The sequence below is a fragment of the Pseudidiomarina insulisalsae genome, assembly GCF_003987065.1.
Classification (GTDB): domain Bacteria; phylum Pseudomonadota; class Gammaproteobacteria; order Enterobacterales; family Alteromonadaceae; genus Pseudidiomarina; species Pseudidiomarina insulisalsae.
Map to the genome: position 1 here is coordinate 57,672 of NZ_PIPY01000011.1, position 55,407 is coordinate 113,078.

The 55,407-nt window shown below is 52.1% G+C and carries 59 protein-coding genes, 8 tRNA genes and 1 other annotated feature (2 of these 68 running past the window's edge); of the genes, 36 read left to right on the forward strand and 31 right to left on the reverse strand.

The genetic code is table 11. The annotated features are described in order from the left end of the window. From CWI71_RS10510 to CWI71_RS10520, 3 genes are all read left to right on the forward strand, one after another. On the forward strand, window positions 1-1,271 hold the 3' portion of the coding sequence (locus CWI71_RS10510) for an electron transfer flavoprotein-ubiquinone oxidoreductase (protein ID WP_126755230.1). Its footprint begins 373 nt before the window's first position; 1,271 of the gene's 1,644 nt are visible here — the last part of the coding sequence; the start codon falls outside the window, past its left edge; the stop codon is at window positions 1,269-1,271. 119 nt (window positions 1,272-1,390) lie between these two features. After that, complete coding sequence (locus CWI71_RS10515; protein ID WP_126755231.1) at window positions 1,391-1,801, forward strand: H-NS family histone-like protein; 411 nt, start codon at window positions 1,391-1,393, stop codon at window positions 1,799-1,801. A gap of 20 nt (window positions 1,802-1,821) precedes the next feature. Beyond that, a complete protein-coding gene (locus tag CWI71_RS10520; RefSeq protein ID WP_126755232.1) occupies window positions 1,822-2,196 on the forward strand; it encodes a SpoIIAA family protein in 375 nt (124 codons plus the stop codon). Between the two features lie 46 nt (window positions 2,197-2,242). Here the strand turns inward: CWI71_RS10520 and CWI71_RS10525 are convergent, their stop codons facing one another. The 3 genes from CWI71_RS10525 to CWI71_RS10535 form a co-directional block, all read right to left on the reverse strand. Further along, a complete protein-coding gene (locus CWI71_RS10525) occupies window positions 2,243-2,875 on the reverse strand; it encodes a DUF5666 domain-containing protein (protein ID WP_126755233.1) in 633 nt (210 codons plus the stop codon). Window positions 2,876-2,965: 90 nt separating this feature from the next. Continuing rightward, on the reverse strand, window positions 2,966-3,598 hold the full coding sequence (locus CWI71_RS10530; RefSeq protein ID WP_126755234.1) for a hypothetical protein: 633 nt from the start codon (window positions 3,596-3,598) through the stop codon (window positions 2,966-2,968). A gap of 174 nt (window positions 3,599-3,772) precedes the next feature. Continuing rightward, entirely contained in the window at window positions 3,773-4,420 is a 648-nt protein-coding gene (locus CWI71_RS10535; protein ID WP_126755235.1) for a hypothetical protein, read from the reverse strand. A gap of 261 nt (window positions 4,421-4,681) precedes the next feature. Between CWI71_RS10535 and tsaA the strand changes: the two genes are divergently transcribed. Both tsaA and CWI71_RS10545 read left to right on the forward strand, forming a co-directional pair. Then, the gene (tsaA, locus tag CWI71_RS10540) at window positions 4,682-5,389 is read left to right on the forward strand and encodes a tRNA (N6-threonylcarbamoyladenosine(37)-N6)-methyltransferase TrmO (protein ID WP_126755236.1); all 708 of its coding nucleotides are present in this window, start codon (window positions 4,682-4,684) and stop codon (window positions 5,387-5,389) included. A gap of 62 nt (window positions 5,390-5,451) precedes the next feature. After that, entirely contained in the window at window positions 5,452-7,173 is a 1,722-nt protein-coding gene (locus CWI71_RS10545; RefSeq protein WP_126755237.1) for a proline--tRNA ligase, read from the forward strand. Window positions 7,174-7,208: 35 nt separating this feature from the next. Here CWI71_RS10545 and gpt read toward each other — a convergent pair whose 3' ends face one another. Beyond that, on the reverse strand, window positions 7,209-7,697 hold the full coding sequence (gene gpt, locus CWI71_RS10550) for a xanthine phosphoribosyltransferase (protein ID WP_126755238.1): 489 nt from the start codon (window positions 7,695-7,697) through the stop codon (window positions 7,209-7,211). Between the two features lie 6 nt (window positions 7,698-7,703). Next, entirely contained in the window at window positions 7,704-9,098 is a 1,395-nt protein-coding gene (locus tag CWI71_RS10555) for an NCS2 family permease (protein WP_126755239.1), read from the reverse strand. Window positions 9,099-9,170: 72 nt separating this feature from the next. On the opposite strand from CWI71_RS10555, the gene CWI71_RS10560 reads away from it, so the two are divergent. After that, the gene (locus tag CWI71_RS10560; RefSeq protein ID WP_126755240.1) at window positions 9,171-9,491 is read left to right on the forward strand and encodes a 2Fe-2S iron-sulfur cluster-binding protein; all 321 of its coding nucleotides are present in this window, start codon (window positions 9,171-9,173) and stop codon (window positions 9,489-9,491) included. Here CWI71_RS10560 and CWI71_RS10565 read toward each other — a convergent pair. Genes CWI71_RS10565 through CWI71_RS10595 form a run of 7 tightly spaced genes read right to left on the reverse strand, consistent with a single transcriptional unit; the run spans window position 9,488 to window position 14,552 of the window. Next, window positions 9,488-10,627 (reverse strand): ATP-NAD kinase family protein, encoded by a 1,140-nt coding sequence (locus CWI71_RS10565; RefSeq protein ID WP_126755241.1) that lies wholly within the window; start codon window positions 10,625-10,627, stop codon window positions 9,488-9,490. The two genes, CWI71_RS10560 and CWI71_RS10565, sit on opposite strands and share 4 nt — an antisense overlap. Then, window positions 10,624-11,178 carry an elongation factor P hydroxylase gene (locus CWI71_RS10570; protein ID WP_126755242.1) on the reverse strand — a complete coding sequence of 185 codons (555 nt, stop codon included), beginning with the start codon at window positions 11,176-11,178 and terminating at the stop codon, window positions 10,624-10,626. Before CWI71_RS10570 ends, CWI71_RS10565 begins: the two co-directional genes overlap by 4 nt. 17 nt (window positions 11,179-11,195) lie before the next feature. After that, window positions 11,196-12,269: a chorismate synthase gene (gene aroC, locus CWI71_RS10575; RefSeq protein ID WP_126755243.1), complete on the reverse strand. Its 1,074-nt coding sequence runs from the start codon at window positions 12,267-12,269 to the stop codon at window positions 11,196-11,198. Window positions 12,270-12,277: 8 nt separating this feature from the next. Then, window positions 12,278-13,195, reverse strand: a complete 918-nt coding sequence (prmB, locus tag CWI71_RS10580; protein WP_126755244.1) for a 50S ribosomal protein L3 N(5)-glutamine methyltransferase — start codon at window positions 13,193-13,195, stop codon at window positions 12,278-12,280. A 38-nt stretch (window positions 13,196-13,233) separates the two neighbouring features. Beyond that, window positions 13,234-13,743 carry a phosphohistidine phosphatase SixA gene (gene sixA / locus CWI71_RS10585; RefSeq protein ID WP_126755245.1) on the reverse strand — a complete coding sequence of 170 codons (510 nt, stop codon included), beginning with the start codon at window positions 13,741-13,743 and terminating at the stop codon, window positions 13,234-13,236. Beyond that, a complete protein-coding gene (locus CWI71_RS10590) occupies window positions 13,743-14,114 on the reverse strand; it encodes an RnfH family protein (protein WP_126755246.1) in 372 nt (123 codons plus the stop codon). The genes sixA and CWI71_RS10590 overlap by 1 nt, the downstream gene beginning before the upstream one ends. Beyond that, entirely contained in the window at window positions 14,115-14,552 is a 438-nt protein-coding gene (locus tag CWI71_RS10595; RefSeq protein ID WP_126755247.1) for a type II toxin-antitoxin system RatA family toxin, read from the reverse strand. It abuts the gene before it with no gap. Window positions 14,553-14,676: 124 nt separating this feature from the next. Here CWI71_RS10595 and smpB point away from each other — a divergent pair, with 124 nt between their 5' ends. From smpB to trpA, 7 genes are all read left to right on the forward strand, one after another. Continuing rightward, the gene (smpB, locus tag CWI71_RS10600) at window positions 14,677-15,156 is read left to right on the forward strand and encodes an SsrA-binding protein SmpB (protein WP_126755248.1); all 480 of its coding nucleotides are present in this window, start codon (window positions 14,677-14,679) and stop codon (window positions 15,154-15,156) included. A gap of 113 nt (window positions 15,157-15,269) precedes the next feature. Next, window positions 15,270-15,367 (forward strand) — a sequence feature (Trp leader region). 40 nt (window positions 15,368-15,407) lie between these two features. Then, complete coding sequence (locus CWI71_RS10605; RefSeq protein WP_241967715.1) at window positions 15,408-17,012, forward strand: anthranilate synthase component 1; 1,605 nt, start codon at window positions 15,408-15,410, stop codon at window positions 17,010-17,012. Further along, a complete protein-coding gene (locus CWI71_RS10610) occupies window positions 17,012-17,623 on the forward strand; it encodes an aminodeoxychorismate/anthranilate synthase component II (RefSeq protein ID WP_198678775.1) in 612 nt (203 codons plus the stop codon). The genes CWI71_RS10605 and CWI71_RS10610 overlap by 1 nt, the downstream gene beginning before the upstream one ends. Then, window positions 17,623-18,630, forward strand: coding sequence for an anthranilate phosphoribosyltransferase (gene trpD / locus CWI71_RS10615; protein WP_126755250.1), 1,008 nt, complete (start codon window positions 17,623-17,625; stop codon window positions 18,628-18,630). Before CWI71_RS10610 ends, trpD begins: the two co-directional genes overlap by 1 nt. After that, window positions 18,620-20,011: a bifunctional indole-3-glycerol-phosphate synthase TrpC/phosphoribosylanthranilate isomerase TrpF gene (gene trpCF / locus CWI71_RS10620; protein ID WP_126755251.1), complete on the forward strand. Its 1,392-nt coding sequence runs from the start codon at window positions 18,620-18,622 to the stop codon at window positions 20,009-20,011. Before trpD ends, trpCF begins: the two co-directional genes overlap by 11 nt. After that, window positions 20,001-21,212 carry a tryptophan synthase subunit beta gene (gene trpB / locus CWI71_RS10625; RefSeq protein WP_126755252.1) on the forward strand — a complete coding sequence of 404 codons (1,212 nt, stop codon included), beginning with the start codon at window positions 20,001-20,003 and terminating at the stop codon, window positions 21,210-21,212. Before trpCF ends, trpB begins: the two co-directional genes overlap by 11 nt. Beyond that, entirely contained in the window at window positions 21,212-22,048 is an 837-nt protein-coding gene (gene trpA, locus CWI71_RS10630) for a tryptophan synthase subunit alpha (protein ID WP_126755253.1), read from the forward strand. Before trpB ends, trpA begins: the two co-directional genes overlap by 1 nt. Here trpA and CWI71_RS10635 read toward each other — a convergent pair. Further along, window positions 21,975-22,901, reverse strand: coding sequence for a TIGR01777 family oxidoreductase (locus CWI71_RS10635; RefSeq protein WP_126755254.1), 927 nt, complete (start codon window positions 22,899-22,901; stop codon window positions 21,975-21,977). The two genes, trpA and CWI71_RS10635, sit on opposite strands and share 74 nt — an antisense overlap. A gap of 132 nt (window positions 22,902-23,033) precedes the next feature. Between CWI71_RS10635 and CWI71_RS10640 the strand changes: the two genes are divergently transcribed. Beyond that, window positions 23,034-23,588, forward strand: a complete 555-nt coding sequence (locus CWI71_RS10640; RefSeq protein WP_126755255.1) for an inner membrane-spanning protein YciB — start codon at window positions 23,034-23,036, stop codon at window positions 23,586-23,588. After that, on the forward strand, window positions 23,569-24,471 hold the full coding sequence (locus CWI71_RS10645) for an alpha/beta hydrolase family protein (protein WP_126755256.1): 903 nt from the start codon (window positions 23,569-23,571) through the stop codon (window positions 24,469-24,471). Before CWI71_RS10640 ends, CWI71_RS10645 begins: the two co-directional genes overlap by 20 nt. Here CWI71_RS10645 and CWI71_RS10650 read toward each other — a convergent pair. Further along, complete coding sequence (locus tag CWI71_RS10650; RefSeq protein WP_126755257.1) at window positions 24,452-26,965, reverse strand: ABC transporter permease; 2,514 nt, start codon at window positions 26,963-26,965, stop codon at window positions 24,452-24,454. The genes CWI71_RS10645 and CWI71_RS10650 overlap by 20 nt on opposite strands. Further along, entirely contained in the window at window positions 26,955-27,635 is a 681-nt protein-coding gene (locus tag CWI71_RS10655) for an ABC transporter ATP-binding protein (RefSeq protein ID WP_126755258.1), read from the reverse strand. The genes CWI71_RS10650 and CWI71_RS10655 overlap by 11 nt, the downstream gene beginning before the upstream one ends. Window positions 27,636-27,637: 2 nt before the next feature. Here CWI71_RS10655 and CWI71_RS10660 point away from each other — a divergent pair, with 2 nt between their 5' ends. Next, complete coding sequence (locus tag CWI71_RS10660; RefSeq protein WP_126755259.1) at window positions 27,638-28,258, forward strand: arylesterase; 621 nt, start codon at window positions 27,638-27,640, stop codon at window positions 28,256-28,258. 136 nt (window positions 28,259-28,394) lie between these two features. Here CWI71_RS10660 and CWI71_RS10665 read toward each other — a convergent pair. The 5 genes from CWI71_RS10665 to gltX all read right to left on the reverse strand — a co-directional run bounded on the left by CWI71_RS10665 (window position 28,395) and on the right by gltX (window position 30,385). Beyond that, a tRNA-Glu gene (locus CWI71_RS10665) sits at window positions 28,395-28,470 on the reverse strand. 28 nt (window positions 28,471-28,498) lie between these two features. Further along, a tRNA-Glu gene (locus CWI71_RS10670) sits at window positions 28,499-28,574 on the reverse strand. A gap of 30 nt (window positions 28,575-28,604) precedes the next feature. After that, window positions 28,605-28,680: transfer RNA gene (locus tag CWI71_RS10675), tRNA-Glu, on the reverse strand. Between the two features lie 28 nt (window positions 28,681-28,708). Continuing rightward, window positions 28,709-28,784, reverse strand: a tRNA-Ala gene (locus CWI71_RS10680). A 191-nt stretch (window positions 28,785-28,975) separates the two neighbouring features. Beyond that, window positions 28,976-30,385, reverse strand: a complete 1,410-nt coding sequence (gene gltX, locus CWI71_RS10685; RefSeq protein WP_126755260.1) for a glutamate--tRNA ligase — start codon at window positions 30,383-30,385, stop codon at window positions 28,976-28,978. Window positions 30,386-30,611: 226 nt separating this feature from the next. Here gltX and CWI71_RS10690 point away from each other — a divergent pair. Both CWI71_RS10690 and CWI71_RS10695 read left to right on the forward strand, forming a co-directional pair. Continuing rightward, window positions 30,612-30,687, forward strand: a tRNA-Val gene (locus CWI71_RS10690). A 30-nt stretch (window positions 30,688-30,717) separates the two neighbouring features. Continuing rightward, a tRNA-Val gene (locus CWI71_RS10695) sits at window positions 30,718-30,793 on the forward strand. A gap of 104 nt (window positions 30,794-30,897) precedes the next feature. On the opposite strand, the gene CWI71_RS10700 is transcribed toward CWI71_RS10695, so the two are convergent. From CWI71_RS10700 to CWI71_RS10710, 3 genes are read right to left on the reverse strand one after another with little or no spacing between them, the layout of a single operon-like run. Further along, on the reverse strand, window positions 30,898-31,374 hold the full coding sequence (locus CWI71_RS10700; RefSeq protein ID WP_126755261.1) for a DUF2919 family protein: 477 nt from the start codon (window positions 31,372-31,374) through the stop codon (window positions 30,898-30,900). Between the two features lie 2 nt (window positions 31,375-31,376). Beyond that, window positions 31,377-33,401, reverse strand: coding sequence for an excinuclease ABC subunit UvrB (gene uvrB, locus CWI71_RS10705; RefSeq protein ID WP_126755262.1), 2,025 nt, complete (start codon window positions 33,399-33,401; stop codon window positions 31,377-31,379). Then, on the reverse strand, window positions 33,401-34,759 hold the full coding sequence (locus tag CWI71_RS10710) for an MATE family efflux transporter (protein ID WP_126755263.1): 1,359 nt from the start codon (window positions 34,757-34,759) through the stop codon (window positions 33,401-33,403). The genes uvrB and CWI71_RS10710 overlap by 1 nt, the downstream gene beginning before the upstream one ends. Before the next feature lie 236 nt (window positions 34,760-34,995). On the opposite strand from CWI71_RS10710, the gene CWI71_RS10715 reads away from it, so the two are divergent. From CWI71_RS10715 to CWI71_RS10725, 3 genes are all read left to right on the forward strand, one after another. Then, the gene (locus tag CWI71_RS10715) at window positions 34,996-36,180 is read left to right on the forward strand and encodes a pyridoxal phosphate-dependent aminotransferase (protein WP_126755264.1); all 1,185 of its coding nucleotides are present in this window, start codon (window positions 34,996-34,998) and stop codon (window positions 36,178-36,180) included. 516 nt (window positions 36,181-36,696) lie between these two features. Beyond that, a tRNA-Asn gene (locus CWI71_RS10720) sits at window positions 36,697-36,773 on the forward strand. A gap of 30 nt (window positions 36,774-36,803) precedes the next feature. Beyond that, window positions 36,804-36,880: transfer RNA gene (locus tag CWI71_RS10725), tRNA-Asn, on the forward strand. Between the two features lie 16 nt (window positions 36,881-36,896). On the opposite strand, the gene CWI71_RS10730 is transcribed toward CWI71_RS10725, so the two are convergent. Both CWI71_RS10730 and CWI71_RS10735 read right to left on the reverse strand, forming a co-directional pair. Then, entirely contained in the window at window positions 36,897-37,964 is a 1,068-nt protein-coding gene (locus CWI71_RS10730; RefSeq protein ID WP_126755265.1) for a glycosyltransferase family protein, read from the reverse strand. A gap of 26 nt (window positions 37,965-37,990) precedes the next feature. Continuing rightward, window positions 37,991-38,515 carry a phosphatase PAP2 family protein gene (locus tag CWI71_RS10735; RefSeq protein ID WP_157981093.1) on the reverse strand — a complete coding sequence of 175 codons (525 nt, stop codon included), beginning with the start codon at window positions 38,513-38,515 and terminating at the stop codon, window positions 37,991-37,993. A gap of 199 nt (window positions 38,516-38,714) precedes the next feature. Between CWI71_RS10735 and rsxA the strand changes: the two genes are divergently transcribed. The 13 genes from rsxA (at window position 38,715) to CWI71_RS12120 (ending at window position 48,170) form a co-directional block, all read left to right on the forward strand. Further along, window positions 38,715-39,299, forward strand: coding sequence for an electron transport complex subunit RsxA (gene rsxA, locus CWI71_RS10740; protein WP_126755267.1), 585 nt, complete (start codon window positions 38,715-38,717; stop codon window positions 39,297-39,299). Next, a complete protein-coding gene (gene rsxB, locus CWI71_RS10745) occupies window positions 39,296-39,859 on the forward strand; it encodes an electron transport complex subunit RsxB (RefSeq protein WP_126755268.1) in 564 nt (187 codons plus the stop codon). Before rsxA ends, rsxB begins: the two co-directional genes overlap by 4 nt. Next, window positions 39,859-41,442 carry an electron transport complex subunit RsxC gene (gene rsxC, locus CWI71_RS10750; RefSeq protein WP_126755269.1) on the forward strand — a complete coding sequence of 528 codons (1,584 nt, stop codon included), beginning with the start codon at window positions 39,859-39,861 and terminating at the stop codon, window positions 41,440-41,442. The genes rsxB and rsxC overlap by 1 nt, the downstream gene beginning before the upstream one ends. 6 nt (window positions 41,443-41,448) lie before the next feature. Next, the gene (gene rsxD / locus CWI71_RS10755) at window positions 41,449-42,507 is read left to right on the forward strand and encodes an electron transport complex subunit RsxD (protein WP_126755270.1); all 1,059 of its coding nucleotides are present in this window, start codon (window positions 41,449-41,451) and stop codon (window positions 42,505-42,507) included. Next, complete coding sequence (rsxG, locus tag CWI71_RS10760) at window positions 42,504-43,136, forward strand: electron transport complex subunit RsxG (RefSeq protein WP_126755271.1); 633 nt, start codon at window positions 42,504-42,506, stop codon at window positions 43,134-43,136. The genes rsxD and rsxG overlap by 4 nt, the downstream gene beginning before the upstream one ends. After that, window positions 43,136-43,822 carry an electron transport complex subunit E gene (locus CWI71_RS10765; RefSeq protein WP_420849308.1) on the forward strand — a complete coding sequence of 229 codons (687 nt, stop codon included), beginning with the start codon at window positions 43,136-43,138 and terminating at the stop codon, window positions 43,820-43,822. Before rsxG ends, CWI71_RS10765 begins: the two co-directional genes overlap by 1 nt. 27 nt (window positions 43,823-43,849) lie before the next feature. Next, on the forward strand, window positions 43,850-44,488 hold the full coding sequence (gene nth, locus CWI71_RS10770) for an endonuclease III (RefSeq protein ID WP_126755272.1): 639 nt from the start codon (window positions 43,850-43,852) through the stop codon (window positions 44,486-44,488). Window positions 44,489-44,512: 24 nt separating this feature from the next. Beyond that, window positions 44,513-44,911 (forward strand): lactoylglutathione lyase, encoded by a 399-nt coding sequence (gene gloA, locus CWI71_RS10775; RefSeq protein ID WP_126755273.1) that lies wholly within the window; start codon window positions 44,513-44,515, stop codon window positions 44,909-44,911. Between the two features lie 20 nt (window positions 44,912-44,931). Next, window positions 44,932-45,558, forward strand: coding sequence for a ribonuclease T (gene rnt / locus CWI71_RS10780; protein WP_420849309.1), 627 nt, complete (start codon window positions 44,932-44,934; stop codon window positions 45,556-45,558). Window positions 45,559-45,572: 14 nt separating this feature from the next. Further along, entirely contained in the window at window positions 45,573-46,271 is a 699-nt protein-coding gene (locus tag CWI71_RS10785; RefSeq protein ID WP_241967717.1) for a DUF5020 family protein, read from the forward strand. Window positions 46,272-46,300: 29 nt separating this feature from the next. Beyond that, window positions 46,301-46,927, forward strand: coding sequence for a DUF2238 domain-containing protein (locus CWI71_RS10790; protein WP_198678776.1), 627 nt, complete (start codon window positions 46,301-46,303; stop codon window positions 46,925-46,927). Window positions 46,928-46,947: 20 nt separating this feature from the next. Next, complete coding sequence (locus tag CWI71_RS10795; protein ID WP_126755275.1) at window positions 46,948-47,274, forward strand: DUF1330 domain-containing protein; 327 nt, start codon at window positions 46,948-46,950, stop codon at window positions 47,272-47,274. Window positions 47,275-47,714: 440 nt separating this feature from the next. Then, window positions 47,715-48,170, forward strand: coding sequence for a zeta toxin family protein (locus tag CWI71_RS12120; RefSeq protein ID WP_275069880.1), 456 nt, complete (start codon window positions 47,715-47,717; stop codon window positions 48,168-48,170). A gap of 570 nt (window positions 48,171-48,740) precedes the next feature. Here the strand turns inward: CWI71_RS12120 and CWI71_RS10805 are convergent. From CWI71_RS10805 to CWI71_RS10815, 3 genes are all read right to left on the reverse strand, one after another. Further along, on the reverse strand, window positions 48,741-49,709 hold the full coding sequence (locus tag CWI71_RS10805) for an Acg family FMN-binding oxidoreductase (protein ID WP_126755276.1): 969 nt from the start codon (window positions 49,707-49,709) through the stop codon (window positions 48,741-48,743). 71 nt (window positions 49,710-49,780) lie between these two features. Then, the gene (locus CWI71_RS10810) at window positions 49,781-51,070 is read right to left on the reverse strand and encodes a serine hydrolase domain-containing protein (protein ID WP_126755277.1); all 1,290 of its coding nucleotides are present in this window, start codon (window positions 51,068-51,070) and stop codon (window positions 49,781-49,783) included. Window positions 51,071-51,194: 124 nt separating this feature from the next. Next, window positions 51,195-52,451: a DEAD/DEAH box helicase gene (locus tag CWI71_RS10815; RefSeq protein ID WP_126755278.1), complete on the reverse strand. Its 1,257-nt coding sequence runs from the start codon at window positions 52,449-52,451 to the stop codon at window positions 51,195-51,197. 291 nt (window positions 52,452-52,742) lie between these two features. Between CWI71_RS10815 and CWI71_RS10820 the strand changes: the two genes are divergently transcribed. Continuing rightward, window positions 52,743-53,135 carry a hypothetical protein gene (locus CWI71_RS10820; protein ID WP_126755279.1) on the forward strand — a complete coding sequence of 131 codons (393 nt, stop codon included), beginning with the start codon at window positions 52,743-52,745 and terminating at the stop codon, window positions 53,133-53,135. Window positions 53,136-53,167: 32 nt separating this feature from the next. On the opposite strand, the gene CWI71_RS10825 is transcribed toward CWI71_RS10820, so the two are convergent. After that, window positions 53,168-54,076, reverse strand: coding sequence for a LysR family transcriptional regulator (locus CWI71_RS10825; protein WP_126755280.1), 909 nt, complete (start codon window positions 54,074-54,076; stop codon window positions 53,168-53,170). A 106-nt stretch (window positions 54,077-54,182) separates the two neighbouring features. On the opposite strand from CWI71_RS10825, the gene CWI71_RS10830 reads away from it, so the two are divergent. Then, a complete protein-coding gene (locus tag CWI71_RS10830; RefSeq protein ID WP_126755281.1) occupies window positions 54,183-54,377 on the forward strand; it encodes a hypothetical protein in 195 nt (64 codons plus the stop codon). A gap of 41 nt (window positions 54,378-54,418) precedes the next feature. On the opposite strand, the gene CWI71_RS10835 is transcribed toward CWI71_RS10830, so the two are convergent. Then, window positions 54,419-55,234, reverse strand: coding sequence for a hypothetical protein (locus CWI71_RS10835; RefSeq protein ID WP_126755282.1), 816 nt, complete (start codon window positions 55,232-55,234; stop codon window positions 54,419-54,421). An 80-nt stretch (window positions 55,235-55,314) separates the two neighbouring features. Further along, window positions 55,315-55,407 carry the end of a Shedu immune nuclease family protein gene (locus tag CWI71_RS10840; RefSeq protein ID WP_126755283.1) on the reverse strand. It continues 1,065 nt past the right edge of the window, so 93 of the gene's 1,158 nt are visible here — the last part of the coding sequence; its start codon lies beyond the right edge, outside the window; it ends in the stop codon at window positions 55,315-55,317.

The following is a 55,407-nucleotide window of genomic DNA, read 5'->3' on the forward strand; positions in this document are numbered from 1 at the left end:
CTGAACAGGCAGAAGCGCTGGGCGTTGAGATTTTCCCGGGTTTCCCTGCTGCCGATGTCATCATTGAAGACGGCCGGGTTGCCGGCGTTATTACCGGCGATATGGGTGTCAGTGCTGACGGTGAAAAGAAAGACAGCTTCGAACCGGGCATGGAATTACGCGCCACCTACACGGTTTTCGCCGAGGGCTCCCGTGGTCATTTAGGCAAGCGTCTGCAAGCTGAATTTGACCTCGCTGAATCGAGCTCACCGCAGCATTATGCGATTGGTTTTAAAGAGATCTGGGACGTCCCCGCCGAGCAACATCAACCAGGATTGGTCGTTCACAGCACTGGTTGGCCATTAAATGACAACGCTACCGGTGGCGGTTATCTGTACCATGCTGAAGACGGTCAGGTCTATTTGGGCTTAATTGTCGATCTGAACTATGCCAACCCCTACCTGAATCCATTTCAGGAATTCCAGCGCTTTAAAACGCATCCGGAGATTGCCAAAGTACTGGAAAACGGCAAACGTATTACCTATGGTGCCCGCGCAATTACCAAAGGTGGCTTTTACTCGCTGCCGAAAATGACCATGCCCGGCGGTATTCTGGTTGGCTGTAACGCCGGTACGCTGAATTTTGCCAAGATTAAGGGTAATCACGCGGCAATGAAGTCGGGAATGCTGGCCGCTGAAACAATATTTGAAGCGCTGAATACCGAGCAGCCGGCTGCTGAACTTAGCGATTTTTCTGAGAAGTTCAAAGCTTCCTGGCTCTACGACGAGCTTTATCGTTCACGCAACTTTGGACCCGTGATTCACAAATTCGGTACCTGGGTGGGCGGCGCCTATAACACCATCGACCAGAATTGGTTCGGCGGTAAACTGCCGTTTACCTTTAAGGATGAAACTGCCGATTACGCCTGCACTGGCAAGGCCGTTCACTATGAGCCCATTGATTATCCGAAGCCTGATAATAAATTAACGTTTGATCGTCTGTCTTCAGTGTATATCTCCAATACCAACCATGAAGAAGATCAGCCGTGTCACCTGAAGCTGAAAGATCCTGAAATTCCGCTAACCGTCAACATGCCTGAATATGCCGAGCCAGCGCAACGTTACTGCCCTGCCGGGGTTTATGAAGTGGTTGAGGAAGATGGTGAAGCAGTATTTAAAATTAACGCGCAAAACTGTATTCATTGTAAAACCTGCGATATTAAAGATCCGAGCCAGAATATTACCTGGGTAACTCCAGAAGGTGCTGGTGGTCCGAATTATCCAAATATGTAAAGTCGTTTTAATTCACTAAGAATTAAATGTAAGATAAAGCCGACGACAAAATAAGATTGTCGTCGGCTTTTATTTTTTATTTAATGCAATTCCGACCATAACCTTGGAAAAATACGACGATGAGTGAATTTATAGATATCCTGACGCACGGACGACGTCTTAAAGCTGCGGTAAAGGAATTATCTGTCCAAGAATTAGAAGAAGTGCAAGAAAAACTGGCGAAAGTCATTGCCGATCGCCGCGAAGAAGAAGCAGAGCTGAAAAAGCTTGAGGCTGAGAAGCAGCGTAAAATTGACGAGTTAAAAAAAGCCATGGCGGAAGCCGGTATTGATGCTTCTGAACTCCTTGAAGGCGAAGCAAAGCCTGCGGCGAAGACAAAGCGTAAGCGTGCTCCTAAACCGCCGAAATATGCTATTGTAGATGCCAACGGTGAACGTATTACCTGGACCGGTCAAGGCCGCATGCCCAATGCATTAAAAAATGCATTAAATAAAGGTGATAGCCTTGAGACTTATTTAATTAATAAATAAAAACAGGGAACGAAAACGGTATGCTGAATATTAACTTGCTGGATACAGATGCGATTGCCATCCTGGAGCCAAAGGGGCAACTATCGGAGGCGGACTTCAAGTTTGCGTCTGATGTCATTGATCCCTACGTCGAAAAATCAGGCGGCTTAAAGGGTATTATTATTCGCAGCAAAAAGTTTCCGGGCTGGGACTCGTTTTCTGCCTTATCCGAGCAGGTTAATTTTGTGAAAGATCATCATAAAAAAATTTCGCATATCGCTGTCGTTACCGATTCTTCGCTGGCAAATCTGGCAGAAAATGTCGGCGGAGGCCTGATTGACGCAAAAATCAAAACCTTCGCTTACGACGAGCTGGAACAGGCTAAATCCTGGATTCTTTCAGAGCACGGCGAATAAAAAAGGCGCTCTGAAGCGCCTTTTTTTATCCCCGTTTCAGCGAGTGTTACCGGGCCGAGTAAAGGCTACTGACATACTCGGCTTCGAGTACCCGCCCTTCAAGTAAACTGCGATCCATCTGGCCGCTAACGCTGACAATATCGTTTACCTTGATTTGCTGATAGCCTTCGTTATCCAGAGGATCGTAAGACATAGCATCCGTTTTGACAGTCAGTAAGCGAGCGGCGCTATTGATGGTAAATTCGTTCGCAGCGGGATTCACCGACGTAACTGTGCCGTGCACGGTTACTTCTGATATCTCCACAGGTAACGAAAACGTAAATTTTGGCGTATCCTGGTCAACGACACTGCTATAAAAGGTAGTGCCTATATTCTGCACATAGACACTCCGGGCATCTATGCTGGTACTTTCATAAAAATCATCATCAATAAGACCGGTTACAGTTACTTTATCATCAGGCACCAGCTGATATTCCGTCGCATCACGGTCATGCTCGTCCATAGTAACCGTAATTGTGCCATCTCCATAGTCCATGACAAAGCTGTTCGCTGAAACCGAAGCGATGGTACCACTAATCTGGATCCATGTATTATCGGCTTTCTGGTACGGGCTCTGACTCCATGCTGCAACAGAAAATAAAATAGCGGAAACGACTACAACCAATTTGCTGACATACATAGCGTTCTCCTTTTACAGGAAATGATTGAATAAAAAGGCGCTAGATAGCGCCTTTTTACTCTGTCTTTACCACCTGTTCGTCACCTGTTGTTACGAGGGGTCGTACAAAGTAGTGACATAGTCCGCTTCAAATACCTGACCTTCAAAAAGATCATTATCGATCTGACCGGTCACGCTAACCATGTCATTCACACTGATTTGCTGGTATCCCTCGTCATCCAGGGGATCATAGGGCATTTCATCCGTCTCAACAGTTATCAGCCGGGTACCGGTATTGATGGTGAACTCGTCGGCTAAAGGATCTACCGCTGATACGGTGCCACGCACCGTCGTCTCGGAAACGACAACCGGCACTGTGAATGTGAAGATACGATCTTCTTCATCAATTGCACTTGCGTAGAAATAGGTACCGATGCTTTCAACATAGACGCTACTAGCATCAATGGTCGTCGTTTCAAAGAAGTCATCGTCAATGAGACCTGAAACCGTAACTTTATCATCTGGAAGTAGCTTGTAGGCGTCCGCATCACGATCACCATCAGTCATTTCGACGCTAACGGTACCGCTACCATAATCCAGAATAAAACTGTCTGGCGAAACAGACTCTACGGTGCCGCTGATCTGTATCCAGGTATCATCCGGCTGTTGATAGGGGTTTTGGCTCCATACTGGAGCAATAAGAAAAACACTGGAAATTACTGCAACCACTTTACTGGTATACATAGTCTCCTCCGTTTGTTTTAGCTAGCTGACAGTAGGCTGACTAGCCCTTTAAAGATAGAAAGCGCATCAGTGACTGTCAAATAAGGGGAAGACTCAGGTAAATTGGTGGGCAAAGCAAAAATGAACTGCAACAGGCCATCGTCGCCTGTTGCAGTTTCTTGCTTCATTCAGATATTAATTCTTAATTTTAATCGTAATTTCGCCAATACCGGCATCCACATTGATTCGGGCATCGCCATTACCTGAGGCGCGACCTGAGGCACTGATAAAGTTGCGCTCATTGCTACTGGAGTCGCCACCTGAAATCGTTGCTTCACCAATTCCGACGTCCGTTTTAACGTCATCAATAGCACCGAAGACTTCAAGATCGACTTCACCCACGCCTAAATCGATACTCATATCAGTGGCATCAACTTCACCGGAAATTTCACCTACCCCCAGATCTACGTCAATCTCGGCAAGTTTTGGTGTACGTACCACCCAATTTAATTCAACGTCATCCTGCTCAGGTACATACAGACGTAACCGGTCACCGTCTTGTTCGGCAACCAATTCAACCGCATCGACATAACCATCGTTAAACAACGTCGAGTCGCCCGACTCGGCAATGAGTTCGACTTCCAGTTCAGCACCGGTGCTACGCTCAAACTTCAGCGTGCCAACGCCAAACTCAAGCTTCAGCTCGGTGGCTTCCGAGACCTGATAGGTGGCGTTTATTTCACGCTCATGAGCGTATGCTGATCCTGCGAACGGCAGACTTAATGCTGTTACCGAGGTAATTAAAAACAAGGCTGAAAACCAAACAGACTGTTGGCGTGTCATGATTTTTTCTCCCGCATTTCATCACTAAGGGGTTGTTAGTTATCTCTTTTGACGCTGCAAGTGTTGATAAAGTTGACAACGTGAAAAGACGTTTTCGTCACGATGATAACTATGCATAGACTGTGCCAACTATGTTTTTATATTTTAAATCAGTGACTTATATTTGTGCGCGCGGTTCTTACCGCTTCATCGAATCACCACTGATTCGCTAAAAAACCAAAAATATGCTGAAATTCACTAATCTTAACTAATCTGATCCAAATGATGACTCACGTAATTGAGCCAATTGCCCAAATCCATTCACCTTATCCGGAAAAATTTGCGGTACCACGCCAGCCCGGCCTTGTGACCGCAGCGACTGCCGATATTGAATTATTGCCACCTTTTAATGCCGATACGGTGCGGGGCTTAGCCGGGTTTAGTCATATCTGGGTGGTCTTTTTGTTTCATCAGAATCTGGCTCAGGGCTGGCAACCCATGGTACGCCCGCCGCGGCTCGGCGGTAACGAAAAAGTTGGCGTATTTGCCTCACGTTCGACCTTTCGTCCCAATGGTCTGGGCATGTCGGTTGTTGAACTACTCGAAATCGTTGTGCATGGCGGACGCACCTTGCTCCGCGTACAAGGAGGGGACTGGGTGAACGGCACACCTGTGGTCGACATTAAGCCTTATCTACCTTATGTAGACGCAGTACCTGAGGCGCGCGGTGGCTATGCCGCAAGCGCACCGCCAGCAAACATGCCGGTGCTATTTACCGAATCAGCACGCCAGCAGTTGCAACAACTCAAGGGGCAGTATCGCGATTTGCCGACGCTGATTGAACAAGTGCTGCAACAAGATCCCCGTCCTGCCTATCATAAAAATAAAGTCAGCGATAAGGTTTACGGCATGCAACTTTATGATCTGAACATTCAGTGGCAGGTCCTAAATCAGCAAAATCATGTCATAAACATCAGTAAAGACTTTTGAGTGTGGCCGGGTACTGGTAGAATTTCCGACATTCAGAAAAGACACAAGGATTAAAGGGAACCATGCGTACCAGTCAGTATTTATTGGGCACACTCAAAGAAACCCCCGCCGATGCCGAAGTTATCAGCCACCAGCTGATGTTACGGGCCGGGATGATTCGCAAGGTTGCCGCGGGCCTCTATACCTGGACGCCGAGCGGTTTGCGCGTGTTGCGTAAGGTCGAAGCTGTGGTGCGCGAAGAAATGGAACGCGCCGGTGCGTTGGAAGTCCTGATGCCGATGGTACAACCGGCGGATTTATGGCAGGAATCGGGGCGCTGGGAAGATTACGGCCCTGAGCTGCTGCGTTTGAAAGACCGTAATCAGCGTGATTTTGTGCTGGGCCCTACTCACGAAGAAGTCATTGCTGAGTTGGTGCGCAAAGAAGTCAGCAGTTACAAGCAATTGCCGATGAACCTGTTCCAGATCCAAACCAAATTCCGCGATGAGATTCGCCCGCGTTTTGGTGTCATGCGCGCCCGTGAATTCATTATGAAAGATGCCTATTCATTCCACCTTGACCAGGCCAGTCTGCAGGAAAGTTATGATGCGATGCATGCCGCCTACTGCCGAATTTTCGAGCGCCTGGGTCTTGATTATCGTCCAGTCATTGCCGATACCGGCTCTATTGGTGGTAGCTCTTCTCATGAATTTCACGTACTGGCCGCCTCAGGCGAAGACGATATCGCCTTTTCTGACAGCTCTGATTACGCTGCCAACGTTGAATTAGCAGAGGCTGTGGCGCCTGCGCAGGAACGCCCTGCCCCCGGCGAAGATATGACGAAGATTGCCACCCCTGAGGCGAAAACTATTGACGCCTTAGTCCAGCAATTTAAAGTGCCGGTGTCGCAAACGGTCAAAACCCTGATCGTACACGGCAGCGAAGAAAATACGCTGGTGGCGTTAATGGTACGTGGCGATCACAGCCTGAATGAGATTAAAGCGGCGAAGTTAGCAGAAGTTGCCCAGCCGCTGACCTTTGCCAGTGACGAAGAAATTCGTGCTGCAGTGGGTGCCGGCCCAGGCTCCCTCGGCCCTGTCAACATGCCGCTGACTTTGATTGTGGACCGTAGCGTTGCCGTTATGGCAGACTTCGCGGCCGGTGCCAACGAAGATGGCTTCCATTATTTTAATATCAACTGGCAACGCGATGTTGAGTTGCCGCAGGTTGCTGATCTACGTGACGTGGTTGAAGGCGATCCTAGCCCTTGCGGTAAAGGTACCCTACAGATAAAACGGGGTATTGAAGTAGGTCATATCTTCCAGCTTGGCAAGAAGTATTCCGACGCCATGAAAGTGGGTGTGCTGACCGACACCGGTAAACACGAAACCCTGATGATGGGCTGTTACGGTATTGGTGTCTCGCGCATCGTCGCAGCGGCGATTGAGCAGAACCATGACAAGTTTGGTATTACCTGGCCGGAAGCTCTGGCTCCTTTTCAGGTCGCCATTGTGCCCATGAATATGCATAAATCGGCGCGCGTGAAGGAAACCGCAGAAGCGATTTATCGTACATTGCAGGAAGCAGGTGTCGAAGTATTATTCGATGATCGTAAAGAGCGCCCTGGCGTGATGTTCGCCGACATGGAACTGATCGGCATACCACATCAGATCGTCATTGGTGAGCGTAATCTCGATGAGGATGCAGTGGAATACAAACACCGCAAGAGCGGTGACAAACGGAAAATTGCAATTGCTGACGTTCTCGCTGTCATTGAGCAGGTTTCGCTTCAGGAAAACACTTAAAAAAATAAGCCGGGCAATTTTGCCCGGCTTTTTGTTTATTGCTTCTCTTGCCCCGCCAGTGGCTCAACATAATGCAAGTGCATGTCCCAGGGAAAGTGAATCCAGGTTTCCTGCTCCAGGTCCGCAACGTAATCGTCGACCAGTTCCATACCGGCAGGCTTCGCATAAACCGTAATAAACTTGGCTTTGGGTAAACGCTCACGCAAAAATTTAAGGGTATTGCCGGTATCGATCAGATCATCAATCACCAAAAAGCCCTCACCGTCTTCGGTACAACTGACATCTTTCAACAAGGTGACTGAGTCGCGCTGGCTGTCGTGATCGTATGAGCTGACACAAACACTCTCGACTAAACGTAAATTCAGTTCACGCGCAACAATAGCCGCCGGTACCAGACCGCCACGGCTAACTGCAATAATTCCTTGCCACTGCTCCGCAGGCAGTTGCCGCCGCGCGAGTTCTTTCGTGGCGCGATGCAATTCTTCCCAGGATACGAAAAATTCGCGATTTGTATGCCATCCCATGATGTCTTACCCCAACCAAATGAATTTTGCGATAAATAACGCAGCCAGAAATGCCACGCTCCAGTTCAGCTCATGATAGCGACCACCGAGGGCCTTCACTATCACGTAGCTGATGAAACCTAAGGCGATACCATCGGCGATTGAGTAGGTTAATGGTGTCATTAACAATACCACAGCTACCGGAGCTGCCTCAGTAATATCGTCCCAGTCCACTGAGCGCAGTGTAAACAGCATCAGCACTGAAACATAAATAATAGCCCCCGCCGCTGCGTAGGCAGGTACCATGCCCGCCAGCGGGGCGAAGAAAATAGCCAGAACGAATAGTAAGCCGACCACGACTGCTGTTAGCCCGGTTTTACCACCTGAGGCCACCCCAGAGGCGGACTCAATGTAACTGGTGGTGGTTGACGTACCCAATACGGAGCCTGCAACGGAAGCCGTTGAGTCTGCCATCAGGGCTTTCTCAAGGCGCGGCAGCTTGCCGTTTTTATCCGTCATACCTGCACGTTGCGCCACCGCCATTAAGGTACCTGAGGTATCAAATAAATCGACGAACAAGAAAGCAAAAATCACGCTTAGCATGGCCACGTCAAAGGCACCGGCAATATCCAGTTGCATGAAAGTCGGAGCCAGACTCGGTGGCGCTGCGACAATGCCCTGATAGGTAACATCACCCAACAACCAACCTAACAACGTGATAAACAAAATGCTGATAAGCGCTGCGCCCTGTACCTTGCGGGCAACCAAACCAATAATCAGGAAGAAGCCAAGCCCGGCCAGTAACACCGAGGTTTGCGACAGATCGCCCAAAGCAACCAGGGTCGCATCATGACCCACAATGATATTGGCATTTTGCAGACCGATTAGCGCCAGGAAGGCACCAATACCGGCGGCAATCGCCAGGCGTAGAGTGATCGGAATGGAGTTGATAATCCACGAGCGTATACGTAGCGCCGACAGTAAGAAGAATAAAATACCAGAAAAGAATACCGCGCCCAGTGCAGTTTGCCAGGTGTACCCCATTCCCAACACGACGCTATAGGTAAAGAACGCATTGAGGCCCATGCCTGGCGCCAGCGCCACCGGGTAATTAGCCCACAACCCCATTACCAGACAGCCAATCGCCGCAGCAAGACAGGTGGCAACAAATACCGCGCCTTCATCCATGCCCGCCTGACTTAAAATAGCCGGGTTCACAAAAATGATGTAAGCCATCGTTAAGAAGGTGGTCACCCCACCGACCACTTCGGCCCGCACCGAACTACCTTGCGCTTCGATCTTGAATAACTTTTCCAAAACGGACTGCAACGCACCCACTCCGTAACTCTCCTCTACCACTGGCGCCAAAAAATTGCGCAAGTGTACCTGAAAATGACAGTAATTGCTCGGCTTAAGTAACATGGAAGCATGCAAGAAACCGGATAAAATTATGCTAAACTCGGCAGCACGATAAATGGCGTTAGGGAGTTAAGTATGCCAAGAGTAATTTTTATTGATGCTGACGGTGGTCAATTTGAAGCAGACGTTCCAGTCGGGCAAAGTATCATGGAAAGCGCTATCGACAACATGATCGATGGCATTTTAGGGGAGTGCGGCGGCGTTATGTCCTGCGCTACCTGTCACGTCTATGTGGCAAAAGAATGGCAGGCTAAACTTGAGCCGGCAGAGGAACGTGAAGAAGACATGTTGGATATGGCCGTTGAACCGCAGGAAAATAGCCGCCTGAGCTGTCAGATAGAAATGACTGACGCGCTTGACGGCATTACCGTTTATTTACCGCGCTCGCAGTTTTAAGGCGCGTCCACCTGAACAAACACCTCATCATGATAACCGGTGGTGACCCGGATCAGGCCACAAAGCTGGTCATCTACTTCGGGATCACCGGTATCGACCAGCAAAGGTTTGCCCTGTAACTGTTGCAGCTTGGTTTTGGTGGCAACCACCTGCAATGCCTCCTTGCCACTTTGCTGTAGCAGATGCGCAATTAGCCGGGCACTGAGTTGCTGATTACCGCGACCAAAAATATGGCCCTGACCGCCGATAACGGTAACAATCAGGCGCGCTTCCTGCTGCGCATCAATGACCATTTTCTCAAGCTGTTGTGCGGTAACGTCGCTGGCAACAAGGGCACCGTTTTTGACCACATCAACACCCAATAGCGTGTTGGCCAGTCCCAGCTCCTCCATCACCGCAGCAACCGTCGAGCCTGATCCCATGATATACAGCACATCATCGTCCATCTGCTCGACCACATCGGCGGCAATATCAGCCAGCACCATTTCGTCGCTTTCCTTGCCACCCATTTTCACCGCCTGGATGTAGCGCAACTCGGCCGGCACTAACATTTCACCATAGCGCTTGGCGCGTACTGTGCCCTGCCGAAACGCTGCTTCGTCAATGTCCATGACATCAGCGTGGGTGACCGTGGTCAACGCGCCTTCCAGCATTTGTCTGACCACTTTGCCCGCCGCGCGTGGGCTGACCGCATACACGCCAGAATGGATCTTAACGCCGGCCGGGATACCCAACACTGGTTGCTCTTCGGGGACCACTGCATAAATGTCACGGGCGGTACCATCGCCGCCGACAAATAATAATAAATCCACACCCGCCTTGAGCAGTGCCTCGGTCAGAGCTTTGCTATCTGCGGCTGTGGAAGGCTCCGCGCCGCTATAGACCACCTGACAGTCACAGCCAGCTAACGCGCAGCTGTCGGCACCTAAGGCGCCAGCGCCGGTTAGCAGCGCCCAGGAATGGGGCGTATCAACGAATTCCTTCAGGGCTTGCGCGGCGCGTTGTGGCGCTTTCGCTTCAGCGCCCAACTGTTGCGCCAGCGCAGCGGTTTCGGCACCATCGCTGCCTTTCAGCGCGACGCTACCTCCCAACCCCGCCAGTGGGTTTACTACCAGGCCAATGCGAAAATTTGTCATGCAGCCCCCTGCCACTGTTGAACTTCAGCCAGTACTTGTTCTGCGTCCGGCCATGGCTGTTGGAAATGTTCCGCCAGAGCGCGGGCGAAACGCTCGGCACGCGCTGGCAATCCGTCACGCAAATACCGATGCAGTTGCGCTAGCACCGCAGCAGTAAAGGCTGCGCGATCAACCTCAATACCGCCGAGGTTGTCGACGCTCACCTGAAACGGCACATTGGCACAACGCGAGAATAGACACTCCAGTGCCTGCGGCTTATGCTCTACCCGCTCAAACTCGGCCTGTTGCGCGGCGCTACGACCATCAGGTTCGTACCAGTAACCGTAGTCTTCCAACTGGCGTCGGCGTTCACCGGCAATACACCAGTGCGCGATTTCGTGTAGCGCAGAGGCAAAAAAGCCATGAGCGAAGATAATCTGATGATCGCCCTCCGCTGTGGTCGCGGGACGGTATAAAGGCTCATCGGCACCGGCAACCAGCACAGTACGGTAGTCCTGATAAAAACACTGGTGAAATAGATCAATCAGAATCTGATAATTCGGCTGCGTCATAACTAGCAAACGAGAGATTAACTGCCATTTTGCGCGCGTTGGCGCAACCAGTGATCCACAATAACCAAGGCCGCCATTGCCTCAACAATGGGCACCCCGCGAATGCCAACACAGGGATCGTGACGACCGCGGGTCACCACGGTTTGCGGCTGATTCCAGCGATCCACCGTCTGGCCTGGTTTGGTGATACTTGATGTTGGTTTAAACGCGACTTCTGCGATAACCGTCTGGCCACTACTAATGCCGCCCAAAACACCGCCAGCATGGTTGCTTAAAAAGCCTTCGGGGCTCATTTCATCGCGGTGCTCACTGCCTTTTTGCGCGGCCACGGCGAAACCATCGCCGACGCTTACCGCTTTCACCGCGTTGATACTCATTAATGCCTTGGCCAGATCAGCATCAAAGCGATCGAACACAGGCTCGCCGAGTCCGGCCGGAACGCCGGTCACTTCAAGACGCACCCGCGCGCCAACGGAGTCGCCTTCTTTCAACAAGTCTTTCAGGTACTGCGCAGCAGCTTCGGCAACCTCTGCATCGGGCATAAAGAGTGCGTTTTCGCGCGTCTGCGCCCAGTCAAAGCCATCGCCGTTACGACCGATTTCGTGTGGCCCGATTTGCATTACACCCGCATAAAACTGAACGCCGAACTGTTGCTGCAACAGTTTCTTGGCAATCGCTCCGGCAGCCACCCGCATCGCAGTTTCCCGGGCGGACGAGCGGCCCCCGCCACGGTAATCACGGCGACCGTACTTTTTATCATAGGTAAAATCGGCATGTCCGGGACGGTATAAGTCTTTGATCGCGGAGTAGTCTTTACTGCGCTGATCAGTGTTCTCAATGAGCAGGGCAATCGGCGTTCCGGTGGTGACCCCATCAAACACGCCCGAGAGAATTTTCACTTCGTCGGCTTCACGGCGTGCCGTGGTATAACGACTTTGTCCGGGTTTACGCCGATCCAGATCAGCCTGTAAATCAGCTTCAGAGAGTGCCAGCCCCGCCGGGCAGCCATCAATAATAGCGCCAATGACCGGCCCGTGGCTTTCGCCAAAGGTGGTCACGCGAAATAACTCTCCAAAACTATTACCGGGCATAATGATTCCTAGAATTTTGCTTGGTGTTCAAGCAGTTCCTGACGTGTCATTAAGAATACGCCATCGCCGCCACGTTCGAAAGAGAGCCAGGTGAAAGGCACATCAGGGTACAACTCCATTATATGTACCATGGAGTTGCCGACTTCACAGATAAGAATGCCCTGCTCGGTCAGGTGATCCGGTGCCTCACGCAAAATCGTGCGCACCAGGTCAAGGCCATCGTCACCGGCAGCAAGCCCCAGCTCGGGCTCATGATGAAACTCAGCTGGCAAATCAGCCATATCCTCGGCGTCGACATACGGCGGATTGGTCACGATCAGATCGTAACGTTGTTCCGGCACCGCCTGATAAAGATTAGAGACCATCGGAAATACCCGGTGCTCGAGCTGATGGGCGGCAATATTCTCTTCCGCCACAGCTAACGCATCGGTAGAAATGTCCAGCGCATCCACTTCTGCGTCAGGGAAGGCATAGGCGCAGGCGATGGCAATACAGCCACTACCAGTACATAAATCCAGAATGTGCTGCGGTGGTTCAGTCAGCCACGGCTGAAATTCGTTCTCAATCAGTTCACCGATCGGAGAGCGTGGAATCAGTACCCGCTCATCCACCTTAAACGGTAGACCCGCAAACCAGGCTTCGCCGGTCAGATAAGCAGCAGGTTTGCGCTCGTCAATACGGCGCACCAACAGCTCGACAAATTGTTCCCGTTCGGTCATTGTCATCGTCGCCGCACGAAACTGCTGCAGCTGTTGCAGGTCAAGGTGCAGTACATGTGCCAACAGGACCTGCGTCTCGGTGTCCGCATTATCGGTACCATGGCCAAAAAACACATCCGCGGCATGCAGCGTGCTTACGCCCCAGCGCCAGTAGTCTTCAATCCGGGTTAATTCAGTTAACGGTGCTTTCACCTTGTGCTCCAACATTGTTAATTCGCTTTGTACCCTTAGCAGGCGCGGCTCTGTCAGGCCGGTTCAGCAACCGCCATACGGATAAATTCACCGTGCCAGTCATCCACGCTCAGCGTCAGCTCGGCGATTCCCGCTGTCGGAAACAGCATCGGCTCAACCTGCGGATCCAGTTCTGCCATAAGGTAGCTGACAAAGGGCATATGCGACACCACGGCCACCTGCTTAACTTTGGGGCCGCGACGCTGCAGTTCGGTGAGCAGCCAGTCAGCGAATACCGCAGCGCGGCCTTCCGGCGTAATGTCATGGCTGGTTTGCTGCTCGCGGGCAGGTACCTGGCTGGTTAGTATGGTTGCAGTCTGACGCGCCCGCACCAATGGGCTGACCAATAGCCAGTCCAGTTGCTGTGAGCCTTGTTGCGCAAGATAACTTTTCAGCCACTGCGCATTCATCAATACTTCTTGCTCACCAAATCCACTTAACGGACGAATGGCATCGCCTTTGAGCGCCTGGGCCGGCATTGCTTCACCGTGGCGCATGACATAAAGTTTAACCTGATGTTTCACTACGCATCACCCGCATCATCAGGCGCCCGTGAACGGCGGCGCCCGCCAGTCACCGGGTCGGCCCGGCCGTCATCTTTTGCCTGCTCGGCACGCTTGCGACGAATCGCCTTCGGATCGGCAATCAAGGGACGATAGATTTCGATCCGATCACCATCGCGCGGTACATGGTCTAATTTGACCGCTTTGCTCCAGATCCCGACTTTTTGTTCATTCAGGTCAATTTCGGGAAAATAGCGATGAATATTTGATTGCTCGATACACGCTTCTACTGTCAGTCCGGCGCGTACGCGCAACGGAATGATCTGTTGTCGCTCGGGCGTGGCGTACGCGACTTCGATCTGAATGTGCTCCTGGCTCAGCTCTTGGCTCATTTACGCAGTCCCATACACCTGTTCTGCACGTTTGACAAAAGCGTCAACCATGCGGCTTTGTATTTCATTAAATATTTTGCCAAAGGCCAGCCCCAGAAAACGGTTAGCGAACTCGAACTCTAGCTTCAGAACGATTTTACAGGCATTCTCGTCGAGGCGCTGAAAATGCCAGCCACCGCGCAAATAACGAAAGGGCCCGTCCACCAGCTCCATACCAATACGGTCGGGCGGCTCCAGCGTATTGCGCGTGGTAAAGGATTTCCCTACCCCGGCTTTACTGATATCCAGCCGTGCAACCTTACTACTATCCGTCTGTTCAATCACCTGCGCCGAGCGACAACCCGGCACAAATTGTGGATAGCTTTCAATGTCATTCACCAACGCATACATTTGTGCGTCGCTATAAGGAACGAGTGCACTTCGTTCAATGCTGGGCATGTCGTTTCCTTGCCTTGCTATAAAATGCCCGAATGATACCGCAATTTACGGGTCTGATCACCCATTCTGAAAATCCACTCATAAACAAATTTTCTTTTATTTTCGGATGCGTATAATAGCCGCCATGAGCAAAGCTAAATCCCCCGCAAAATCCGGAACCATCGCGCTGAATAAAAAAGCGCGCCATGAGTATTTTCTGGAAGAAAAATTCGAAGCAGGTATTGCCCTTCAAGGCTGGGAAGTTAAAAGTATTCGCGCCGGCAAGGTCAATATTGCTGACACTTATGTCATCATCAAAGATGGTGAGGCCTATCTGTTGGGTGCGCAGATTCAACCATTGTTGTCGGCGTCATCGCACGTGGTCTGTGACCCTGAGCGCACACGCAAGCTACTACTGAAACAGCGCGAGTTAGACAAGTTGATCGGTGCCAGCGAACGCGAAGGCTATGCCATTGTCGCCACAGCCATGTACTGGAAACGCCATCTGGTGAAACTTGAGATCTATCTCGCCAAAGGTAAGAAGTCCCATGACAAGCGCGACACCATTAAAGAGCGCGACTGGCAGCGGCAAAAATCGCGAATTATGAAACACAGCGTACGCTAACGAAATTTTCGGTTGACACTCCACCAGGGTTTCCGTTAGCTTATCGGCAGATGAACTAGACAACTTCTAAAAAAACGATGAAAAACGCACAAATAAAATCAGTAAAGCAAGTACAGTGGTGGTGGCATTTCCCGAGCTAGCGGGTGGTGCATCTGTGCGTATTTGACACGTAGATTGATGAAAAACCCGCTTCTTCAGCGGGTTTTTTTGTGGCCCGCTGTAGCCAGGCGATTTACGACAGGGGCAAAACAGTGCAATTTGAACATCAGTTAGGGTTTTATCAGTCGTTGCATATGCAACTTCCCTACACCGACACAACGCAGCAATTGTTTGCGACGTTATGCGGTGATAAAGCCCATACCTTACTGCTCGACTCGGCGGAAATTCAGTCACGTCAGCACCTTAAAAGTCTGATTATGACGCAGGCGTCGCTAAAGGTGGTCTGTCAGGACACCACTGTGACCATTACCGCACTGACGGACAACGGCGCGCAGTTACTACCTTTTCTGCGCGAACAGTTGGCGCCTTATGCCAACATTGAGCAAGCGGGCGAGCAGCAGCTTCGCTGCCAGTTTCACAGCCCCGATAATGGCGAGCTGGACGAGGCACAGCGCTTGCGGCAAAAAAGTACGGAGCAGGTACTGCGCCTGTTACAGCAGCAGTTGCAACCCGTCGCCAACAGCCATGATCACGATTTTTCATTGTTTATTGGCGGCGTATTCGGCTATGACTATATTGCCAGCATGGAGGACTTACCGGACGTTCCTGATGGTGCGAACCAGTGCCCCGATTACCAGTTCTATCTGGCAGAAACACTGGTGGTGATTGATCATCAACGCCAAACTACCGAATTACTCGCCACGCTTTTAAGTGGCCCGGCGTCCGCAGATTATTACCCGCGCATTGCCCAGCAACTGGGTGAGATTGCCGCGCATTGTCAGTTACCACAGCTACCCGGCGCAAAACAGGCAGCAACAAGCGGCGTCGACAATAGCGTACAGGCGCAGCCCGATCGCGACACCTACGCGCGCTGGGTTACCGAACTGCAGGAACATATTGCCGATGGCGATATTTTTCAGGTGGTGCCATCGCGCCAGTTCAGCCTCGCTTGCCCCGACAGCTTTGCTGCCTATGAACGGCTGAAAGCCGCCAACCCATCGCCCTACATGTTTTACCTGCAAAGTGATGACTTTGTCCTGTTTGGTGCGTCGCCCGAGTCGGCCCTGAAATACACCGCCGCGACCAACCAGGTTGAGCTCTACCCTATTGCTGGTACGCGTCCGCGCGGTAAGAATACTGATGGCAGCATTAACAACGATCTCGACAGCCGGCTTGAGCTGGAACTGCGCTGTGACCAGAAGGAGCTGGCAGAACACCTGATGCTGGTCGATCTCGCGCGCAACGACCTGGCCCGCATCGCCGAACCCGGTACCCGCTACGTGGCCGACTTGTTGCAGGTCGACCGCTATTCCCATGTGATGCATCTGGTATCGCGCGTGGTCGCGCAACTGGATCCTGAGCTTGACGCCTTGCATGCATACCGCGCGTGCATGAACATGGGAACTCTGGTGGGTGCGCCCAAAGTGTCTGCGGCCCGCCTCATCCGGCAGTACGAACAACAGCGCCGCGGCAGCTATGGTGGCGCGGTCGGTTATTTAAATGGCCGCGGCGACATGGATACCTGTATTGTGATTCGTTCGGCCTATGTTCGCGACGGCATGGCCTATGTGCAAGCTGGCGCGGGCGTCGTCGCAGACTCTCAGCCTGCCGCGGAAATAGCGGAAACCGAAAATAAAGCCCGCGCGGTTCTTGCCGCCATCGAAGCAACCTTAAGCGCTAACCCGGAGGTGCAGTGATGAGCCAGGCACGCATTATTCTGATTGATAACATCGACTCCTTTAGTTACAACCTGGTGGACGAATTACGCCAGCTCGGCTATCCGCTGACCGTTTACCGTAATACCGTGTCCCTGGCGACTATCCGTGCTGATCTGGAAAACTACGACGGGCCGCAGCTCATTTGTCTGTCGCCGGGCCCCGGACATCCACGCCAGGCAGGCAATTTAATGGACGTTATCGACTATGCGAAAGACCGTTACCCGCTACTGGGAATTTGCCTTGGTTTTCAGGCATTGCTGGAGACTTACGGCGCTACGGTAAAGCGCTGTGGCGAAACTTTGCACGGCAAAAGCTCGCTTATTCGCTGCCAGCAGCACACGATTTTTGCCAACTTGCCCGACCCCTTACCGGTCGCACGCTACCATAGCCTGGCGGGCTACCAGCTGCCCGACACGGTAGAGGTATTGGGCGACGTTGAGGCGGCAGGTGAAATGATTCCCATGGCCGCCTATTTTGCCGGGCATCAGGCCATTGGCTTTCAGTTCCACCCAGAATCCATTTTAACCGGCCGCGGCACGCAGTTGCTCGCGCAAACCGTTCAATTTTTATTTACCACGGAGCAGCAGTAATGGAAGTCATCAAACAACTTCTGGACGGCAAAACGCTCACCCTTGAGGCAACCGAATGCCTGTTTGACCGTCTTGTGAAAGGTGAATTGAATGAAATTCAGATCACCGCCCTGCTCACCAGCATGAAAATGCGCGGTGAGCAGCCTGAAGAAATGGCCGGTGCCGCCCTGGCGCTTCGGCGCGCTGCCAAACCTTTCAAGCGCCCCGAACGCACCATTGTCGACAGTTGCGGCACCGGTGGCGACGGCAGTAATACCATCAATATTTCCACCGCAGCAGCACTGGTCGCGGCCAGTATGGGACTTTGTGTCGCTAAGCACGGCAACCGCAGCGTTTCTTCGCGTTCCGGCTCGGCTGATGCGCTGGAAAGCCTGGGCTTATCGGTCACTCAGGATTCCGAAGTCGCGGCAAGCCAATTAGCGCAGTTTAACTTTTGCTTCTTATTCGCGCCCCATTATCATCCGGGCATTCGCTACGCCATGCCGGTGCGACAAACCCTAAAAACCCGCACGCTGTTCAATTTACTTGGGCCACTGGTCAATCCGGCACGCCCCGACGTCCAACAGTTGGGGGTCTATGATCCCGTCTGGTTGCGCCCCCTGGCCGAAACACTAAAACTGCTGGGCTGTCAGCGCGCCATGGTTGTGCATGGCTCCGGATTAGATGAGATTGCCCTGCATGGACCAACGCAAGTGGTAGAATTGCGCGATAATCAACTGCATGAGTACGAACTGACACCGGCAGATTTTGGCGTGCAGCAGTCACCGGTCAGCGCATTACGCGGTGGCGATGCTGAGTTTAATGCCGCTGCGCTGGTGAAAGTGCTGATGGGCCAGGCCCCGCAAGCGCATATGGATGCCGTGGCGGTCAGTACTGCAGCGCTACTTTATATGACTGGCCGCTATGACACCTTAAAAGCCGCGACCACCGCCGTGCTGGAACATTTAGCCAGCGCTCAGGCAATGCAGCATCTGCAGCAATTACAGGAGTTTAATCGTGGCGAATAGCATACTGACGACCATCGTTGCCAAACGCCGGGAACGGCTGAAGGAGCTGCGTGAGCTTTATTCTGAAGCGCAGTTGCGCACTCAGCTTCAGCCCAGTCAACGGAGTCTGGCGCAGGCCTTAGCCAAACCGCGCAGCAGTTTTATCCTGGAATGCAAAAAAGCATCGCCGTCGAAGGGCTTAATTCGTGAAGATTTTCATCCGGTAACGATTGCACGCACCTACAGCCGTTATGCAGACGCCATTTCGGTACTGACGGAGCCTGATTACTTTCAGGGCGACTTTGCCTATTTGAGTGCGGTCAGTGCCAGTGTCGATTTGCCCGTGTTATGCAAAGATTTCATCGTCGAGCCGCTGCAGGTCCTGTTGGCGCGTCATTTTGGCGCCGATGCGATTTTGCTCATGCTATCCATTCTTGACGATGCCACCTACCGGCAACTCGCGACATTGGCGGCTGAGCTGCAACTGGATGTCCTCACCGAAGTCAGCAATGAAGTAGAGATGCAACGCGCCAGTGAACTGGGCGCGACGATTATCGGCATCAATAACCGTAATCTGCATGATCTTAGTGTTGACCCTGAGCGTAGCAAAGAGCTCAGCAAGATAGCTCCTGCAGGTGCCTTGCTGGTCGCCGAGTCAGGCTACAGTGAACATGATCAGGTGCGTGACAGTGCACCCTACGTGGACGGCTTTTTGATTGGTAGCGCGCTTACCGCGCAGGAAAATATTGATCAGGCGTGCCGCGAGCTCATTTACGGGCGTCACAAAGTCTGCGGGCTGAGCAAAGTTTCTCAGGCCATGGCCGTTCGCGCCGCGGGCGCCGCGTTTGGCGGGCTGATTTTTGTGCCCCACTCACCACGTGCGGTCAACACCGAACAAGCCGCGCAGCTGATCGCCGCCGAACCGCAACTGCGCTGGGTAGGCGTGTTCGCCGACCGTCCGCTGGCTGAAGTTGCAACGACCGCGACCGAGCTGAATTTACACGCCGTGCAACTGCATGGCCACGAAGACGCGGACTATATTGCACAATTGCGTCAGGAGCTGCCGCGAACCACTGAAATCTGGCGTGCGCTCAGCGTAGAGGCGCCATTGCAGTTACCCGCTAACGGCGCCGACTATTACCTGCTGGACAATGCCGGTGGCGGCAGTGGCAGCAGCTTTGACTGGCAACTACTTGAACAACTGAGCGCCGCAGAAAAACAGCGTTGCATCTTAGCCGGTGGCTTAGGTGCTGAGAATCTCAGCGCAGCGGCGGCTACCGGTCTGCAGCGTTTTGATTTTAATTCGCGCCTGGAGCGACGCAAGGGTGATAAAGATGCAGGGCTGATCCTGCAACTCTTTCAACAAATTAGACAGTATGGGAAAACACATCATGAGTCATAACCCAGCATATTTCGGTGAATTTGGCGGCCAGTTTGTGCCGGAAATTTTACTACCCGCACTGGACCAACTGGAACAGGCGTTCAATGACGCGCAGCAAGATCCGGAATTCCAGAAAGAGTTCAGTGATCTGCTGAAAAACTATCTTGGTCGCCCGACGCCGCTGTCACTGTGCAAAAACCTGCCCATCGACAGCCCGAATGGCTGTAAAATTTATCTTAAACGCGAAGATCTGCTGCATGGCGGCGCGCACAAGACGAACCAGGTTCTGGGCCAGGCGCTACTTGCCAAACGTATGGGCAAACATCGCATTATCGCGGAAACCGGCGCTGGCCAGCATGGTACCGCAACGGCGTTAGCCTGTGCGCTACTCGATTTGGACTGCACCATTTACATGGGTAAGAAAGACGTCGAGCGCCAGCAGCCCAATGTATTTCGGATGGAGCTGATGGGTGCCAAAGTCGTGCCGGTCGACACCGGCAGCGGTACGTTAAAAGATGCGGTCAATGAAGCCCTGCGCGACTGGACCGCCAGCTACCATGATACCCATTATTTGCTTGGCACTGCCGCAGGGCCGCACCCCTTCCCTACCATCGTGCGCGAGTTTCACCGCATGATCGGCGCCGAAGCCAAACGTCAGATCGTTGAGCAGGCCGGGCGTCTGCCCGACGAGGTCATCGCCTGTGTTGGCGGCGGCTCAAATGCTATCGGTATGTTTGCTGATTTCATTGACGAAAAAGACGTTGCGCTGGTCGGCGTCGAGCCTGCAGGCAAAGGCGTGAAAACGGCGCAGCATGGCGCCACATTAACCGCCGGTAAGCCCGGCATTCTGCATGGTTGTAAGTCGTACCTGATGCAAACCGACGAAGGACAAATTGAAGAGAGTTATTCAGTTTCAGCCGGATTGGACTACCCGGGCGTAGGTCCGCAACATGCTTACCTGCTCAGCATTGGCCGTGCGCGTTATGAATCTGTCACCGATGATGAAGCCTTAGCAGCTTTTAAAATGCTGGCTGAAAAAGAAGGTATTATTCCGGCACTGGAGTCCGCCCACGCGCTTGCCTACGCGTTGCGTCGCGCGGCTGAATCCGACGCCCCGGAAATTCTGTTAGTCAATCTTTCCGGACGCGGCGATAAAGACATTGATCATGTGCGTCGTATTTTTCAGCAACAAGAACAAGAGCAAGCAAAGGAGAATGCGTAATGAGTCGCTATGAAGCTATGTTTGAGCGCCTGGAAGCTGCCGACCAGGGTGCCTTCGTCCCCTTCGTGACGCTGGGCGATCCGAATCCGCAGCAAAGCCTTGAGGTCATTGAGGCCTTAGTGGCAGGTGGTGCAGACGCTCTCGAGCTGGGCTTTCCGTTTTCCGATCCGGTGGCTGACGGGCCAACCATTCAAAAAGCTGCTATTCGCGCGCTAGGTGCCGGCACTAAAATTGCTGACTGTTTTGCCATTTTGCGTAAGGTACGGGAACGCCATCCCGACCTGCCGATAGGTTTGCTGGTGTATGCCAACCTTGTTGCCAGTTCCGGGCTGGAGCGTTTTTATGAGCGCTGTGCCGAGGCCGGTGTCGACTCGGTGCTGATTGCCGATGTGCCAGCGCGGGAAAGTCAGCCCTTTATCGCGGCAGCGAAAGAACACGGCATCGCGCCCATTTTTATTGCGCCGCCAGATGCCAATGCAGAGCGCCTGCAGCGTATTGCCGAATTAAGCGAAGGTTATGTGTACTTGCTCAGCCGTGCGGGCGTGACCGGCGCTGAGACGGGAATGCAACGCCCGGCGAAGGCGGTGATCGATGCGCTGCGTGAGGCTAATAGCGCGCCGCCATTGCTGGGCTTCGGAATTGCCCGTCCGGAGCATGTCGAAGCAGCGCTGGCTGCAGGTGCAGCCGGCGCAATCAGTGGCTCAGCAGTCGTTAATCTAATCGCCAAGCATCATCAACAACCCGAACAGCTAAACGAAGCGCTCAGCTCTTTTGTTCGTCAGATGAAGACGGCAACAAACAATCGCGCAGCGCTGCTTCAGCAGTCGGATAGTTAAACTCAAAGGACGTTTGCTGTAATCTGGCCGGCACGACCCGCTGGCCAGTGAGCAGCATCTGCGACATTTCACCTAACAAGAGTTTTAGTACCCAGCCCGGTACGCGCATAAAATGCGATTTGCGCAGCACCTTGGCGATGGTGGCACTAAATTCTTCCTGCGGCAGTGGGTTCGGCGCGGTCGCGTTATACACGCCCTGACATTCCTCATGCTCCAGCAGGTATTCAATCACCCTGGCAATGTCTTCCAGATGAATCCAGGAGAAATACTGCTTACCCGAGCCTAATGGGCCGCCAAGCCCCAACAGGTAAGGCGGCAGCATCTTCTGCAAGGCACTGTCGTCTTCAGCTAAGACCACCCCGGTGCGAATAATACACACCCGCGTCTTGTCCGACTGTGCTTTTAACGCCCGTTGCTCCCACTCGGCGCATAGGCGATGCGCAAAATCATCGGGTTTGTCCACCTCATCCTCTTCGGTCATCACCCGATCGCCCTGCGCACCGTAGTAACCGATAGCGGACCCACTGATAAAGACTTTCGGAGGCTGCTCACATTCTTGCATACGCTTAGCGAGTTGCTCGGTGATGGGCCAGCGGCTCTCTTCCAGGCAGCGCTTGCGTTTCTCGCTCCAACGTTTATCGGCAATGCCGGCACCCTGCAGATTCACCACGCCGTCAAATACTTCCAACGACTCGATTTTATCTAAACCTGAGAACGCTTGAATGCCCTCTCCGAAGCGCTCCATGGCTTGCTTTGGGGTGCGGCTGAGAATGGTAATCTCATGGCGGTCACGTAGCCGGCCAATGAGTTCCGTACCGATTAACCCGGTGCCACCGGTAATAAGTAATTTCATCCTTTGTTCCTCTTCAGGCTACACTGCGCTAAAGTTAGTTTTCGCATAGTATGCTTAAGTGTAGACATTGCAGCTAGTCGACAACAAACTTTTCTGGCAAACTCAACGCATTAAAAGTGATTGGAAACCACCATGTTGTTTGTTCTTGAATATTTACCTATCGCGCTGTTTTTCATATTTTATCTGCTTGGCGATATTTTTGTTGCCACAGGCGTACTTATGCTCGGTACGGTCTTACAGATCTTAGCCCTGAAGTTTATGCGCGAGGTGATTACCCCGCGTCACTGGATTATCTTATGGGTGGTTATGATCTTCGGTGCCATTACCCTATTCCTGCACGATGAGTGGTTTATTAAGTTGAAAGTCAGCGTGATCTACGTGGCCATTGCTTTATTCTTACTCATCGGCCTGTGGTGGAGAAAACGTAGCCCGCTGCAACAATTTTTAGGTGAGGAAATTAACTTACCCGAATTTGCCTGGCGCCGGCTAACCTACGCCTGGGTGATCTTCACGCTGAGTCTGGCAGCCGTCAATCTGTATATTGCTGAGTTCTGGAGCCTCGACGCCTGGGTCAACTTTAAGGTCTTTGGCCTGTTGGGCGCGACGCTGGTCTTCACTATTTTCACCGGTGCCTACATGTTCCGTCATCACACCGATCGTGAGAAAGATGCCGAAGAAATCGAGTAACAGTTTCAGCTTAATGACCGCACCTGAGCGAACCATTCAGGTGCAGCATTATCGCAGCGAGAATCCCCGCAAACTTGTCATTATGGCACCGGCCATGGCGGTGCCACATAGCTATTACCGCGAATTCTGTCAGTGGCTCACCACCCAGGGCTACGACGTGCTCGGGTTTGATTATTATGGTATTGGCGCCAGTCAACCGGGCAGCTTACGCAAAATCGACAGCAGCATTACTGATTGGGCGCGGTTCGACGCACAATGTGTACTCAACTACGCCCTTGATAACTTTCCCGCGTTACCCACCGTATGGTTCGCACACAGCATCGGCGGACAGATTTTTGGCATGTTAGAACGGCATGACGAAGTCGAACGCATGGTCACGGTCGCCACCGGCACCGGTTACTGGCGCGAAACCCAGACCGGACTGAAGTACAAGTCGTGGCTATTGTGGCGTGGTATCGTGCCCTGGCTGTTACCCCTGGTTGGATATTTTCCGGGCGAACGGCTGGGAATTGTCGGTAATGTGCCGCGCAGCGCTATGGCGCAGTGGCGGCAATGGTGTCTGCATCCTGATTACCTGGTCGGTGCTGAGCAATTATACGAGCGTTACGCCGGCGTTGAGACGCCCATTATCAGTCTGGCTTTTAGCGACGACGAGTTGCTAACCCGCCGTAATATTACCGCCATGCATGACTTTTATCGCAATGCGCCGCAGCGGCGTGAATTTGTTACGCCGGCGGACTGTGGCGTTGCCCGTATCGGGCATTTTGCCCTGTTTCGCCCCCGCGCGCAGCAACTCTGGCAGCAGCTGTTAGCGCCGCAAATCAATGCGGCGCTCCCCGTCGCTGATACCGCGTTAGCGAGTGCTACGCCAGACGCCGGATAAGTTGCGCAGTATTGCGTCGGATCAGACGCGCGCAGGCAACGCGGCCCATGGTGCCGACAATCAGCGCACCGGCCAGCGGGCCGATGAGCCAGAAACGCCAATGCACGCTGGCAGCCAGCTCAAACACCTGGGTTTGCAGAATCCACAAGGACAGCTCCATGGCAAGGGTTGCGATAAACCCGCTGATGGCGCCAAGAATTACAAATTCATAGGTCACGCTGCGGCTAAGTAACTTCGCCGGCGCACCCAGGGTACGCAGTATCACCAGTTCTTTCTCGCGCTCCTCCATAGACGCCTGCACCTGTGCCAGCAGCACCAGAATACCGGCAATAATCACCAGTATGAGCACAAACAATATGGCAATACTGACCTGTTCAATCACCTCGCGAAGCTGGTCAATAATGGCATCGAGATCAATTAACGACACCTGCGGGAAAGGCCGGAACAGCTGGTACAACTCATCTTTACGCTCCTGCGGCAGATTGAAACTGGAGATATAGGTCGCCGGGAAGTCTGACAGCGTCGCCGTGTTGAAAATCATATAGAAATTCGGCTGCAATGAGCCCCAGTTGACTTCACGCACACTGGTAATCGGCACGGTGAAAACCTCACCGCCAATATTAAATGTCAGCTCATCACCAATACCAACGCGCAGGCGTTCGGCGACCTCGCTCTCAATCGAGACCTGTGGTTTCGCATTGTCCTGCCACCACTCGCCAGCCACCACCGTATTGTTCGGTGGTAGTTCGTCACGCCAGGTTAACGACAATTCGCGGCCAAAGCCCTCACGCTGTTCTGACTGCGGCGCTTCGGCACTCTCCTGCTCTTCCTTACTGACTTCATCGAGCACTGGCATATCATTCACCGCAATCATGCGGCCGGGCACAATAGGATACATGTCGTTGGCTTCGACATTGCGCTCCTCGAAGCGTTGTTGCAACTGCTCCACATCACTTTGTGCGACATTGACCAGAAAGTAATTCGGCGCATCTTCCGGCAGTTGCTCCTGCCAGTCAGCCAGCAGTTCATGACGCAATGCCAGTACCAGCAGCAACAGCATAATGGCGGTTGAGAAGCTGAGCATCTGCACACTATTGGCCTGCGCGCGACGCTGCAAACCAGCCATCGCCAGACGCCACGCACTGCCTGCCTGCATACCCGCCTGACGGCTGGCACGAATAAACAGCCGCCCGACCAACAGCAAAATCAACGCCGCCAGCGCACCACCAGCAAACAATGCGGTAGAGAGCAGCCATTGCTGGCTATAGAGCCACAACAAGAAGTAAATGGTACCGCCCGAGGCCAGCCAGTGTAACCAGCGACCACTGCCGCTACCGGTCATTTGCCGGTTTAAGACGCGCAGCGGCGGGATCTCAATCAATCGCAACAGTGGGTATAGCGTAAACATCACCGCACTCACCAGACCGGTTCCTGCCGCGAGCAAATAGCCACGACTACCGGCAGGCGGCAGATTGACGTCAAAATAGCTGGCCACCAGATCCACCACCAGACCCTGCAATAGCCAGCCTAATAACAGACCGGTGGCGATACTCAACAGCGTCAGTAACAGCAGGTGCATAATAAACACCCGCTGGATCTGTTGACGCTGCGCCCCCAGCGTTTTAAAAATGGCAACGACATCGTAATTACGCTGACAGTAGCGTTGTGCTGCAACAGCGACCGCGGTTGCTGCCAGCACCACACCCAGTAAACTCGCCAGTAGCATGAAGCGCTCCGCACGACGTAAACTGCGTGCCAGCGGCGAGTCACCATCCTCAATACTACGCCAGTTATGGGTGTCATCATTCAGTTGCGGTTTCAGCCATTCTTCGTATTCTGTCAGCGCTTCGCCCGGACCCGCATAGAGAATGTTATAACGCACCCGGCTGCCTGGCTGAATCAGCCCGGTCGCCTCAAGCTCACTGTAGTTAATCAGTACATTAGGGCTGTCCGTGAACACCGAAAAGCCCACATCAGGCTCATAGGTCAGCACTTTACTGACCCTGAACTGACTGTCACCAACTTCAATAGTGTCCCCGACTTCCAGCGCCAGCTCCTGAAACAATGCGGAAGCGACCCAGGCTTCACCGGCCTCGGGTATGCCCTGGGTAACCTGTTCCGGCGCATAAGGCTGCTCTGCGGTGCGTAATTCGCCGCGCAGCGGATAGCCTTCACTCACGGCTTTCACATCCACCAATGCCAGTTCATCATTAGCAAAAGCCATGGAATTGAAGACAACCCGATTGGCCAGCTGCAGACCTTCGTCGCGCGCCCGCTCCAGCCAGCTTTCATCGACCGCACGGCGTGAGCTTAAGACCCGATCTGCCGCCAGAAACTCAGCACTGCGTGCAGTTAAGCCCGACTGCAGCCGTTCGGTAAATAGCGCCAGTGATAATACGGCAGTCACTGACAATACAATCGCCGCCGCCATGATGGTCAGCTCGCCGCGGCGCAGCTCCTGTTTTAGTAAACGCCACGAAATTCTAGCCCACATCGCCAGTCACCTCGGTCAGTTTGCCCGCATCCATACGCAACACCCGCTGACAACGTTTTGCCAGCTCGGTGTCGTGGGTCACCATGACTAAGGTAGTGCCCGACGCCTGATTCATTTCAAACAGTAAGTCTTCAACCTTATGCCCCGTAGCAGAGTCCAGGTTACCGGTAGGCTCATCGGCAAACAGAATTTTCGGAGTACCGACAAAGGCCCGCGCAATGGCAACCCGTTGCTGCTCACCACCGGATAACTGATTGGGGTAATGGGTCAGCCGATCGCTCAATCCGACGTTACCGAGCAGCTCTCTGGCCTGCTGCTCGGCCTCTTTATTACCGGCCAGCTCAGCCGGTAACATGACATTCTCGAGTGCCGTCAGACTGGGAATAAGTAAAAAGGACTGAAAGATAAATCCGACTTTATCCGCGCGAACTTTTGCCCGCTGCTCCTCATCCAAATCGCCCAGATTTACGTTATCTATAGAAACCTTTCCGTCACTAGCGAGGTCCAAGCCAGCCAGAAGACTCAGCAAGGTAGATTTACCAGAGCCCGACGCGCCGACTATGGCAACGGTCTCACCGGCACTGATTTGCAAGTCAGTTGGCTGTAAAATGTGTAAAATACCCTCACTAGTTTCTACATTTTTCGTTAATTGAGTGGTTTGAATAAGCATTTATGAAAAACTTCCTGGTTAAATTGAGTTTGATTCTGTTCGTCGTTGTCCTTATACGTCCAGTTTCAGCAAATGTCTCACTTGTCGTATTAGGCGATAGTCTGAGCGCCGGTTACGGCATGTCTCAGCAAGAGTCATGGGTAGGCATCCTACAGCAACGCTGGCAACAGACCCACCCCTCTATCGATTTGGTGAACGCGAGTATCAGCGGCGACACCACGCAAGGCGCGCTGAACCGCCTTGACGGTATTATTAAAACCCATCAGCCCGACGCCGTATTTATTGAACTTGGCGGAAATGATGGCTTACGCGGCTTTATGCCGAGCACGATTAAGTCCAATTTGGAACAGATCATCCGTCGCTTGCAAGAGGAAAACGTGAAAGTTGCGGTGAGTCAGGTCAGAATTCCGCCGAATTACGGACGCCGTTACAGTGAAATGTTTGCCGATATTTTTCCGGAAGTGACGCAGACCACCAATACGTTACTGGTGCCGTTTTTCATGGAGGAAATTGCCTTGCGTCCGGAGTTGATGCAAAACGACGGGATTCATCCAAACCGCGATGCGCAGGACGACATCGCCAACATCATGGAACCCCACCTACTACAACTACTAGAGCGTTAACAGTTATTAGATATTGGATATTGGATATTGGATATTGGATATTGGATATTGGATATTGGATATTGGTTGAGAGCGAGAGCGCAAGAAAACGAATATCCAATAACGAATATCCAGTAACGTTTTTGCTTTTGAGAAGTGGCGTCCCCTAGGGGATTCGAACCCCTGTTACCGCCGTGAAAGGGCGGTGTCCTAGGCCTCTAGACGAAGGGGACCCTGGACTTGCAGTGCGATATGAATTGTTGGCGTCCCCTAGGGGATTCGAACCCCTGTTACCGCCGTGAAAGGGCGGTGTCCTAGGCCTCTAGACGAAGGGGACCCCGGACAATTTACTTGCAGCTTGAAAAAGTGGCGTCCCCTAGGGGATTCGAACCCCTGTTACCGCCGTGAAAGGGCGGTGTCCTAGGCCTCTAGACGAAGGGGACGCAAACCTTTTTCAGTGTGTCAGAATGGTGGTGGAGCTAAGCGGGATCGAACCGCTGACCTCTTGCATGCCATGCAAGCGCTCTCCCAGCTGAGCTATAGCCCCAGTACCCTGACAGCGGGGCGAATTCTATGGTAATTCGCTGGTGACCGTCAACCTTTTTTTTGGCAATTTGAATCGTTTGCTAAATTTTTAGACAGTTCGCACAAATGCTCACCAGCTTTTGCACAGATTCCGTTCTGTACCGGTCCCTTCCCCGCTTTACTCAGCAATGTGACAGAGGCGCTCGGCTACTGTTATTGCGCCTGTTCGCGCTCCATAATATAAGAAATCGCCCGCGCGATACGCCCGATCACTTGTTCCTGATCAATCAGTTCCAAAGTAACGTCCAGTGATGGTGAGTTACCGGAGCCGGTGACCGCAACACGCAGCGGCATACCGACTTTACCCATACCAACGTCTAAGTCGTCTGCTGCGGCCTGAATCGCTGTCTGAATGTTCGCGGCATTCCACTCCTCTACCGCTACCAGACGCTCTTTTGCCGCCTCCAGTGGCTGACGGGCAACCGGGCGCAGATGCTTTTTCGCCGCAGCTTCATCGAACGCTTCAAATTCTTCATAGAAATAGCGCGCGGAGGTCGCCATTTCTTTCAGCGTTTTCACGCGGTCCGCCAACAACGGAATGATTTTCTCAAGCGCCGGGCCTTTACTGACATCAATGGCCTGATCGCTGAAATGCCATTGTAAATGCTCAGCAACTTCAGAAACCGGTAACGATTTCATGTAATGCTGATTCAGCCAGTTCAGTTTTTCGGTATTAAATGCCGACGCAGCTTTATTGACATCGTCAAGCTTAAACAGTTGTACCATTTCGCCAACGCTGAAAATCTCCTGATCGCCGTGCGACCAGCCCAGACGTACCAGGTAGTTCAGTACCGCCTGTGGCAGGTAACCATCATCGCGATACTGCATGACACTCACGGCACCATGACGCTTCGATAACTTCTTCCCATCATCACCCAGAATCATGGAGACGTGCGCATACTCCGGCACCGGTGCGCCTAACGCCTGCAAAATGTTTATCTGCCGCGGCGTATTATTAATATGGTCTTCACCACGCACCACATGCGTGATCTTCATTTCCCAGTCATCAATGACAACACAGAAGTTATAGGTTGGTGTGCCGTCACTGCGGCAAATGATCAGGTCGTCCAGTTCGCTGTTGGCAAACTCAATAGGGCCACGGATATGGTCGTTAAATTTCACTGAGCCCGACTGTGGATTGCGAAAACGGATGACGTAACGATCACCTGACACATCAGGATTGTCACGACAATGACCGTCATAGCGCGGCTTTTCGCCCTTTTCCATCTGCTCTTCACGCATCTGTTCCAGACGCTCAGTGGAGCAATAGCATTTGTAAGCTTTATCTTCTTCTAACAGCTTATCGATATAGTGCTGATAGCGATCAAAACGTTTGGTCTGATAAAAAGGACCGGCATCCCAGTTTAAGCCCAGCCATTCCATACCTTCTAAAATGGCATCAATAGCCGGTTGTGTAGAACGCTCGCGATCGGTGTCTTCAATACGTAAGACAAAGTGACCACCAGCGGCCTTGGCCACTAACCAGGAATACAGCGCTGTACGCGCACCGCCAACATGCAGGTAACCTGTTGGACTAGGGGCAAAACGAGTGACGACCGTCATAATAGTTGCATTCTCCGCATCATTCGGGTTATTTTGCTGCGTAGTTTAGCAATATCCAGAGGTGGTCGCATCACTGGTTTTGCGAAAACCATAAGAGTTTTAAGGTGAACTGTACGATTCGACGGCGAATCGGTGAAAAAGACAGCAAACAGTGCACCGGGGTGATATTTTCTGTTGACAGGGCTTCGAAGCGCCCTATAATACCGCCCCGCAACGCAGAGAAAACGGATGGTTAGCTCAGTTGGGAGAGCACCGCCCTTACAAGGCGGGGGTCACTGGTTCGAGCCCAGTACCATCCACCACTCTACTTCGTCTCTGCAGACCGACCCAATGGATGGTTAGCTCAGTTGGGAGAGCACCGCCCTTACAAGGCGGGGGTCACTGGTTCGAGCCCAGTACCATCCACCACTCTTAAAAGCGAAAGCGTTACTAGTTATTCGATACTTGTTACTGCTGTAGCCCGTAGTTCTACTACGGGGTAATTTGACGTTTCCGTTATGTCTGTTAAAACCTTAATCGGTTTCGGTGGCGAGCAGCTGGAAGAAGCGTTTCAGGTGGCGTGAATACAGTAGCAGCCAGAACGCGATCAGCCAGGCAAAAATAATCAGCGCTTTGACAAACGCAAAGTGCGGCCAGTTCGCCGCCACTAAACTTGCCAGCAGCACACCGTCTGCCACCCAGCTTAACCACAACAACGCCGGCGCAATTCGCGCGAACTTCGGTACCCAGGCCGGCATTTTTGCCTTGATCTGCGTCAGCATAATCAGCACTGCCAGTGCCGGCACACCGACGCTCAGTGTCAGGGCAAACTGTTCGGTATTGGCATAAAAAAACTGCAATAAGCGACTGCGATCTTCACTAAAGGTCAGCGAAATGATCCAGGCGATATAACCGCGCAAAAACAGCGCCAGCAAAAAAATAAGCGCCAGCGGCGTTTTCAGTTGGCCGTCATTGGTTAAATAGCGCTCATCACCCAGTTGCAGTTGCATCCCTACCCCAACAACTTAATCCGTTCACGCAGCTGCGCCACTTCGTCCCTTAACTGCGCAGCCTTCTCGAACTCGAGGTCTCTGGCGGCCTGGTACATTTCTTTTTCGATTTTCTCCAGCGTCTTCAGCAATGCCTTCGGATCGTTCAGATCAACATCGTATTTGGCTTCAGCTTCTGCCACCGCTTTGCGTTCTTCATACGACTTACGCCGCTGACGGGCGCCACCTAGATCCATGACATCGGTAACACGTTTGGTCAGTCCCTGCGGGGTAATGCCATGCGCTTCATTGTGGGCAATCTGCTTCGCCCGACGGCGCTCGGTTTCATCCATCGCGCGACGCATCGAACCGGTAATTTTATCGGCGTACAGAATCGCTTTACCATTCACATTTCGCGCCGCGCGGCCCATGGTCTGAATCAACGAACGGTCAGAGCGCAAAAAGCCCTCTTTATCAGCATCCAGAATTGCCACAAGGCTGACTTCCGGCATATCCAGACCTTCCCGCAGCAAGTTAATACCGACCAGTACATCAAATTCGCCCAGACGCAGATCGCGGATGATCTCCATGCGCTCGACGGTATCGATATCCGAATGCAGATAGCGCACTTTCACGCCATGTTCATCCAGATAATCACTGAGATCCTCCGCCATTTTCTTCGTCAGCGTGGTCGCCAGCACACGTTCATTGCGCTCTACCCGCTCACGGACTTCAGACATCAGATCATCCACCTGGGTCGCAACCGGGCGCACTTCAATGATCGGATCCACCAGCCCGGTGGGACGCACCACCTGCTCAATCACTTCGCCAGCTGACTTCTCAAGCTCATAAGGGCCCGGGGTTGCCGTGACATAAATCGTCTGCGGTGCAATCGCTTCGAATTCTTCAAATTTTAGCGGCCGGTTATCCAGCGCCGACGGCAGACGGAAGCCATAATTCACCAGATTTTCTTTACGTGAGCGATCGCCTTTATACATTGCGCCCACCTGGGACACGGTCACGTGCGACTCGTCGATGATCAGCAAAGCATCATCAGGTAGGTAGTCCAACAGGGTCGGAGGCGGTTCGCCAGGCGCCCGGCCGGACAGGTAACGCGAGTAGTTCTCAATGCCCGAGCAATAACCCAGCTCGAGCATCATCTCAATATCGTATTGCGTGCGCTGAGTAATGCGCTGCTCTTCAATGAGTTTATTGGCATCGAGCATCTGCTGACGCCGCTCTTTGAGTTCATCTTTAATCTGTTCGATGGCTTTAAGAATGGTTTCCCGCGGCGTGACATAGTGCGTTTTCGGATAAATAGTCGCGCGCGCCACGTCGGCTTGCTGGATCTGTCCGGTCAGTGGTTCAAAAAAACTAATACGGTCAATTTCGTTATCAAATAACTCAACCCGCACCGCCATCTCGTCGGACTCGGCCGGAAAAATATCGATGACCTCACCCCGGACCCGATAGGTACCGCGTTCAAAGGCCGCATCGTTACGCTTATATTGCAATTGGGCCAGACGCCGCAAAATGTCGCGTTGATCAATAATGTCGCCCCGTCGCAGGTGCAGCATCATTTTCATATACGACTCGGGGTCACCCAAACCGTAAATACAGGACACTGACGCTACCAACACAACATCGCGACGCTCCATCAGCGCTTTGGTAGCTGACAAGCGCATCTGCTCAATATGGTCGTTAATTGATGCATCTTTTTCGATGAAGGTGTCGGTGGTCGGTACGTAAGCCTCCGGCTGATAGTAGTCGTAGTAGGAAACGAAATACTCCACCGCGTTATTGGGGAAAAACTCCTTCATTTCGCCGTACAACTGCGCCGCCAGCGTTTTATTGTGTGCCAGGATTAGCGTCGGGCGTTGTACCTTCTGAATCACATTGGCCATGGTGAAAGTCTTACCTGAACCGGTTACGCCCAGCAGCGTCTGATGTGCCAGGCCGGCCTCAAGATTATCGACCAGTTGCTCAATGGCGCGCGGCTGATCGCCGGCAGGCTGATACTCGGAAACTAATTCAAAAGCGCGCGCCATTATGCATTCTCCTCCCGCCATTCTTTATTCAGGTATTTCTGGAACCACTTCCAGGCAAGTGCCGCAGTGATAATGTTAGCGACCACCCCGCCAATAAACAAACCGGTCATATCCGCAATCAGCGAGCCAATGTAACTTAGCGGAACAAACATCACGAACAGACGCACCACACTCAGCCATAGCGCTGAAATAGGCGCATGCATGGCATTAAAACTTGAGTTCGTCAGAATAATCACGCCCTGCATGCCATAACCAAGCGGCATAATATAAATAAACAGACGAATCAGTCGCGCGACCTCCGGATCATCGGTAAAGATCTGCGCAATCCAGGGTGCGGTGAGTAATAACACGACATAAATCACGAGCTGTAGCACAATCACGGCCCGTAATGCCGTCACATAGGCATCTTTCACCCGTTGGAACTGCATGGCGCCAAAGTTCTGGCTAATCAGTGGCGGCAGACTCATTGAAATAGCCAGAATAATGACACTGGCCAGTGACTCCAGCCGCGTGCCTACCCCAAAGGCTGCCACTGCGGCGGCACCATAACCGGCAATAATCGCCGTCATGACCGCCATTGCCAGCGGCGTCAACATATTGGCGCCAGCCGCCGGCAAACCAATAGAAAGGATCTGCCGTGCCGATTTCACCGGGTGGGCGTCGTCAGGCACCTTAAAGCTGATCAAGTCTTTGTATTTCAGGTACCACAGCACTAGCGCGGTGCCGATCGTCCAGCTGATGACGCTGGCAAGGGCCGCGCCCTGCACCCCCATGGCTGGCACCGGGCCCAGACCAAAAATTAAAATGGGGTCGAAAATGGCATTCAGCAAGCCGCCTGAAGCCATAATCAGCGACGGCGTACGGGTATCACCTGAGGAGCGTAAAATGGCATTCCCCACCATCGGAATAACCAGCAAGACAGCGCCGGCAAACCAGATAAACATATAGTCGTAGATAAGGGGTAACAGCCGCTCCTGTGCCTGCAAGCTGACAAAAATAGGCTTCATCAGTAATAAACCCACCGCAGACAAGGCTGCTACCATCAGGGCGGACACCGCCAGTGCAATACAGCCATCGAAACGGGCATGCCCTTCACGTCCTTCGCCGCGCTTGCGTGCCAGCACTGCCGACGTGCCAATGCCAAGACCAATTGCGAGACTCACCAGGGTAAAGGTGACCGGAAACGTGAAACTCACCGCCGCCAGCGGGTCAGTGCCAAGCATACCCACAAAGAAAGTATCGACCACATTAAAACTTATCAGGGTGAAGACACCAATGACCACCGGCCAGGTCATCTGCCATAGCGTTGCCGGAATGGGATCCTTCACCAGAGATTTTGCCGATACAGCTGAGGCCATTAAGCTTCCTAACAGTTAAGTTTTCGTGGTTGAACAGACGTATGAACAGAAAGTCGTCTAGTCTATCGGAATTCGCCTTTTGACGCCATGTTGAGCAAACCCGTCAGGCAAAGAAATTCGCCAAGGATCCCGTTCCGATCATGGACAATATTCCTTAAGGATCATATAGTACAGCTCTTCAAGCGAGCTACCTGCTTACGTTCGATCCATAGGAATTAGATCCACAGGAAATTGTCGTGAACTACACATTGTCTGATCGTGTTAATGCTATTCAACCTTCACCTACCCTTGCTGTTTCACAAAAAGCTGCTGAGCTGAAAGCGGCCGGCCATGACGTTATCGGCCTGGGAGTCGGTGAACCTGACTTTGATACTCCTGAATTCATTAAAACTGCAGCCAAGGCCGCGATTGACGCAGGCCACACCAAGTACACCGCAGTGGACGGCATCGTGGAGCTGAAACAGGCGGTCATCGCTAAATTCAAACGCGACAATCAGCTCAGTTATGAAAAGAATGAAATTCTGATCTCAGCAGGCGGCAAGCACAGTATTTTTAATCTGTTAAGCGCCTGGCTGAATCCTGGTGACGAAGTGCTGATTCCTGCACCGTATTGGGTATCGTACCCGGACATGGCCAAACTGGTTGGCGCTGAACCTAAGTTTATTCAAGCTGGTATTGAGCAGCGCTATAAGATCACGCCTGAGCAGTTGGCCGAGGCCATTACCCCAAAAACCCGTTTACTGTTTTTGAATAGCCCGTCGAACCCGACCGGCACCGCATATCGCAAAGAAGAGTTGATGGCACTTGCCGAAGTACTGCGCGAGCATCCGCAGGTACTCATTGCCAGTGACGATATGTACGAACATATTCTCTGGGCAGAATTCCCGTTTGCGAATATCGCTATGGCCGCACCGGATCTGAAAGACCGCATTGTGCTGCTTTCCGGTGTTTCCAAAGCCTATTCCATGACCGGCTGGCGTATCGGTTATGCAGCAGGCCCGCAACCACTGATTGCGGCGATGAAGAAAATCCAGTCGCAAAGCACCTCGAACCCGGCCAGTATCAGTCAGTACGCGGCACTAGCGGCGCTGACCGGCGACCAGAGCTGTATCGACACCATGGTTCAAGCTTTCAAGCTGCGTCATGACTACTTGGTTGAAGCCCTGAATAACATTCCGGGTATGCGCTGCATTGAGGGCGACGGAACCTTTTATACCTTTGCCAACATTGAAGAGATGATGCAAAGCAAAGGCCATGCCTCAGACATCGAATGGTGTGCGGCATTACTGAATGATGCCAAAGTGGCATTAGTACCAGGTTCGGCGTTTGGAGCGCCCGGTCACTGCCGGTTCTCGTTTGCCACCGACCTTGACACGCTAAAAGAGGCCGTCGCTCGTATCAAGGACTTTGCGACACGTTAAATCTATTCGCATTACTTAAAAAAATCTAACACCGCCTGAAACAACAAGATTTTGGGCGGTTTTTTGTGTCAAAAATTCACCAGATTTATGAAGAAATACACAAGCTGTGCTGGTTTGCTATACAGTTTCGCTAAAGCGTCAATCAATTTTGGCGCAAATCAATAAAATTTTATATCTGCTTGATTTTACTAGCTTTAATTTTTTGTAGTTAATTTTTAAGCAATGCGCGAATCCGTTGCTATCTGGCGTAACTTAAGGCTTCTCACACATCTACCCACAAGGTTATCCACAGATTTAGTGGATAAGATCGGCAACCCCATGAATGACGCGGATTACACCTTACTGTGGATAACCGTGAGCGATTGCGCACTATGCGTTATGTCATAGTCAGGCGTCCGGCGACGACTTGACAAAATTATTTTTGCCAGCCCTGCGCAGAAAACGCGCAAACGCTCATTTTTACTATTGACAGCCCGCGCGGGCACCTTTAACATTCGCATCCGTTGTTAGATGAGTTCCCCAGTAGCTCAGTTGGTTAGAGCGGTGGACTGTTAATCCATGTGTCGTTGGTTCGAATCCAACCTGGGGAGCCAACTCTCATCAACAACAGATTCCCTATCGATTCCCCAGTAGCTCAGTTGGTTAGAGCGGTGGACTGTTAATCCATGTGTCGTTGGTTCGAATCCAACCTGGGGAGCCACATTGCTCCTTTATCCTCACAGCAAAGCTAAATCATGTCGTAGTAAATCGCGGTAATCTCCCGTTTCAGCCCGACGCCACAAACGTCGACTTAGTTCTGCGATCGGCACTTCTGCGCCCTGCGCTAACCAGTTTGCTAAAGCCGTTGCCACATCAGGCCAATAACACTGATGGCGTTGCCCATGGGCAAACCAGTCCGCCAGACCTTGTGCGGATAAATCGCTCAGATACGTCGCCAGTCCCAGTTGTTGCAGACAACGGGCATTTGCCAGTTGCTCAAACTGCCCTGCCAAGGGGCGCACCAACAGTTTTTTACCATAAGCGAGCGCCTCACAGCTGGTTTCAAAGCCGGCATTACTGACAATTCCTTCGGCGCGAACAAAATGACGCGCGAATTGCTGACGTGACGGCGGATAGTACTCAATACCGGCAATACGCTGCCGCTTGGCATCAGGATGAAATACACTGAAACTGTAGTGCGGAAACTTTACCAATAGCCGATGTACGCTTAGCAATGACTCAAATGGCAGGTACACCAGATAATGCCCTGCCTGAGGTTTTTCGGCCGCAGCACGGTGATGCACAATTGGCGGCAGTATATGCGAGCCTTCATTGACCCAATGCATACCTACAATGTCACGCGCCGGTGCGAACCATTTTAATAGCTGCTGATAAACTTTAGGAATGCGCAGCGTCTGCGTGGGCCGGAAGAAGGCATACTGGCGACCCATCCCAATGCAGCGCTTAGCTTGCCGCCGGGCAGCCCAGGCAACCACAGGCTCATAATCAGTAACAACCAGATCATAAGGGCTCAGGTCCAGTGCATTCACGTCGCGCCAGAACTGTTTCCAGTCGTTCTGTTGCAAGGTCGCGCGCAGGTCAATACGGCCTTGATTCACGGCAAAGGTCAGGCCTTTACGCCACTGCCAGTCGCCAAACGCCTGCATATCGAAAAAGTGCTCAGGCGCCCGGCCTGACACCAGATAGTCAACCTGTACCGGCTCGTGAGCGAGCGCTTCAGCAAGTGCGGTACAACGGCTTAAATGGCCGTTCCCGGTACCTTGTACTCCCAACAGTATTCGCATGTTCATCTCCTTCAATATTGCTTACATTACGCGCGCATCAGCAGTGCAAGTTGCGCCAAAACAGTCCCCAGCAGTGCGCCGGCAACAATATCGCCCGGATAATGCACGCCAAGCAGTACCCGCGACGCGCCCACTGCTGCCGCCCAGAGCAACCAAAGCGGCATCAATTCAGGGAAAAAAGTGGTCGCCAGACCAGCAAACAAAAACGCTGCGGTGGTATGCCCGGAGGGGAAGCTAAATTGATCGTGGGCTTTGATCACGGCCGTAATCGATAAGGCCTGATAAGGTCGGGGGCGTTTTAACACCCGTTTAATGACAATAAAAAGTGGGACTTCAATGGCATAGCCAACTGCCATGGAGAGCAGCAACGCCCTGCCATCGTGGGGCGCAATCAGGTACAGTAGTACCGCGACAAGGGCATAACAGTAGCCGTCACCCGAGCGCGACAACCAACGTAGCCAGGACTGCTGCGAAAAGGCCTTAGCGTGTCGGGAACACCAACAAAACCACTGCTGGTCATAGCGACTTAAGGTAGCTAGCCAACGTACCATAACAGGCTCCTTCGTTCCTGTGGTGACAGCTAAGGTACGCGCGCGAGATGGCGGTTTTGCGACAATCTGATGAAAATTACGTGACAACATCTGCTAAGTCCGCACAAAAAGTGGAATAACACTACAGTCTGTCGGTTGTTTCAAAGCGCCAAACATTCGATAATACGCAGGTATTTAAACGCTAATTTGGACGATTCACATGGGTGAGTATTTGCTGTTGCTGGTGGCAACGGTACTAGTCAACAATTTTGTGCTCGTGAAGTTTCTCGGCTTATGCCCGTTTATGGGGGTGTCGAACAAGCTCGAGACGGCGGTGGGCATGTCAGCGGCGACGACATTTGTGCTGACGCTGGCGTCAGTGTGTTCCTATCTGGTAAACCATTACCTGCTGCAGCCACTTGACTTAATGGCGCTACAAACGCTGAGTTTCATTCTGGTAATTGCCGTTGTCGTGCAGTTCACCGAAATGGTAGTGCATAAAACCAGCCCCACCCTTTATCGCCTGCTGGGTATCTTTCTGCCGCTTATCACCACCAACTGCGCGGTGCTGGGCGTGGCTCTGTTGAACATTAACGAGCAGCATAATTTTGTGCAGTCCATTGTCTATGGCTTTGGCGCCGCCCTTGGTTTTTCCTTAGTCCTGATTCTGTTTTCGGCGCTGCGCGAGCGACTCGCCGCCGCCGATGTTCCCTTACCGTTTAAAGGTGCGGCGGTAGGAATGATCACCGCCGGACTCATGTCGCTGGCGTTCATGGGCTTTAGCGGATTGGTGACGTTATCATGAGTGTTGTAACCGCCCTTATTGCGCTTGGCGTACTCGCGCTCATTTTCGGTATTGTTTTAGGCTTTGCCGCGGTGCGCTTTAAAGTCGAAAGCGACCCTATTGTTGATCAGATCGATGCACTGCTACCGCAGACCCAATGTGGACAATGCGGATATCCGGGCTGCCGCCCCTACGCTGAGGCCATTGCCAATGGCGATGACATTAATAAGTGCCCACCAGGTGGTGAGGCCACTATTAAAGCATTGGCAGACCTGTTAGGCGTTGAAGCCAAACCGCTGGATGCGGCACACGGCCAGGAAGACGTGAAAAAAGTCGCGGTAATCCGGGAGGACGAATGTATCGGCTGCACCAAGTGTATTCAGGCTTGCCCGGTAGACGCCATTTTAGGCGCCGCCAAGCAGATGCATACCATTATCGCGCACGAGTGCACCGGTTGTGACCTCTGTGTCGAGCCCTGCCCGGTGGACTGTATTGATATGGTGCCGGTGCCTACCCGTCCGGAGAACTGGCAGTGGGATCTGGAACAGATTCCGGTGCAAATTGTGGAGGCAAAGCAGTAATGTCCTCAAACGCCCATCTAAAAGACATTGAAGCCGGACACATCTGGAGCTTCCCCGGCGGGATTCATCCGCCTGAGCGTAAAGAACTGTCGAATCAGACAGCCATTGCCACCATGCCACTGGCCGACCATTACGTGGTGCCGGTGAAGCAACATTCCGGCGCCGCTGGTGAGATCTGCGTCGCTGTCGGCGAACGCGTGTTAAAGGGGCAGCCGTTAACCCACTCCGGCGTTAGCATGGGGCTGCCGGTTCACGCGCCGACCTCAGGCACCATCACCGCTATTGGTCCGGGCCGTATCGCACACCCGTCGGGCATGGCCGATGTCGTCATTCGGATTGCCGCCGATGGTAAAGATGAAGCTTTCGCGCAACAAGGCATCAGCGATTACACCGAAGTCGCCCGCGCTGAGTTATTAGAGCGCGTGCGCGCCGCAGGTATTGCCGGGTTAGGCGGTGCAGGCTTTCCCACTGCGCAAAAACTGGCGCTGCAACGCCCGATTGATTACCTGATTATTAACGGCGTTGAGTGTGAACCCTATATCAGCGCCGATGACCGGCTGATGCGCGAACACGCGCAAACTATTTTAGACGGTGCCCAGATATTGCTGCATCTGGCTCATGCACAAAAGGGTCTGGTGGCCATTGAAGACAATAAGCCCGAAGCCATTGCGGCAATGCGCGAAGCACTGGCGGACTATCCGCAGTTCAGTTTACGCGTGGTACCGACCAAATACCCTTCCGGCGGCGAGAAGCAACTGATTCAGTTGCTGACCGGGCGTCAGGTCCCCAGCCGTGGGCTGCCGATTGATATTGGCTTGCTGATGCAAAACGTCGGCACGGCGTACGCAATCAGCCAGGCCGTTCGTCAGGGGCAACCGCTGATTCAGCGCGTGGTCACGGTGACAGGTGAAGCGGTACGTCGCCCCGGTAATTACTGGGTGCGTATTGGCTCCACGGTTGCTGAGGTGCTGCGTGAAGCCGGATTCGAACGTGAGTCGCCAGAGCAGCGGGTGATCATGGGCGGCCCGATGATGGGTTTTACCCTGCCTGACACCGACGTGCCGGTGGTAAAAATTACCAACTGTCTGCTCCTGCCAGGCATGAAAGAACTCGCGCCCGCCCAGCAGGAAATGCCCTGCATTCGCTGTGGCGCCTGCTCTGATGTTTGTCCGGCGGTGTTGTTGCCACAACAACTCCAGTGGCTGGCCAAAGCGAAAGACTACGAAGGCCTCGAGCAGCAGAACCTGTTTGACTGCATTGAGTGCGGTGCCTGCGCCTACGTGTGCCCCAGTGAAATACCGCTGGTACATTATTATCGCAAAGCAAAAGCGGAAATTCGTAACATTGCCCGCGAGAAAGCCAAGGCTGAAAACGCGCGTGAGCGCTTCGAGGCACGCCAGCAACGCTTAGAGCGTGAAAAAGAGGAGCGCCTGGAGCGCCACCGTAAAGCCGCAGAGGCGCGTAAGAAAGCCCAGGCAGAGCAGGTCAAAGCCGGGGGCGAGAACCCGCAGGACGCAGTTCAGGCAGCAATTGCACGCGCCAAAGCCCGTAAAGCTGCGCAGCAAAAGAAGAACGAGGACTAATCAAGCATGACATTCAAACTCGCGGCCTCGCCCCACAGCCACCAGCGCCGAACCACCCAACAGGTGATGCGCTGGGTCTATATGGCGCTGATTCCGGGCATTCTGACGCTGATTTACTTCTTTGGCTGGGGTGTAGTCTGGCAACTGGGGCTGGCGATCCTGACCGCCTGGGCCGCTGAGGCTGGCTGTATGCTGTTACGCAACCGCCCGGTGCGCTTCGCCTGGCGCGATCATACCGCACTGGTGACGGCGATCTTACTCGCCATTAGTATTCCCGGTCTGGCGCCCTGGTGGATCATTGTCATCGGTACCGCCTTTGCCATTATTGTGGTGAAGCACGTTTACGGCGGCGTCGGTCAGAACATCTTTAATCCGGCCATGGCCGGCTACGTGGTGCTGCTGATCAGCTTTCCGGTGCAAATGACCAGTTGGCCACTACCGCAGCAAATCAGCCAGTTTGATCTCGGCTTTCTTGATGCCGCCTCAGTAATTTTCACCGGCTTTACCCCGGCGGGCTATAATCTTGAACAGTTACGCATGGGCGCTGATGGCTTAACCATGGCCACACCACTGGACAGCCTGCGCACTGCGCTTAACCACCAGTTAACCATGAGCGAAGCGCTGCAACGCCCTATTTTTGGTGATTACGCAGGCCTTGGCTGGCAATGGGTCAACCTGGCGTTCCTGCTTGGCGGGCTGGTACTGCTTAAGCAACGCATTATCAGCTGGCATATTCCGGGTGGCTTCTTGCTGGGTCTGCTGGTTCCGGCCGCAGTAGTGTGGATGTTTGCGCCAGAGCAAAGCGTTTCGCCGGTCATGCACATGCTTAGCGGTGCCACCATGTTGGGCGCATTTTTTATTGCCACCGACCCGGTGACCGCGGCGACCTCGAATCGTGGGCGTCTGTACTTTGGCCTGCTGATCGGCTTTTTGGTTTTTGTCATCCGCACCTGGGGCGGCTATCCTGATGGCGTCGCCTTTGCTGTGCTGCTGGCCAATATGGCCGTGCCCATCATTGACAAATACACGCAACCGGTCACCTATGGCCATGGAGAACACCCATGATTGCCAAAAGTATGCAACGCAACGGCCTCATTCTTGCGGCCTTTGCCGTCGTCGCGACATTGTTGGTGATGTTGACTGCACGGCTAACCGCCGAGCCGATTGCCCGCGAGCAACAGCGTGAGCTATTGCAGGTGCTGAACCAGTTACTGCCGGCTGAGCTACATGACAACGATCTTTATGCTTCGTGCCGGCTGATTGAGCACCCGGCGCTGGCGACGCAACCCACGCCCATGTACCTGGCGCGACAAAACGGTAGGCCGAGTGCGGCCGCCCTGGAAGTGGTGGCACCTAATGGTTACTCCGGCGCGATCCGATTACTGGTTGCGATTAAATGGGACGGCACTGTGGCCGGTGTACGTACCTTGCAACATCAGGAAACGCCGGGCCTGGGCGATAAAATTGAGATCCGCAAAAGCGACTGGATCACCAGTTTTAATGGCATGACAGTGCAAGGCAATGACGACACGCGCTGGGCTGTCACCCGCGACGGTGGCGTGTTCGATCAGTTTACCGGCGCAACCATCACGCCACGTGCCGTGGTGCAGGCGGTCAAGCGCAGCGTACTGGCCTTTAAAGCCAATAAAGACGAATGGGCGCAACAGCCAACGAACTGTGGAGGAGCGGCCTGATGAGTTACAAAGACATTACCCTGAATGGGCTGTGGGAAAACAACCCGGCACTGGTACAGTTACTTGGACTGTGCCCGTTACTCGCGGTGACCGCGACCGTTACCAACGCGTTGGGGCTGGGACTGGCCACCTTGCTGGTGCTGATTGGCTCCAATATTACCGTGTCGCTGGTGCGCGAGTGGGTACCAAAAGAAATCCGCATTCCGGTATTCGTAATGGTCATCGCGACCTTCGTGACAGTTATTCAGTTACTAATGAACGCCTACGTGTATGGACTGTATCAGTCACTGGGTATATTTATTCCGCTAATCGTCACCAACTGCGCCATTATTGGCCGCGCCGAAGCCTTTGCCTCGAAAAACCCATGGCGTCGCGCTGCCTACGATGGCTTGATGATGGGGCTGGGCTTTACCCTGGTGCTGATTGTGCTTGGCGGCATTCGTGAAGTGATTGGCAATGGTACCCTGTTTGACGGTGCCGACCTACTTCTCGGCGACTGGGCAGCAGCGCTGCGCATTGAGATTTTTGCTGTTGACTACCCATTGTTACTGGCCATTTTGCCGCCCGGGGCCTTCATTGCCATGGGCTTTATTATTGCCATTAAAAATACCATTGACCATTACCGCGAACAGCGCGCCAGCAAGCCGGTAAAAGAAGTCACGAGGGTACGGGTCACCGCCCAATAAACCAAGCAGACAGATAACGAAGCGAGCATGAATAAAGAAAAACGTATTGAGATACTGAAACGTTTTCGGGACAACAATCCTAACCCGACCACAGAGCTCGAGTTCAATTCAGACTTTGAGCTGTTAATCGCCGTGCTACTTTCAGCGCAGGCAACCGATGTCGGGGTGAATAAAGCCACGCGCAAACTCTTCCCGGTAGCGGATAACCCGCAGGACATGTTGGATCTCGGTGTCGATGGGGTAAAAGATTACATTAAAACCATTGGCTTATTTAATTCCAAAGCCGAGAACATCATCAAAACCTGTAAGATTCTGGTCGACAAGTATGACGGCGAAGTGCCCGAAGATCGCGAAGCACTCGAAGCCCTGCCCGGTGTGGGACGTAAAACCGCCAACGTGGTACTGAACACGGCCTTTGGCTGGCCGACTATTGCGGTCGACACGCATATCTTCCGGGTTGCCAATCGCACTAAGTTCGCCCCCGGTAAAACCGTGCGGGCCGTCGAAGATCGCCTCGAAAAGGTTATTCCGAGCGAGTTTAAGGTCGACGCGCATCACTGGTTTATTCTGCATGGCCGCTATACCTGCATTGCACGTAAGCCCCGCTGCGGCAGCTGCATCATTGAAGACTTGTGCGAATACAAACATAAAACTTCAGACGACTAACGCCACAAAGCAAGGAGTACGACAGTGAGAATGTTACATACCATGTTGCGCGTGGGTGACTTAGAGCGCTCCATCAAATTTTATACCGACCTGATGGGCATGCAGCTGCTGCGTCAGTCGGACAACGAAGAATACCAATACACCCTCGCTTTTGTTGGCTATGGTGATGAGAAAGATCACACCGTACTTGAGCTGACCTACAACTGGGACAAAAGCGAATACGAGATGGGCGAAGCCTATGGCCACATCGCCATTGGCGTAGACGATATTTACGGCTTCTGCGAGCAGCTTGAAGCCAAAGGTGCGGATGTCTATCGCAAACCGGGTCCAGTAAAAGGTGGCAAAACCCTGATTGCTTTTGTGCGTGACCCAGACGGTTACCCGATTGAACTGATTGAACGCCAGGCCAGCGACGACTTATGATCAATGACGACGCAAGTTTAATGAAGCAGCGATTTCGTGGCTACCTGCCGGTGGTCATTGACGTAGAGACCGCCGGTTTTAACTCAAAGACCGACGCACTGCTGGAAATTGCCGCGGTCACCCTCGCCTTTGACGATGATGGCTGGCTGCATCCTGATCAAACCATTCATTACCATGTGGACCCATTTGAAGGTGCCAACATTGAGCAGGCTGCGCTCGACTTTAACGGCATTGATCCGAACTCGCCCCTGCGCGGCGCGGTGCCTGAAGAAGAAGCTTTAAAAGAATTATTCAAGCCCATCCGCAAGGCACAAAAGGCCGCCGGGTGTCAGCGCTCGGTGCTGGTCGGTCACAATGCCACCTTTGATTTAGGCTTTGTCATGGCTGCTGCTGAACGCTGCAACATAAAACGCAACCCGTTTCATCCTTTTGTCACCTTTGACACCGCCGCACTGGCCGCCCTGACACTGGGCCAAACGGTGCTGATTAAAGCCTGTCAGGCCGCCGGAATTGCTTTTGACAGCAAAGAAGCGCACTCGGCGCTGTATGACACCGAGCGCACCGCCGAGCTTTTTTGCTGGATGATCAACCGCTACAAAAACTTAGGTGGCTGGCCGCTGGCAGCACAACCTTTTCGCGATGAATAACTGAGGACTTTAACTTGAACAAGCCTGTTGTCATGGCCGCGCTGGTGGCGGCCACTGTTGGTACCCTTCCCGCTGCAAACGCCGAAATGTTATGGCAGGACGTCAGCCTTACCTATCTGAATGGACAGAACTATAAGCTCGGTGACAGTGACCGCCAGGTGGTGACCTTCGAGCACGCTGCCGCCCATAATTGGGGCGACTCATTTTTGTTTGTTGATCGGCTCGACTCAAGCGACGGTTTTACCGAAACCTATGCCGAAATTTCACCACGTTTTAGTGTGATGAAATTCGCCGACGATAACTTTTTTAGCGGTCTTTACGTGGCCACCACCTGGGAAATTGGCGACGGTTTTGACAACTATCTGGTCGGTCTGGGCACCGATTTAAAACTTCCTGGCTTTGATTACTTTCAACTGAACGGCTATCGCCGCAGCAATGAGTTTTTTGAAAGCAATTATCAGCTGACCGCGGTCTGGGGCTTACAACTGAGCGGAGAATTCTACTACGACGGTTTCATGGACTGGTCGTCAGCCAGCACCGGTCACGCGGCCGAGATGAACTTTACTTCTCAGCTGAAATATAACGTCGGCCCGGCGCTCGGTATCGACAACCGCTTCTACCTGGGCGTTGAATACGCGCACTGGAATAATAAATTTGGCATTGACGGAGTGGACGAACGTAATTTAAATTTGTTGCTTAAATTACATTTCTGATCGCCAAAAATAACAATAAGGATCGTCCCATGACTGTAATGGCACCGACGTATACTGGCTGGCAAATTCGTATTCCCCACTTTCTTGCGCTGGTCATTATTGCCACTATGGTATGGTCCTACATTAATCCGGCCGATAGGACGGTATGGTGGGCGGAAATGGTGCCGATTATGGCCATTTTCGCCGGCCTTGCCGCCACGTATTCTAAGTTCCGCTTCAGTAACACCAGCTATGTGCTGATGAGCGTTTTACTGATCCTGCATACCATTGGCGCTCATTACACTTTCGCCAACGTGCCGTTCGCCTGGGTCACCGACACCTTCGGGTTTGAGCGCAACCATTACGATCGTATCGCGCACTTCACTGTCGGCTTTTACGCCTACCCCGCTGCCGAGCTACTGGTTCGCAAGCAATGGGCCCGTCCTGCGTGTGCCATGTTCTTCGGCTTGTTCTTTATCATGGCTGTAGCCGCCGCCTACGAGCTGATTGAGTGGCAATTTGCCGTGATTGAAGGCGGTAACGCCGGTATTGAGTTCCTTGGCTCGCAAGGCGACATCTGGGACGCACAAAAAGACATTCTGGCGGACACCCTCGGCGCTCTCTTCGCACTCGCGCTATTCGCCAACTCGCGCTGGGCACGACAGCGCGTCGAATAAAACCAACAAGGAGCTTCGCCATGGCCGTTTACGCCCTGAACCTTTTCGACGTCTCGAATAAAGACGAATATCTCGCCTACGCCCGCCGCTCCGTGAAAGAAGTGCAGGCGCATGGCGGCAAAGTTGTCTCTTTAGGTAAATTTCGTGAAGCCGCGCAAGGTGACCTTACCCCGCGCTCGGTTCTTATACTGGTTGAATGGGAATCTAAAGCAGCGTTCGACAGCTACTGTAACGACCCTGACCTCGCCGACCTGCACCCACATCGCGAGAACGGCACTTCGAATTACATCTGGCATCTGTTTGATAAGCTGGATGACTTGCGGCCGATATTGAAAGGTAGTGATTGATGGAAATAGCAAAAGCCTGATAAAAGCTCGGTAACCGCTGTGTATTCGCTGTTGGCTGTCTCTATCAAACCGCTTGATTTTGTGACAAATCTCGTTGCTTCCGCTTTCTGAAAAATAGCTCACTTAGCTCTTTTAAAGTTTTCATAAAACAACCCATGTATTGTTTTTGATTCACTTTACTACTTATACGTTGTTTTACCGTTGATCCAGCGGAAAAGTTTGTCTGGCACTAGCCCCTTGGCAGATGGTTATGGGCGGATCACAACCCGACACTCGGCAATGGGTTCATTAGGGGACAGGTAAATTAGGCTTTACCTACAGAAATGTTGGTGCGACACTCAAAGCACATCGTTTAGGATAAGCTAGTGATGAAACTCTCACCAGATGAAGAACTGATAGCTTAGCGGGCGATTAAGTTCGCGAAAGCAAACAGAACGCAGATTGCGCGAAATCTAACGGACAAACTACAATTTCCATCTGAGAAAAAACCTGTTTCGGTCTTTATGGCGGGTTCACCTGGAGCCGGAAAAACCGAAGCGTCAAAGCTGTTTTTAGAAGAGATCGGTGCGAACACTGTCATCAGATTGGATCCTGACGATCTCAGGCACTATTTCGAGGAATATCGCGGTACTAACTCATACTTGTTTCAGTCAGCGGTTTCTTTCATTGTCGAGCGAACTTCGGATTTTGCATTTAAAAATGGTCAATCGTTTTTGTTAGATGGGACGTTGTCTAACCATGGAGTTGCGCACCGAAATATCGAACGCTCATTACGAAGAAACAGGCACGTCTTGATACTGTTTGTTTATCAGAAGCCTGAATTTGCTTGGGAGTTTGTTCAAGCACGTGAAAAAGAAGAAGGCCGTAGAATTGAACCAGCCGTATTCGTTGAGTAGTTCTTAGGTGCGCAAACAGTAGTAAATGGACTAAAGGGCGAATTTGGCAGTCGAATACAGGTAGATTTGTTGGTCAAAAATAATAAGGGCCATACGCGCTTCTATCATGATAATGTTGACGAGATTGAGCGCTACCTAGCAGAACGGTACACTCGCAAACAGCTTCTCGAGCTGATAAAATAGCGCGCCCTCGAAGTTGCAGTAGAACTATATAGAGGGATAGAGCGTGGAAATATTAAGGTAATCGATAATGATCGGGATATTCAAAAAGAAAGCTACAGAGAGTTCGAACCTATCGAACTTCGTACGCAACGCTAAATCGCGTGACAAGAAGCGTGTTTACGCACGCGTAATCGATCGTGCTATTGCAGAGCAAAATGCCGTTGTGGATCGTCAGAAAAAAGTAGCGAACAGTTAGTCGTCTCCTTCTGAGCCAAATTTACTGAAAAAGCCCCCTAGCTTTTTAAAGTTAGGGGCTTTTTTGTTGCTTACTCGTCGAAATAGTAACTCCCTTAGTACACAAATCGGACTGTTATCTATCTGCCAGACAACCTTAACCGCCAATCAGGCTCATTCGACCACATCACCAAGACTCCGCCGCGGTGTAGCGTCAATGTCCTCTTTCGGGTAGCCAAGGCGGAGCAGAATCTGCGGACAGCCGTCATGGCTTAGCAGTCGTTGCAGTTTAGGTCGTAGCCAGGCGACCTGAATGGGTTGGTTAAGATAGGAAGCTTGCAGGCCTTCAGCATGGGCAGATAGCAATAATTTTTGTAATGCCTGGCCCGCTGCCAGCCAGTCATTCACGTTATCTTCCGGCGTGCCAAGCACCACCAGCGCGGGCGAATCCTCGGCTACTTGCTTGTCCATACCACCGATAAGTTTGCCCATATTGAAGTTACGGACCATAAAGCGCGCTAGCGGAGCAATGAGTGCTGGCACAGTCAGTCCATCGCCCTGGCGCCGCGAATGCATCCAGGCCGCAAGCTCCTTTCGCCACTTAGGGTTGGACCACTGAGCTGCGTCCCCTTTTGCGACAAGCTCAGCGACTTTCTGCCGGTAATCTTTCGTTTCGATAACCTCAAGCCAGGCGTTTTCTGTTGCTACCGCAGATGACAACGATTTTAGCGTCGCTACCGAAACCTTTTTCGATGCAAACGATTTGCGGTAAGTTCTGCGGCCGTTAATCGAGTCGAATAACTCGCCCTCTTCTGCCGATTCCGACGCGTGTTTGTTAAACGAGATCGTGGCAAGCAGGTCCCGATCGTCGGGGTTCGGGCAGGCATCAATTTCGACTGCTATCCCTGCATGCGCCGCGGCGACACGCAAATTCATTAAAGCGCAGCCACAACTGATGGTGAGCTCGCGGTCATCGGGATCATTCGCCGGAAGCGATCGCGTTCTATCGGCAAACAACATGATGGCGCCATCAGCCATCCCAAAGCGCCAGGGCTGGGTGTTATGGCTGGAAGGAGCAAGAATGGCGCACTTCAGCAGCGACCGCAGTTGCTCCTCAGAGATGGCAGTGTTGGTTGAGTTCATAGTGACGCGCTCTCATAACGAAGGGCTTGCACTAGTTATAGATTGCGGCGCAGAACACTGCAATGTCTCAATCACAGATGGCGTAGTGCCTCAATTTGCTGTTTCGCGTGTGCCGTTTCAGAAGCCGGGAACTGCTGAACAATGTACTCATAGAGCTTCAATGCTTCTGCGACACGCCCACGCTGCGCATCAGCCAAATAATCCGCGGTCTTGCTGAGCTCATCAACTTCCTCAGAGAAATCGTAGATCTCACGCTCATTCTGAGAAATATCAGCATACCACTGCATGGCGTGGTCATAGCCATCGTAAACGATTCGCGTACGCAGATTCATGTAGATTGAGGCAAGCGGAACGGTGTACTCATTGCCGCGTAAAATAGCATCGATAGTGTTGGTCAAGTCGCCGACATTAAAGTTCTTATTATTGGTCAGCAAGAGCACCGTAAATTGCTCGCCGGGATTGTGATACAACGAAGACTCAAAATTATAATTCGAGCCATGATGGTAGTGATACACCAAGGTGTCACCATCAAAAAGGCTGTGCCCCAGTGGCGATTGATTACCGTCATAGCCAGCGAATAGCTCATAAAGCGAGTCTTTACTGATCAGCTTGTAGGTGTGCAGGCCCTCAACCCAGTGATATAAATCTTGCGCTGTCAGTTGCACCCAGCCCGACATATAAGGGGCGTAGTCGTCTTCAATGAAACGATTATTAAATGCTTTGGCGAACTTCTCAGCGTCAGCGGCCAGATCGATCGCAGCGGAATCCATGCCAAGCGGCCTCAGCATATGCTGTTCAACGAATGCATTAAACGACATGCCGGAGACTTTTTCGACAATGCGTTTACGCAAAAATACATTGTGATTGTTATAGCCATACGCCGTGCCTGGCTCGAATTCGAGTTGTTCCAGCGCGCGCAGAAACTGCCATACGTCGTCATCCAGCGGTTCGCTCGGATAGCTTGGCGCCGGCAAGCCGCTGGTGTATTGCATCAGATTGCGGATGCTGACGCGCCCGGACCATAGCGGCAGCTCAGGAAAGTAGTCAGAAACTTTGTCATCGAGTGATAGCTTGCCCTGCTCTTTTAACATCATCAGGGCAACGCCATCGAACTCTTTTGCTATGGAGCCAATGTTGAAACGTAAGTCCATTTCCAACATTTGCTTTTGACCGCCGTCGGCAAAACCAACGGCGTTCTGGTAAACGATTTCGCCTTTTTCGGCGACCAGTACATTGCCGTTAAAAATACCGCGCGCATGGGCTGCGTTCATGAGCGCGTCTATTTTCTCTGCTTTGCTTTGCGCTAGCGCAGTACCGCTTGCAAGCAGCAAGGTAAGCAGTGCAAGGATTACGTTTTTCATTATTTTTGTTGCTCGATCTGATAAAAAATTGTGAAAATTCTATCAGAAAAGTCAAAAGCAACTGGTAAGGCCTGACACAGCTTCGCTAAACTCTTAATTCATACGGCTGTGTCAGTCTTTCTTTTTAATCACCTTTGCGTTGACTGTTTTTGCCCTTCGGCTGGCTCTTGGGCTGATTGCCACCGCGACCCTGCGGCTTGCGCGGTGGGCGCGGAGTTTTCTTCGGCGGTGGCGTTTTGCCGGTAAGCTCAACGTCGGTAAAACCTTCTAATTTACGGCGCTCAATGGGTTGGCCAATGAGTCGCTCGATGGCTTTTAAGGTTTTAAACTCTTCATCCATGACCAGTGAGATGGCATGACCCACCTGTCCGGCGCGACCGGTACGGCCAATGCGATGCACATAATCTTCTGCCACCTGCGGCAGATCGTAATTGATCACGTACGGTAATTTTTCGATATCCAATCCGCGCGCGGCAATATCGGTTGCGACCAACACCTGTACGTTGCCGGCTTTAAAGTCCGCCAACGCTTTGGTGCGCGCGCCCTGGCTTTTATTGCCGTGAATGGCTGCTGCCAGGAAGCCGTCGGCATCTAACTGTCGTACCAGACGATTGGCGCCGTGTTTGGTACGCGAAAACACAATGACTTGCGGCAAGTTCAGATTGCGTAAGATCTGCATGAGCATACGCGGCTTTTCACTCTTTTGTGCCGCATACAAGGTCTGTTCAATACGCTCTGCGGTGGCATTCGGTGGCGCCACGGAAATCTCGACCGGCTTGTGCACCAGCGTTTTCGCAAGGTCACGGATTTCCTTTGAAAATGTCGCCGAAAACATCAGCGTCTGGCGCTTGGTCGGTAATAGCCGGATAATTTTTCGAATGTCGTGAATAAAGCCCATGTCGAGCATACGGTCGGCTTCATCTAGCACCATAACTTCCAGTTTCGGGAAGCGAATGGCGTTTTGCTGATACAAATCGAGCAGACGACCTGGTGTTGCCACGAGAATATCGACGCCTTTGCGTAGCTTCATCATCTGCGGATTAATTTTCACGCCGCCAAAAACGACCGCGTAATTAAGTGGCAAACCAGCGCCATAAGTGGCAACACTCTCACCTACCTGCGCAGCAAGCTCGCGCGTCGGCGTTAGAATAAGCACGCGCGCAGTGTTTGGCTTGGCGCGCTCATTATCTTTGAGCATTTCTAAAATCGGTAAGGTAAAGCCAGCGGTCTTACCCGTGCCCGTTTGTGCTGCCGCCATCACGTCATTCCCAGCAAGTACGGCAGGAATCGCTTGCGCCTGAATTGGCGTGGGTTCGGTATAACCCTGGCGAGTGAGGGCGTCTAGAATTTCAGGGCAAAGTCCGAGTTCAGAAAAAGTCATGTATAAATGTGCAACCTAATAATGATAAGAACGTGCATTCTACCTTAGTGAGGCGCGCGCTGCAGTTTATTTCACTCGTTGGTGTGCTATCGCGCCCGAGCTACGCTCTGCTCGGCGCCCTGCCCGCTTTCTATTCGTTCTCATGGCCGGATGCTGCCAGAAGCGCCGCCCTTATCTCTATAATATTATTGGTTTTTTGTGCTTTCCTTGTCTAATGTTAAGTAAGTGACAGGCAATCAGAGCTGTTATTCGTAGACGAATTTAATTATCGATCTTTATTTGGAGGTGGGTATGAGCAACGAAGAGAATGTACCAACGCAATTTGGTATTTTTTATCCAACGGGTTATATCGTCGTGGCGTTTCCGGAAAAGGACGATGCCTGCAAGGTACAAGAAGATTTAATGACAGGCGGATACGAAGAATCTGAGTGCAAGCTTTACGAAGCCGATAAAATTGCCTCCATCGCGAAAAGCCATCTTGACGACGCTGGCCCCTTAGCGAAGTTAGGAGCAAGTGACCAATATGAGAAAAAGCACTTAGAAGCCGCAAAAGATGGTTGTACGTTCTTGGTCATTCACGCACCTAATAAGGATGATGCAGAACGTGTCATGCGTGTCGTTCGTCGGGTATCGTTTGAATTCGCTCACCGCTACCAACATCTGGCAATCCGAGATTTAAAGTGAGCACTTTGGGTAAACGTGCAGTGTTTGCTTAGTCAAAGCTCCCATTCGTGGCGTTTCGGAACAAAAAAGTCCAAAAATGCCCGGACTTTCGCCTGAACCGGTCGCGACGGATGGTAGTAAACATACACCTTAGCGCCCTGCCACCACACGTCCTGAAGCACCGGCGCCAAACGCCCTTGCCTGAGTTTTTCCTGAATGGTGGTGGTGTTCACCGGTGCGTTAATGAGCCCAAGTCCCGCCTCGGCTAACTCTAATAGGCCCGCGACAGTTTTAATTTGGCAGGTGGGCGTCACATAGTTGGGCTCGCCGTTGTTGCGACCTGCGATAAGTACATTGCTGGGTTGGTTGTGCAGGTAGCCAATGACCTTGTGCCTGGCAAGCTCGTCGATGCTGGTGGGCGTACCGTTTTTCTTCAGGTAGTCAGGCGACGCGAAGATGCCATAAGCAGAAGACCATAAGGCCTGACGTTTTAAGCCCGGGTAACGCTCGCCGAGATACGCACCGACGGCCCAAAATACATCGTAATCGTCGTCAATAATGTCAATCAGTGACTCCTTCACATCCAGCGAGATGCCAAGCTCCGGATACTCTGAGGTAAATTCCGCCAGCCAGGGAATGAGTGTTTCTTTTAGCATATCGTTTGACTGACAAACGACGCGTAGCTCGCCCGTTACAGATGTTTCCTGGCTATGCCCCCAGCGGACCAGCGCGGTGTAATGCTCAAGCGATGCTTCAGATTTCTTCTTGAACTCAAGACCGAACTCGGTCAGTTCAAGCTTGCGCCTAGTGCGAATAAAAAGCGCCTGGTTGAGCTCGCTCTCAAGCCGACGTATTTGCTTGCTAATCGCCATCACGGTTTTTGCTTCGGCTTCAGCAACTCTCGACATATTGCCGGTCTCGGCGACCTTGCAAAAAATGTCTAAATCTCGCGGGTGAAACACGTTTAAACCTTTTGTTTAGTTTTGCTATATTATTAATCCATTTATTTATACACCGCAAGTCTTTACCATTCCCACCTTAACTAACGACGTACAACAAGGGGATATCATGCCATTGCATGCGCCTGAATGGATCATACTGCTCACCATTATAGCGATGTCGCTTTACAGTCTTTGGGAGTCCGACAAAGTCAAAAAAGCCATCATTAGCGGGAAAAAGACCAAGATCCGAGCCTATCAGGAGGCCATGCTCTTTTTGTGGGTGCCAACGCTGCTGTTACTGGCCATTGACAGGTGGGCCTAACGCTTTGCTCACCGAGTAATTTGTCCGTGTGTAGCAACTTGTTATACATCGCTTTTAACCAGACCAAAATTTAAATCGATCAAAATAGATGAAAGATCTACACTCCTTTTTTCACAATATTCCTTTAACAAAAGCATGACGGGATGCGGCGAATCTTTAGTAACGGACTGAAGCCTTAGTTTGCGTTCGAAAAAATTTGAGTCCTCGTCGTCATATAACAATCCATAGCTTTCCAAAATAGCGATGTGGTTATAGGCCTCTTTGGGGTCCATACTTACAACGTACTGAAATTCGTTGACTGAGAAGTGACCATCGTGAGCATCGGCACGATTCACCACTAGCAAAAGTATTTTCCTAGTAACAGGTGAGATTTTGTGAAGCAACTGGAGTAATTGGTTCATCTCATCGAGATAAATTGGGATTTCCTCAGCCTCAATCCAACCCTCATCTACAAAAACTTGGGCAGACTGCGGAGGAACAGGCTCGTAGGCAAGAGCAACGTCATACACATCATTTGCAAGTGAATCCAATACTTTCTCGAACTTTGCCTCATGAGATCGCTTGATTTCTTTCATTTTCGACACAGGAAATCTAGCAACATCGTCCGTTTCTTTGTGGTGACGATGGCACATTAGAAGCAAATTTTCGAATTGTCTTCGCTGCTCGTTACTTTGGCTGGCATTAAAGCGAGGCCCTCCTACAGCCGCAGCTTCTATGTGACAAAGCTGCGCAACGTAGATACCGTTAAAATCTACAATCGGATGCAGACAGCCAGGAAAAGCACAGACGTTTCCAGATTTTAAAAATAACTCGCGAAGAACTTCCGGCTTTGGAGTTAAACGTTTAACCTCTTCCACAGTTACCTCGTGATGTATAACGCCGTGCTCTGCGGCAAATTTGAAGTGCAGCGGAAAATTTGTCCAACAGCAGCACTTTGTTAGCTTTCGTGGTGCTGGACAATGAATTTTGCGCGCTCATAAAGTTCATCAAATGTAATAATTTCAGGATTACTGGTATTTTTACGAAGAAG

Excerpts from the sequence above, each read along its gene's own strand:
- CWI71_RS10515 (WP_126755231.1), top strand. The coding sequence starts at position 1,391 with ATGAGTGAATTTATAGATATCCTGACGCACGGACGACGTCTTAAAGCT.
- CWI71_RS10520 (WP_126755232.1), top strand. The coding sequence starts at position 1,822 with ATGCTGAATATTAACTTGCTGGATACAGATGCGATTGCCATCCTGGAG.
- CWI71_RS10525 (WP_126755233.1), bottom strand. The coding sequence starts at position 2,875 with ATGTATGTCAGCAAATTGGTTGTAGTCGTTTCCGCTATTTTATTTTCT.
- CWI71_RS10530 (WP_126755234.1), bottom strand. The coding sequence starts at position 3,598 with ATGTATACCAGTAAAGTGGTTGCAGTAATTTCCAGTGTTTTTCTTATT.
- CWI71_RS10535 (WP_126755235.1), bottom strand. The coding sequence starts at position 4,420 with ATGACACGCCAACAGTCTGTTTGGTTTTCAGCCTTGTTTTTAATTACC.
- tsaA (WP_126755236.1), top strand. The coding sequence starts at position 4,682 with ATGATGACTCACGTAATTGAGCCAATTGCCCAAATCCATTCACCTTAT.
- CWI71_RS10545 (WP_126755237.1), top strand. The coding sequence starts at position 5,452 with ATGCGTACCAGTCAGTATTTATTGGGCACACTCAAAGAAACCCCCGCC.
- gpt (WP_126755238.1), bottom strand. The coding sequence starts at position 7,697 with ATGGGATGGCATACAAATCGCGAATTTTTCGTATCCTGGGAAGAATTG.
- CWI71_RS10555 (WP_126755239.1), bottom strand. The coding sequence starts at position 9,098 with ATGTTACTTAAGCCGAGCAATTACTGTCATTTTCAGGTACACTTGCGC.
- CWI71_RS10560 (WP_126755240.1), top strand. The coding sequence starts at position 9,171 with ATGCCAAGAGTAATTTTTATTGATGCTGACGGTGGTCAATTTGAAGCA.
- CWI71_RS10565 (WP_126755241.1), bottom strand. The coding sequence starts at position 10,627 with ATGACAAATTTTCGCATTGGCCTGGTAGTAAACCCACTGGCGGGGTTG.
- CWI71_RS10570 (WP_126755242.1), bottom strand. The coding sequence starts at position 11,178 with ATGACGCAGCCGAATTATCAGATTCTGATTGATCTATTTCACCAGTGT.
- aroC (WP_126755243.1), bottom strand. The coding sequence starts at position 12,269 with ATGCCCGGTAATAGTTTTGGAGAGTTATTTCGCGTGACCACCTTTGGC.
- prmB (WP_126755244.1), bottom strand. The coding sequence starts at position 13,195 with ATGTTGGAGCACAAGGTGAAAGCACCGTTAACTGAATTAACCCGGATT.
- CWI71_RS10590 (WP_126755246.1), bottom strand. The coding sequence starts at position 14,114 with ATGAGCCAAGAGCTGAGCCAGGAGCACATTCAGATCGAAGTCGCGTAC.
- CWI71_RS10595 (WP_126755247.1), bottom strand. The coding sequence starts at position 14,552 with ATGCCCAGCATTGAACGAAGTGCACTCGTTCCTTATAGCGACGCACAA.
- smpB (WP_126755248.1), top strand. The coding sequence starts at position 14,677 with ATGAGCAAAGCTAAATCCCCCGCAAAATCCGGAACCATCGCGCTGAAT.
- CWI71_RS10610 (WP_198678775.1), top strand. The coding sequence starts at position 17,012 with ATGAGCCAGGCACGCATTATTCTGATTGATAACATCGACTCCTTTAGT.
- trpD (WP_126755250.1), top strand. The coding sequence starts at position 17,623 with ATGGAAGTCATCAAACAACTTCTGGACGGCAAAACGCTCACCCTTGAG.
- trpB (WP_126755252.1), top strand. The coding sequence starts at position 20,001 with ATGAGTCATAACCCAGCATATTTCGGTGAATTTGGCGGCCAGTTTGTG.
- trpA (WP_126755253.1), top strand. The coding sequence starts at position 21,212 with ATGAGTCGCTATGAAGCTATGTTTGAGCGCCTGGAAGCTGCCGACCAG.
- CWI71_RS10635 (WP_126755254.1), bottom strand. The coding sequence starts at position 22,901 with ATGAAATTACTTATTACCGGTGGCACCGGGTTAATCGGTACGGAACTC.
- CWI71_RS10640 (WP_126755255.1), top strand. The coding sequence starts at position 23,034 with ATGTTGTTTGTTCTTGAATATTTACCTATCGCGCTGTTTTTCATATTT.
- CWI71_RS10645 (WP_126755256.1), top strand. The coding sequence starts at position 23,569 with ATGCCGAAGAAATCGAGTAACAGTTTCAGCTTAATGACCGCACCTGAG.
- CWI71_RS10650 (WP_126755257.1), bottom strand. The coding sequence starts at position 26,965 with ATGTGGGCTAGAATTTCGTGGCGTTTACTAAAACAGGAGCTGCGCCGC.
- CWI71_RS10655 (WP_126755258.1), bottom strand. The coding sequence starts at position 27,635 with ATGCTTATTCAAACCACTCAATTAACGAAAAATGTAGAAACTAGTGAG.
- CWI71_RS10660 (WP_126755259.1), top strand. The coding sequence starts at position 27,638 with ATGAAAAACTTCCTGGTTAAATTGAGTTTGATTCTGTTCGTCGTTGTC.
- gltX (WP_126755260.1), bottom strand. The coding sequence starts at position 30,385 with ATGACGGTCGTCACTCGTTTTGCCCCTAGTCCAACAGGTTACCTGCAT.
- CWI71_RS10700 (WP_126755261.1), bottom strand. The coding sequence starts at position 31,374 with ATGCAACTGCAACTGGGTGATGAGCGCTATTTAACCAATGACGGCCAA.
- uvrB (WP_126755262.1), bottom strand. The coding sequence starts at position 33,401 with ATGGCGCGCGCTTTTGAATTAGTTTCCGAGTATCAGCCTGCCGGCGAT.
- CWI71_RS10710 (WP_126755263.1), bottom strand. The coding sequence starts at position 34,759 with ATGGCCTCAGCTGTATCGGCAAAATCTCTGGTGAAGGATCCCATTCCG.
- CWI71_RS10730 (WP_126755265.1), bottom strand. The coding sequence starts at position 37,964 with ATGCGAATACTGTTGGGAGTACAAGGTACCGGGAACGGCCATTTAAGC.
- CWI71_RS10735 (WP_157981093.1), bottom strand. The coding sequence starts at position 38,515 with ATGGTACGTTGGCTAGCTACCTTAAGTCGCTATGACCAGCAGTGGTTT.
- rsxA (WP_126755267.1), top strand. The coding sequence starts at position 38,715 with ATGGGTGAGTATTTGCTGTTGCTGGTGGCAACGGTACTAGTCAACAAT.
- rsxB (WP_126755268.1), top strand. The coding sequence starts at position 39,296 with ATGAGTGTTGTAACCGCCCTTATTGCGCTTGGCGTACTCGCGCTCATT.
- rsxC (WP_126755269.1), top strand. The coding sequence starts at position 39,859 with ATGTCCTCAAACGCCCATCTAAAAGACATTGAAGCCGGACACATCTGG.
- rsxD (WP_126755270.1), top strand. The coding sequence starts at position 41,449 with ATGACATTCAAACTCGCGGCCTCGCCCCACAGCCACCAGCGCCGAACC.
- rsxG (WP_126755271.1), top strand. The coding sequence starts at position 42,504 with ATGATTGCCAAAAGTATGCAACGCAACGGCCTCATTCTTGCGGCCTTT.
- CWI71_RS10765 (WP_420849308.1), top strand. The coding sequence starts at position 43,136 with ATGAGTTACAAAGACATTACCCTGAATGGGCTGTGGGAAAACAACCCG.
- nth (WP_126755272.1), top strand. The coding sequence starts at position 43,850 with ATGAATAAAGAAAAACGTATTGAGATACTGAAACGTTTTCGGGACAAC.
- rnt (WP_420849309.1), top strand. The coding sequence starts at position 44,932 with ATGAAGCAGCGATTTCGTGGCTACCTGCCGGTGGTCATTGACGTAGAG.
- CWI71_RS10790 (WP_198678776.1), top strand. The coding sequence starts at position 46,301 with ATGACTGTAATGGCACCGACGTATACTGGCTGGCAAATTCGTATTCCC.
- CWI71_RS10795 (WP_126755275.1), top strand. The coding sequence starts at position 46,948 with ATGGCCGTTTACGCCCTGAACCTTTTCGACGTCTCGAATAAAGACGAA.
- CWI71_RS10805 (WP_126755276.1), bottom strand. The coding sequence starts at position 49,709 with ATGAACTCAACCAACACTGCCATCTCTGAGGAGCAACTGCGGTCGCTG.
- CWI71_RS10810 (WP_126755277.1), bottom strand. The coding sequence starts at position 51,070 with ATGAAAAACGTAATCCTTGCACTGCTTACCTTGCTGCTTGCAAGCGGT.
- CWI71_RS10815 (WP_126755278.1), bottom strand. The coding sequence starts at position 52,451 with ATGACTTTTTCTGAACTCGGACTTTGCCCTGAAATTCTAGACGCCCTC.
- CWI71_RS10820 (WP_126755279.1), top strand. The coding sequence starts at position 52,743 with ATGAGCAACGAAGAGAATGTACCAACGCAATTTGGTATTTTTTATCCA.
- CWI71_RS10830 (WP_126755281.1), top strand. The coding sequence starts at position 54,183 with ATGCCATTGCATGCGCCTGAATGGATCATACTGCTCACCATTATAGCG.